At 40.6% G+C, this 57,671-nt stretch carries 48 protein-coding genes and 1 pseudogene (2 of these 49 cut by a window edge); 37 read left to right on the forward strand and 12 right to left on the reverse strand.

The window, feature by feature from the left end; all coding sequences use genetic code 11:
- The 5 genes in view from CDG61_RS05835 to CDG61_RS05855 are tightly spaced (at most 49 nt apart) and all read left to right on the forward strand, a layout consistent with a single transcriptional unit that may run on beyond the window.
- Positions 1–681, forward strand: partial view of a type I restriction endonuclease subunit R gene (locus CDG61_RS05835; RefSeq protein WP_087550733.1) — the 3' portion only. 2,568 nt of this gene lie to the left of the window's left edge; only the last 681 of its 3,249 coding nucleotides appear in the window; its start codon lies off the left edge, out of view; the stop codon is at positions 679–681.
- Positions 682–730: 49 nt separating this feature from the next.
- A complete protein-coding gene (gene zorA, locus CDG61_RS05840) occupies positions 731–2,791 on the forward strand; it encodes an anti-phage ZorAB system protein ZorA (RefSeq protein WP_087550734.1) in 2,061 nt (686 codons plus the stop codon).
- A gap of 18 nt (positions 2,792–2,809) precedes the next feature.
- Positions 2,810–3,541, forward strand: coding sequence for a type I Zorya anti-phage system protein ZorB1 (gene zorB1 / locus CDG61_RS05845; RefSeq protein ID WP_031980558.1), 732 nt, complete (start codon positions 2,810–2,812; stop codon positions 3,539–3,541).
- 5 nt (positions 3,542–3,546) lie between these two features.
- A complete protein-coding gene (locus tag CDG61_RS05850) occupies positions 3,547–4,962 on the forward strand; it encodes an EH signature domain-containing protein (protein ID WP_087550866.1) in 1,416 nt (471 codons plus the stop codon).
- A gap of 9 nt (positions 4,963–4,971) precedes the next feature.
- The gene (locus CDG61_RS05855; RefSeq protein WP_087550735.1) at positions 4,972–8,175 is read left to right on the forward strand and encodes a DEAD/DEAH box helicase; all 3,204 of its coding nucleotides are present in this window, start codon (positions 4,972–4,974) and stop codon (positions 8,173–8,175) included.
- 223 nt (positions 8,176–8,398) lie between these two features.
- Here the strand turns inward: CDG61_RS05855 and CDG61_RS05860 are convergent, their stop codons facing one another.
- From CDG61_RS05860 to CDG61_RS05885, 5 genes and pseudogenes are all read right to left on the reverse strand, one after another.
- The gene (locus CDG61_RS05860) at positions 8,399–9,463 is read right to left on the reverse strand and encodes a hypothetical protein (RefSeq protein ID WP_087550736.1); all 1,065 of its coding nucleotides are present in this window, start codon (positions 9,461–9,463) and stop codon (positions 8,399–8,401) included.
- Positions 9,460–10,608: a YagK/YfjJ domain-containing protein gene (locus CDG61_RS05865; protein WP_228199619.1), complete on the reverse strand. Its 1,149-nt coding sequence runs from the start codon at positions 10,606–10,608 to the stop codon at positions 9,460–9,462. The genes CDG61_RS05860 and CDG61_RS05865 overlap by 4 nt, the downstream gene beginning before the upstream one ends.
- A gap of 420 nt (positions 10,609–11,028) precedes the next feature.
- The gene (locus CDG61_RS05870) at positions 11,029–11,262 is read right to left on the reverse strand and encodes a helix-turn-helix transcriptional regulator (protein ID WP_087550738.1); all 234 of its coding nucleotides are present in this window, start codon (positions 11,260–11,262) and stop codon (positions 11,029–11,031) included.
- A gap of 132 nt (positions 11,263–11,394) precedes the next feature.
- Positions 11,395–12,714, reverse strand: coding sequence for a hypothetical protein (locus CDG61_RS05875; protein ID WP_087550739.1), 1,320 nt, complete (start codon positions 12,712–12,714; stop codon positions 11,395–11,397).
- Between the two features lie 615 nt (positions 12,715–13,329).
- Positions 13,330–13,614 (reverse strand): annotated as a pseudogene (locus CDG61_RS05885) (integrase); the annotation flags it as partial.
- 150 nt (positions 13,615–13,764) lie between these two features.
- Here CDG61_RS05885 and CDG61_RS05890 point away from each other — a divergent pair.
- Genes CDG61_RS05890 through CDG61_RS05900 form a run of 3 tightly spaced genes read left to right on the forward strand, consistent with a single transcriptional unit; the run spans position 13,765 to position 17,632 of the window.
- Positions 13,765–15,381: an alkaline phosphatase gene (locus tag CDG61_RS05890; protein WP_087550740.1), complete on the forward strand. Its 1,617-nt coding sequence runs from the start codon at positions 13,765–13,767 to the stop codon at positions 15,379–15,381.
- 14 nt (positions 15,382–15,395) lie between these two features.
- Positions 15,396–16,907, forward strand: a complete 1,512-nt coding sequence (locus tag CDG61_RS05895) for an alkaline phosphatase (protein WP_087550741.1) — start codon at positions 15,396–15,398, stop codon at positions 16,905–16,907.
- Positions 16,907–17,632 carry a hypothetical protein gene (locus tag CDG61_RS05900; protein ID WP_087550742.1) on the forward strand — a complete coding sequence of 242 codons (726 nt, stop codon included), beginning with the start codon at positions 16,907–16,909 and terminating at the stop codon, positions 17,630–17,632. The genes CDG61_RS05895 and CDG61_RS05900 overlap by 1 nt, the downstream gene beginning before the upstream one ends.
- A 77-nt stretch (positions 17,633–17,709) precedes the next feature.
- Here the strand turns inward: CDG61_RS05900 and CDG61_RS05905 are convergent, their stop codons facing one another.
- Together CDG61_RS05905 and CDG61_RS05910 are read right to left on the reverse strand one after the other, a co-directional pair.
- Positions 17,710–18,666 (reverse strand): helix-turn-helix transcriptional regulator, encoded by a 957-nt coding sequence (locus CDG61_RS05905; protein ID WP_228199620.1) that lies wholly within the window; start codon positions 18,664–18,666, stop codon positions 17,710–17,712.
- Positions 18,667–18,707: 41 nt separating this feature from the next.
- Entirely contained in the window at positions 18,708–19,634 is a 927-nt protein-coding gene (locus CDG61_RS05910; RefSeq protein WP_087550744.1) for a diguanylate cyclase domain-containing protein, read from the reverse strand.
- Between the two features lie 322 nt (positions 19,635–19,956).
- Between CDG61_RS05910 and CDG61_RS05915 the strand changes: the two genes are divergently transcribed.
- The 14 genes from CDG61_RS05915 (at position 19,957) to CDG61_RS05980 (ending at position 33,740) form a co-directional block, all read left to right on the forward strand.
- Positions 19,957–22,443 (forward strand): TonB-dependent receptor, encoded by a 2,487-nt coding sequence (locus CDG61_RS05915; protein ID WP_087550745.1) that lies wholly within the window; start codon positions 19,957–19,959, stop codon positions 22,441–22,443.
- Positions 22,444–22,522: 79 nt separating this feature from the next.
- Positions 22,523–24,502, forward strand: a complete 1,980-nt coding sequence (locus tag CDG61_RS05920) for a phytase (RefSeq protein ID WP_087550746.1) — start codon at positions 22,523–22,525, stop codon at positions 24,500–24,502.
- 103 nt (positions 24,503–24,605) lie between these two features.
- Positions 24,606–25,304 (forward strand): protein TolQ, encoded by a 699-nt coding sequence (gene tolQ / locus CDG61_RS05925; protein ID WP_068974782.1) that lies wholly within the window; start codon positions 24,606–24,608, stop codon positions 25,302–25,304.
- Positions 25,305–25,316: 12 nt separating this feature from the next.
- Entirely contained in the window at positions 25,317–25,763 is a 447-nt protein-coding gene (tolR, locus tag CDG61_RS05930) for a protein TolR (RefSeq protein ID WP_087550747.1), read from the forward strand.
- Positions 25,760–26,524, forward strand: coding sequence for an energy transducer TonB (locus tag CDG61_RS05935; protein ID WP_171405578.1), 765 nt, complete (start codon positions 25,760–25,762; stop codon positions 26,522–26,524). The genes tolR and CDG61_RS05935 overlap by 4 nt, the downstream gene beginning before the upstream one ends.
- A 630-nt stretch (positions 26,525–27,154) precedes the next feature.
- The gene (locus CDG61_RS05940; protein ID WP_087550748.1) at positions 27,155–28,129 is read left to right on the forward strand and encodes a SphA family protein; all 975 of its coding nucleotides are present in this window, start codon (positions 27,155–27,157) and stop codon (positions 28,127–28,129) included.
- A 69-nt stretch (positions 28,130–28,198) separates the two neighbouring features.
- Positions 28,199–28,519 carry an SDR family NAD(P)-dependent oxidoreductase gene (locus CDG61_RS05945; RefSeq protein ID WP_087550749.1) on the forward strand — a complete coding sequence of 107 codons (321 nt, stop codon included), beginning with the start codon at positions 28,199–28,201 and terminating at the stop codon, positions 28,517–28,519.
- A gap of 4 nt (positions 28,520–28,523) precedes the next feature.
- Positions 28,524–28,985, forward strand: coding sequence for an aromatic-ring-hydroxylating dioxygenase subunit beta (locus CDG61_RS05950; RefSeq protein WP_228199622.1), 462 nt, complete (start codon positions 28,524–28,526; stop codon positions 28,983–28,985).
- Positions 28,986–29,028: 43 nt separating this feature from the next.
- Positions 29,029–29,247, forward strand: coding sequence for a ferredoxin (locus tag CDG61_RS05955; protein ID WP_087550751.1), 219 nt, complete (start codon positions 29,029–29,031; stop codon positions 29,245–29,247).
- A 10-nt stretch (positions 29,248–29,257) separates the two neighbouring features.
- Positions 29,258–29,797, forward strand: coding sequence for a VOC family protein (locus CDG61_RS05960; protein WP_087550752.1), 540 nt, complete (start codon positions 29,258–29,260; stop codon positions 29,795–29,797).
- 130 nt (positions 29,798–29,927) lie between these two features.
- Positions 29,928–30,713 (forward strand): 2-keto-4-pentenoate hydratase, encoded by a 786-nt coding sequence (locus CDG61_RS05965; RefSeq protein WP_087550753.1) that lies wholly within the window; start codon positions 29,928–29,930, stop codon positions 30,711–30,713.
- Positions 30,714–30,748: 35 nt separating this feature from the next.
- Positions 30,749–31,705, forward strand: a complete 957-nt coding sequence (locus CDG61_RS05970; protein WP_087550754.1) for an acetaldehyde dehydrogenase (acetylating) — start codon at positions 30,749–30,751, stop codon at positions 31,703–31,705.
- A 2-nt stretch (positions 31,706–31,707) separates the two neighbouring features.
- Positions 31,708–32,736 carry a 4-hydroxy-2-oxovalerate aldolase gene (gene dmpG / locus CDG61_RS05975; protein ID WP_087550755.1) on the forward strand — a complete coding sequence of 343 codons (1,029 nt, stop codon included), beginning with the start codon at positions 31,708–31,710 and terminating at the stop codon, positions 32,734–32,736.
- A gap of 179 nt (positions 32,737–32,915) precedes the next feature.
- On the forward strand, positions 32,916–33,740 hold the full coding sequence (locus CDG61_RS05980) for a DUF4116 domain-containing protein (RefSeq protein WP_087550756.1): 825 nt from the start codon (positions 32,916–32,918) through the stop codon (positions 33,738–33,740).
- A 39-nt stretch (positions 33,741–33,779) separates the two neighbouring features.
- Here CDG61_RS05980 and CDG61_RS05985 read toward each other — a convergent pair whose 3' ends face one another.
- Both CDG61_RS05985 and CDG61_RS05990 read right to left on the reverse strand, forming a co-directional pair.
- On the reverse strand, positions 33,780–34,775 hold the full coding sequence (locus CDG61_RS05985; protein ID WP_087550757.1) for an ABC transporter substrate-binding protein: 996 nt from the start codon (positions 34,773–34,775) through the stop codon (positions 33,780–33,782).
- A gap of 3 nt (positions 34,776–34,778) precedes the next feature.
- Positions 34,779–35,369 (reverse strand): ANTAR domain-containing response regulator, encoded by a 591-nt coding sequence (locus tag CDG61_RS05990; RefSeq protein WP_087550758.1) that lies wholly within the window; start codon positions 35,367–35,369, stop codon positions 34,779–34,781.
- Positions 35,370–35,795: 426 nt separating this feature from the next.
- On the opposite strand from CDG61_RS05990, the gene CDG61_RS05995 reads away from it, so the two are divergent.
- From CDG61_RS05995 to CDG61_RS06060, 14 genes are all read left to right on the forward strand, one after another.
- Positions 35,796–37,172: an MFS transporter gene (locus CDG61_RS05995; RefSeq protein ID WP_087550759.1), complete on the forward strand. Its 1,377-nt coding sequence runs from the start codon at positions 35,796–35,798 to the stop codon at positions 37,170–37,172.
- 35 nt (positions 37,173–37,207) lie between these two features.
- Positions 37,208–39,754, forward strand: a complete 2,547-nt coding sequence (nirB, locus tag CDG61_RS06000; RefSeq protein WP_087550760.1) for a nitrite reductase large subunit NirB — start codon at positions 37,208–37,210, stop codon at positions 39,752–39,754.
- Between the two features lie 109 nt (positions 39,755–39,863).
- Positions 39,864–41,474, forward strand: a complete 1,611-nt coding sequence (gene nirD / locus CDG61_RS06005; protein ID WP_087550761.1) for a nitrite reductase small subunit NirD — start codon at positions 39,864–39,866, stop codon at positions 41,472–41,474.
- Between the two features lie 161 nt (positions 41,475–41,635).
- A complete protein-coding gene (locus CDG61_RS06010) occupies positions 41,636–44,440 on the forward strand; it encodes a nitrate reductase (RefSeq protein ID WP_087550762.1) in 2,805 nt (934 codons plus the stop codon).
- On the forward strand, positions 44,437–45,072 hold the full coding sequence (mobA, locus tag CDG61_RS06015; protein ID WP_087550763.1) for a molybdenum cofactor guanylyltransferase: 636 nt from the start codon (positions 44,437–44,439) through the stop codon (positions 45,070–45,072). Before CDG61_RS06010 ends, mobA begins: the two co-directional genes overlap by 4 nt.
- Before the next feature lie 144 nt (positions 45,073–45,216).
- A complete protein-coding gene (gene moaA, locus CDG61_RS06020) occupies positions 45,217–46,275 on the forward strand; it encodes a GTP 3',8-cyclase MoaA (RefSeq protein ID WP_087550764.1) in 1,059 nt (352 codons plus the stop codon).
- Position 46,276: 1 nt separating this feature from the next.
- Positions 46,277–46,549: a MoaD/ThiS family protein gene (locus tag CDG61_RS06025; RefSeq protein WP_087550765.1), complete on the forward strand. Its 273-nt coding sequence runs from the start codon at positions 46,277–46,279 to the stop codon at positions 46,547–46,549.
- A 4-nt stretch (positions 46,550–46,553) separates the two neighbouring features.
- Complete coding sequence (locus CDG61_RS06030; protein WP_087550766.1) at positions 46,554–47,132, forward strand: molybdenum cofactor biosynthesis protein MoaE; 579 nt, start codon at positions 46,554–46,556, stop codon at positions 47,130–47,132.
- A 62-nt stretch (positions 47,133–47,194) separates the two neighbouring features.
- Positions 47,195–48,118, forward strand: coding sequence for a bifunctional molybdenum cofactor biosynthesis protein MoaC/MoaB (moaCB, locus tag CDG61_RS06035; RefSeq protein ID WP_087550767.1), 924 nt, complete (start codon positions 47,195–47,197; stop codon positions 48,116–48,118).
- Positions 48,118–49,344 carry a molybdopterin molybdotransferase MoeA gene (locus tag CDG61_RS06040; protein WP_087550768.1) on the forward strand — a complete coding sequence of 409 codons (1,227 nt, stop codon included), beginning with the start codon at positions 48,118–48,120 and terminating at the stop codon, positions 49,342–49,344. Before moaCB ends, CDG61_RS06040 begins: the two co-directional genes overlap by 1 nt.
- Before the next feature lie 40 nt (positions 49,345–49,384).
- Positions 49,385–50,146: a molybdate ABC transporter substrate-binding protein gene (gene modA / locus CDG61_RS06045; RefSeq protein WP_087550769.1), complete on the forward strand. Its 762-nt coding sequence runs from the start codon at positions 49,385–49,387 to the stop codon at positions 50,144–50,146.
- A 30-nt stretch (positions 50,147–50,176) separates the two neighbouring features.
- Positions 50,177–50,860, forward strand: a complete 684-nt coding sequence (gene modB, locus CDG61_RS06050) for a molybdate ABC transporter permease subunit (protein ID WP_087550770.1) — start codon at positions 50,177–50,179, stop codon at positions 50,858–50,860.
- A 4-nt stretch (positions 50,861–50,864) separates the two neighbouring features.
- Positions 50,865–51,503: an ATP-binding cassette domain-containing protein gene (locus tag CDG61_RS06055; protein WP_087550868.1), complete on the forward strand. Its 639-nt coding sequence runs from the start codon at positions 50,865–50,867 to the stop codon at positions 51,501–51,503.
- A 179-nt stretch (positions 51,504–51,682) separates the two neighbouring features.
- Positions 51,683–52,438, forward strand: a complete 756-nt coding sequence (locus CDG61_RS06060; RefSeq protein ID WP_087550869.1) for a class II aldolase/adducin family protein — start codon at positions 51,683–51,685, stop codon at positions 52,436–52,438.
- Positions 52,439–52,498: 60 nt separating this feature from the next.
- Here the strand turns inward: CDG61_RS06060 and CDG61_RS06065 are convergent, their stop codons facing one another.
- The 3 genes from CDG61_RS06065 to CDG61_RS06075 all read right to left on the reverse strand — a co-directional run bounded on the left by CDG61_RS06065 (position 52,499) and on the right by CDG61_RS06075 (position 56,662).
- Positions 52,499–53,479, reverse strand: coding sequence for a Tim44 domain-containing protein (locus CDG61_RS06065; protein ID WP_087550771.1), 981 nt, complete (start codon positions 53,477–53,479; stop codon positions 52,499–52,501).
- Positions 53,480–53,771: 292 nt separating this feature from the next.
- Positions 53,772–55,163, reverse strand: a complete 1,392-nt coding sequence (gene radA, locus CDG61_RS06070; protein ID WP_087550772.1) for a DNA repair protein RadA — start codon at positions 55,161–55,163, stop codon at positions 53,772–53,774.
- Positions 55,164–55,306: 143 nt separating this feature from the next.
- Positions 55,307–56,662 (reverse strand): alanine/glycine:cation symporter family protein, encoded by a 1,356-nt coding sequence (locus tag CDG61_RS06075; protein WP_087550773.1) that lies wholly within the window; start codon positions 56,660–56,662, stop codon positions 55,307–55,309.
- Between the two features lie 352 nt (positions 56,663–57,014).
- On the opposite strand from CDG61_RS06075, the gene CDG61_RS06080 reads away from it, so the two are divergent.
- Positions 57,015–57,671 carry the start of an amino acid permease gene (locus tag CDG61_RS06080; protein ID WP_087550774.1) on the forward strand. Its footprint extends 741 nt past the window's final position, so the window shows 657 of its 1,398 coding nt (coding positions 1–657); it begins with the start codon at positions 57,015–57,017; its stop codon lies beyond the right edge, outside the window.

A 57,671-nucleotide genomic window follows, 5' to 3' on the forward strand; every position in this document is an offset into this window, starting at 1 on the left:
AAGAAAACCAATGATGCGGTGCTGATTGCCAATGCCGACAATGCATTTAAAGAGGCCAAGTTGGAAAAAGACAAGCTGGAAATCTTTAAAAAAGACTTGGGAAGTTTTACCCGTTTCTACGAGTTTATGTCACAGATCGTGGACTACGATGACAAAGAACTGGAGAAGCTCAGTCTGTATGCGCGTAACCTGCGTCCATTGCTGCGTGAAACCGCAACGAAAGATGATGAGGTGGACTTAAGTAATGTCAGCATGAGCCATTACCGCTTGTCCAAGATCCGTCAGCAGGACATCAAGCTGAAAGAAGATGCCGAAGATTTTAAGCTGGAACCGGGCAATGACCTCGGTGCAGCCAAGCCACGTGATAAGAAAGAAGAGTTCCTGTCACAGATCATTGAGCGTCTGAATGATGTCTTTATCACCGATAACCTGACTGATAAAGATATGCTCAACTATGCCTATACGGTACGTGACAAACTGGCTGAGAATGAAATTGTCATGAAGCAGATCGCCAACAATACCCGCGAACAGGCCATGCTGGGTGATTTCCCGAAAGCGATGGATGATGCCATTCTTGGCAGTAGTGCTGCACATCAGGAACAGATGATGCAGTTGCTGTCTGATCCGGCGAAGGCCAGCATCTTTGCACGGGTGATTTTTGATATGTTGAGCAGTCGATAGTTTTTAAACATTTTTAGAATTAAATTTTTGAGTATAGGGGTGTATTGATATGTTAGCTTTTGCTGAATTTCTGCAGAATTATTTTATTATTCCTGTGGGAATGCTCATTTTTGTATTATGGATTGGGTTTAAATTCTATTCTAAATATATCAAACCTGCTAAAAACCTTAGTGAGCAATTATCAGTACTAATTAATGCCTTAAAAGGAATGGATAAAAACTCTAGTCTAAATAAGCATTCATTAGATGCAAAATTCGAAAATGATACGCCTTTAAAACATGCTTGGTTGAATTACAAAAATTCTTTTCATGACATCTATGAAACTGTAGATGGAGAAGATGTACTAATTTCCTCACGTGCAACAGTATCAAGTGACGTATTTTTTTCCCAGGCTGTCATTGTGGATACCCCTTTAAGAGTTGAGTTTTATAAGCACTTGCCAGGTATTATCACTGGTGTAGGTATTATTGCTACATTTGCTGGCCTTCTATTTGGATTATTAGCTTTTGATCCCGCAGGCGATCCAGCAAAAGTTCAAGACAGTTTAGGCTTGTTATTAGGTGGGGTAAGTGAAGCATTCATGGCTTCTGCACTTGCGATAGGGACTGCAATGATTATCACTTGGCGTGAAAAATCGTGGTTGCGTCAGTGTTATGAACAGTTAGAAACTTTAACGACAGAAATTGATAAGCTTTTTGAAACTGATTCCACTGGAGAAGAGTATCTAGCTAAATTATTAAAATCCTCTCAGGCAAACGAAACCAATGCTCGTCAATTAAAAGACAGCCTTGTTAATGACTTAAAAGTCATGATGACGAATTTGGTTGAGGAAAATAAAAAGAATCAGATTGCTTTTGCTGCACAGTTAAGTGAAAGCTATGCGAAATCAAGTCAGGATATGGCGACTCAGATTGGTCAATCGATTACTGATACCTTGCAAGCACCTCTAGATAAAATTGCGTCTAGCGTACAACAAGTGAGTGGTGACCAAGGTTCAGCCGTCCAAGAACTCATGACTGATGTGCTTACAGCCTTTATGAGTAAATTGGAGTCTACGTTTGGTAGTCAAATGACGGGCATGAATGAGATGATGACTCAATCAGTATCTGCTATGAAGGAAATGCAATTAGGTTTCTCTCAATTACTGACAGATATGAAAATTAATAGTGAAACTTCGACGAAAACATTAGAAATACAGATGTCGAAAATGATTGAAGATATTCAACAAAAACAAAATGCGATGTCTAATCAAATGAATTTAATGGTGGATCATTTATCTCAAGGTGCCGCAAAAATTGGAGAACAAGGCCAACATGCGATTGAGCAGTTAAATGGCAAAGTCTCGGAGTTGATGGGGAATCTAGGCGGAACGATGTCTGAGTTAATGTCAGATGTCACGAAACAGCGTATGGAACAAGATCGTGTAATTCTAGAAAATCAGCAAAAATTGCACGAACAATCATCTGTATTAATTGATAATTTAGGAACTGAAATTAAAGATTTGATTGCACACAGTCAAAATGCGGTCCAAGTATATAAAGAAAATATTCAGAAATTATCTCAAGTGACAACGGATAGTATTACGGGTATGAATAACGGTGCTGAAAAAATGCGCTTAGCTTCTGAACAGTTTAATACTGCGGGCAGTTCTTTGATTACAGTGACTGATAAGACATCACAGCTAATTGCAGAAGTAAGTACCACCTCTACGCATTTGACCAGCGCAAGCAGCAATTTAATCTCTCTATTAAAAGACTATAAAGACTCACAAGAGAGTGTAAAACAGGCAATCAGTACTTTAGACGGTTTAATTAAACAAGCTCAAGCCGAAGTTGGTATGAGCAGTGAAATGCTGAAAGATATGAATCAGATGACAACTGCACTCAATCAAGTGAAGAAAGAAATGCAGGATTATCTTGAGCAAGTCAGTGATGTGTTGGTGAAAAGCTTTGAGAGTTTTGGTTCCTCTGTAGAAACCAGCTTAAATCATTCTTTAGGTGCTTTTGATAATACACTTGATCAAGCTGTAAAACGTCTTGCAACTGGTGTAGAGGGCTTGGGTAATTTTGTAGAAGATCTGGAAGATCTTGTACAACAAAAGAAAAACTAATTTTGGGGTACATGATTAATGTTAGGTAACAGGTACTCTAAGAAACCACGTTCTAAAGATGATGGTGAAAAACCTTTTTGGATTTCATTCGCTGATTTAATGACAGCATTAATGACCTTGTTTTTAGTCGTAATGGCTGTGTCATTAATGGTCGTAACGAAAAAAATCAATGAAGCGACTCAAGCCGAAAATCAACGTAGTTCAGAGATTTTGGATATTTGTACTAGTATTCAAAATGACGCCGCGTTGAAAAACAAGATTATTGCTGTTGATTGTAAGGACAATCGTATCAACTTTGGAGAAGCTGGTCGGTTTGGCCATAATGACTACCGGTTAAATGCAGCAGGTGTAGAGGCATTAAATACGTTAGTACCTATTGTTTTAAATGCTGCTAATAGTGAAAATGGAAAAAAATGGTTTAAACAAATTGTGATTGAAGGATTCACAGATACGGACGGTTCATATCTCTATAACTTAAACTTAAGTTTACGTCGTTCAGAATGGGTCATGTGCAATTTACTCGATCCCAAGTTTAGCCAAGGGTTAAGTTTAACTGAAGCACAAAAGAACCAGGTTAAACAATTATTTTTAGCTGGTGGGGTCTCTTTTAATTCAGCTAAGGATAGTAAAGAAGCCTCACGTCGTGTTGAGCTACGGATGCAATTCTATGGTTTAAAAGAAAAAGAGAACGCTGAACCGCAACCTCATTTTGTTTCAGCACCTGTTGAAACATGCCAATTGACACGGTGATAGTGATGAGTATTGCGAATCTGAAACGTCGTCTTGAAGAAAAAATAAGTGTATTTTCTGAACCAACTCATTTACAGACTAAATTTGTTAGACCTCAGCGTTTAATGAAAACATTGTCGATTATTGAGCATAAACTCGATGATCTTGAAAATGTACAACCATTAGAAGAAAAAATTATCAAATCAGTTCTCAAACTTGAACAACATGGGTTTGATGGGATGACTAAACGAGATTGGAAAAATTTGGCTTGGTCTCTCAGTAAAAAACTGCCCAATTATGAAGAAAAACTTTTATTCACACCTGTAGGTGTAAGATTAATTGATTATTTCAACCAATTGGGAATTGACCAACTCCAGTTTGTTTATTTTCCACTGTTGTATAGTTATTTTGCTTTTGAGCAACATGAACTAGAAAACTTACCTAGTAAGTGGATTCAGTTAAGAAAAATACTAGATGAAAATAAATCTTCGATATTTAAAGCTTCAACTCGGCCTAAAAAATGGATGACGACTCTTATAGATAATTCAGAGGTTTTAACCACAGAACCTACGAAAAAATTTGTACTTGAATTTTTACAAGATAATGATGAAAACAGAGTTGCTAATCAATTAGAAAGTTTAAGAATAGCTTCGGTTAGTTGGTTTTGGGATGATTTGATTCGATCTGCAATTAAGTCGATCAAGACAATGAAAGAAGATGAGTATTTTCAAATTATCCCACGTTTTTTAGTATTGCTTGAAAAAAATAAAATATATGCGACGGATATTTTAGCTGCGCTTCTAGAACGGTATGCTAGTTTCTCTCAGAGAGAGAAAGTACATGAGGTATTAAAACATCTAGCATTGGATCAATGGGGTAATCCTCAGTATGAATCTTCAGCGGGATGGAATAACGTAAATGCTGATACCAAAAAAATGGTGGTTCAGTGGTTTGTAAGGGCAGATTTAGAAGCATTCTTTACGCTATTTAGTCGTACGGCTGATGTAAATCGCTTTAATTACTGGATCAAATTTATTGATAAAATCTCTTTTTCTCAAATTTATCTTGGTCCTGAGGCACTATATTCGCAACGGCATGAACATAAAAGTTTTCGTAATTTAAATAAAGGTCGCTTAAAAGAACTGATAGGTTCCACTCCTTCTAATAATGCATTCTTATTGAAAATAGATAATGTTTTTGTTATTGATTTTTCAGACACTGGTAATGCTTGTTTCTTATTTAATGAATTTCCTTATATAGAAAGCTCCCCAAAAACACATGTCAAAGCTTTAAAAAATTACCATCATAAAGGTTATATTGATAAGTTAGGACATATTGGTAATTGGGGAGAAAGATTTGATCAGCGTTTAGCGGAATTAGGAATTTTTGCTAATCTACGTCAAATGAATAAGTACCAGCCTAATCATAAAAACCGTTATTAAGAGATAGTTATGAAATTAACATTCTGGAAAAGGAAAAAAAGCACTGACTCTGTTGTTGAAGATGACTTGATGGCGAGTATAAAGTCTTTACAATGTGATGACGTTGGATTGATTTATCCTTATCAACAGAATGCTAAAAATGACGCTGATTTTTATTGGGAAAGTCTAGAAGAAGAAGATATCGCCTATCTCATGGATGATCAGTATGTATTGCCATGGGAGGAGCTGTTTCAGCTTCAGCAAGATCCCGAACATAGTAACGTACTTAATTTACTCAACCTACCTAGTCCAACAACTTTACATCCAGTGATTCGTAGTGAGGGAGGATTAAGTGATCCTGATTTTAAAATCATTCTGGATGGATGGTGTGATCAAAATAGGATTAAGTCTAAAGGCCTAATTAAACGAATAGGTGCGGTACTGAATGTTGATGGTCAAGAATATTTACTGAATGAAACGACTTGGAAGCTTTTAGAAAAAATTAAAGAATTTGCTCGTATTTCAAATAAAGATAATAAGCTCAATCAAAAGTATTGGGCTCAAATACGAAGTTTAGCTAATCGAAGTCAGGCAAATTTAGATGAGTTTCTTCGTAAGACCGTGGTACTTGCACCTGAAAAATTACAATTAAATCTACGTAAGAACCTGATTAGTCAGGAATCAGTTGTAGAAGTACAACCCTCCTTTGAGGAGGCGCCGTCAAATTGGTTGCAAACTTTTGACCACTATAATCAGGTACAAGATCAATATAGCATTAGCTTACCAGATGGAGGGGTGGCTCATGTAGTCATTGATCCTCAAGTCAAAAATGTACTGAGTGAAATTAAAAAGATGCCGAATAGACGTGTATCTGGTGAGCGTGCTCAAACATTTTTGCATAACCCCTTCGCGCAATTAGGAGATGATGCCACAGAGGTCATCTCTCCTGAAGGTTTTGAAAAATCAAAGCAAGATGCAGAAATCTATAGTTACAGCTTACAGATAGATAAATTTTATAATGAGTTAGGACATTATGTTTCTGCTCAATTAACTCTCAACGAAAATTCTGGCCGTGAACAACAATCGATTCTGTTGGAACTCTCCACTCTAGAGCAAACAAAATATTTTATCTCTGCTTATGAAAAGCCATCACCAATTTTCATGTGGGCGGGTTATACAATTGATAAAACGAGCTATTTGGATCATCAGGTTCAAGAGTTAAAAAGTGATCTAACAGAAATCCAAAAATATGAAGATGAGCTACAAGCACAACAAGTGTTGGATTTATCCAATTACAGTGACCGGGTTATTGGTATTGGTGAGGCACAAAAACTTAACTCTGAGTTTATTCAAAGAGACAGTGGTGAATCAGAGTGGTTACCACAGCATCTCATGGAGTTGGAAGAACAACTACAAGATCGCTTGTCTAATGAAGCAATAGAGGTGCTTGAACAGCGTATCAAACAGGCTGAGCAAGAAGGTAAAGATCAGGTTCTAATTCCTAATGCGAACACTGAAGTCTCACTAGATGACGCTAAAAAATTATTAAATAGTCTGAGCGATTCAAATAGAAAAGAACCTATTGAAACATTAGAAGAACCTACGGTTAATTTACAGAAAAAAAAGAAAGATACCTTACTCATTGCGAATAACATTGATAAAGCCGAGTTTACTAAACAGCGAGCAGATAAATTGGTTTTTGATGAGAAGAACCATCCCCCAGCTAGATTGCCTTCAAGTTTCAGAAGTCAGGAATTTGGTTTAAAACCGCATCAGGAGTATGGAGTTGCATGGTTGCAGAATCTACATCAATATGCACCGGAACAGGTAAGTGGCTGTCTTTTAGCAGACGATATGGGATTGGGGAAGACCCTGCAATTGTTGTGCTTTATTGGTGAATATTTAGAAAATGCGAAAGATAAAAAACCAGTTTTAGTGGTTGCTCCAGTTTCATTGTTAGAAAACTGGGAGGCAGAAGCAAAACGGTTCTTCAGTGCTAAATTTGCTAAGATCCTAAGTCTATATGGTGAGAATTTAAAAGATCGAAAAATTCCCAAGCATTTAATTTCTGCTCAATTGAGAGACGATCACGGTATTACGCATTTGCTTGAAGAAGAGTGGTTAGGTGATGCGGATATCGTCCTCACAACCTATGAAACGATGCGTGATCTAGAGTTTTCTTTAGCGCGAGTTGATTGGGGGATTATGATTTGCGATGAAGCACAAAAAATTAAAGTACCTACGGCTATGGTGACAAAAGCGGCTAAAGCTCAAAAGGCAGACTTTAAAATAGCATGTACTGGTACTCCAGTGGAAAATTCACTCACTGACTTATGGTGCTTATTTGATTTTATACAAGAAAATTTGCTAGGTTCATTGAATGAATTTGGAAAAACTTATCGTCGTCCTATAGAAAATATTGAGAATGTGGATAATGAAGTATTGGAACAATTACGGAACTTGATTGCACCACAAGTTTTAAGACGGATGAAACATGATGTTGCTGACTTACCAGAAAAAATTGAAGTAGATCATTGTAAAAATATTACGATTTCTTCACTTCAACGTCACTTATATGCCGATGTAATTAATCGCTACAGGAGGTTGTCAGAAGAAGGTAATCAAGGTGCGATGTTGGCATCACTGCACAGTATGCGAATGATTTGTGCACATCCATTCCAATTGCAACCGAATGCTTCAATTCATGAATCACCTAAAGTAGATTGGTTGATTAAAACATTAGAAGCAATTAAGGCAAAGAATGAAAAAGTTATTATCTTCACTGAATTTAGAGATATTCAAGTATTCCTGAAACGGATTCTTCTAGAACGATTCGGCTTAAATGTTACAACCGTTAATGGGGATTCAAATACAAGTAGCAAAAAAGGTTTAACACGGCAAAACCTTATTGATAGATTCCAAGCAACTAGTGGTTTTAATGTGATTATTTTATCAACCACTGCTGTAGGCTTTGGCGTTAATATCCAAAAAGCTAATCATGTCATTCATTATACGCGCAGTTGGAATCCTGCCAAGGAGGATCAGGCAACTGACCGTGCGTATCGTATAGGACAAGATAAAGAAGTTTTTGTTTACTACCCATCAATAGCAGCAAATGATTTTGATACTTTTGAGATAAAATTAGACCGACTTTTATCAAGTAAACGAGCTCTGGCGGATGATATGTTGAAACCAAGCACTGATCTAAGCAAAGAACTGATTAAATTAATATAAATAAGAGGCATAGCAATAGGCGATATTTGTCTAGGAGGGTGGTAGTAGTCTACTTCTAGCATTAACTTATAAATTGTAGTGAACCAAACTTAATCTGACAGTTGACGATATTTGATTGAGGCTGTCAGATTAAGTCTGAACTAATACACTAAGGTCAGCAGATATAACCCGAAAGCCGAAACTTTCAGGGTTACGCGAATGTTATTAATCATAAAATAATTGATTAATATGAACTTTTTTCGACTTTAAACGTTGTGTTGGTGTACTTGAACCGAACCCAATATTCAGGACCAATCAAACTGTATTTTAAAGTGGTAAGTCGCATCCCAATGTAGTTCTGATTTGTATCGTAAAAATTGGATTCTATACCATAAACCAAAGGCTCTACCCCTGAGTTCATGCAGGTAATATCACTCCACGCAACACTGGTTTTACCTTCTCGGAATACAAAAGGTTCAACATCTGTATAGAGCTGAGATTCCGCAAAAGGGGTAAAGTCGGTATCTTCGCGTGCTACAAAAAATATGAGCCGAATACTCCTAAAACCTCGAATAGTCGTTTCCTGTTTCGACAAAATACCTAGAGTGTGATTCTCAGCATTGTTGGCCCAGACTGCTTCGATAATTTTACCTGACGTGGCACGCAGCATATCCTCAACAGTCACAGGACTAAATGTTTTCTGATCCATTGAAAAATCATCAACATCCATAAACTCAGCAGAAACAAGCAATGAATGAACCTGAAACATTGGATTGTTACATAAGACAGCTTCTTCAAAACGATTATAAGCCTTTCTAGAATTGCCAAATGAAGAATCCCAGTGATTTTTCAAGCTCATAAAATCTCGTGTTTTAGATCTCACTTTTAGATCCTGACAGAACCCATCAACAACTGCTTCAAACTGTTGATACAATCCAAGTGGAAAGTTGATGAGTGCATGCTTATACAGCAAATCAACCATCAGCTTGATCTCTGGTCTGATGATCACGTCTGAAAATTTACCCGTCAGAAAAGGATTAATCGGAATATCTTGAATAATCTTGAGTAAATTAACACCCTTGGGCGTTAGATAAACATGAGGCACCAGATAGTCGTAAGTTGGTTGTTTAGAGATAATCTTAAAAGTCTTATTTTCAGTAATCATAGAATACAACTTCAGATAATCATCCAAGCCAACAGGAGGGCGATTATTGGGTATATAGCCAATAAAAGGCTGGATATACGCTTGAGTGATATGGTGAGTACTGAGTAGAGATGCATAGGATTCGTCAGGCTGTAATCTAATCATGCTTCATCTCCCGCAAAGGCATTGAGTTCTAGGTGGTTTTTTCTCGGACGACCACGAGTCTGTGGTTTTAAAGGCTGACTAATCTGGAAACGTCGTCCATTTTTCATGTTGCTGAAAATGAATAACTGGCTGGTTTTACAGAGATAATCAAAGCCATCTTCAAGCCACTTTCTTTTCTGCGATTGGTTGTATTCAATCGTGCCTAAAAAACAGTTTTCGTAAGTATGCTTCCGCATATTACAGATGTAGGCATAACCTTGATCATTGGTCACTTTTTTCCATAGTTTCTCAATTCCTTGTGCGAGGCTAATGTCTTCCTGATTTTTATTCCCATTGAAAAACCAGAATGTATGCAAGTGGAATCCACGTCTTGGCGTATATTCAAAACGAAAAATATAACCGATGGCTTGTTTCAACACAGGATTATGCCGCTTGTTTTCTAGTAGTTGTTCAACACACTTTTTAAATGCATCAAAATCATTTTTAGACAAACAATCTTCAGCTTTGAAACAGGTTTGCAGTAATGTTTCAGGTTTATGTTTGAGATATAAATCAAGTCGAACAACGACTACACGCGAATACCGTTCAATTAAAGAGTTGAACATTTCGATCATTCGAGACTTATTTTTTTTCAGATTCTTCCGCTCATCATAAACTTTGCGTCTGATGTTCGGGCGACGAAAAAAGGCACGAATTAATCCAATAAACTTATTTATTGCATTAATGTACGGGAGCAAATTCTCCTTTAGACTGGAAGGTAGAGGTGTGCCATTACGTAGAAGATCTAATTCATCCTCTGACATCTGGCTTAGTGCATAATCAAATGCTTGAATATCAAGACCCTTTATAATGTCTGAAAGCGTAGAATAGTTTATAAGTTCTGCAATATCAGAAGGTAAATTACTCATTTGAGCAGGGTGTTTGACGGCAAAGCCATAGCGACCATTCGATAGTATTTTCGTTTCAGTTGTGACTTCAGGGAAGTTACGTTTTTTGAACTGTTTGACCAGTTTAGCTTTCCCTATAGCAGGAGCTAGGATGTTATCCTGTGAATTTACTAAAAAGGTGGTTTTATAACCATCGTTGACTGGAGTAATTTGCAGTTCGGTTTCAAATTGCTGGAGCCATTGGTCATGTGTTCCCATATGTCGACCAGCATTTACATTTATAATGCGCATATAAATTAAACTCGATTTAAAGTTAAAAGCGCAACTGTGATCAGTATTCTGGGTATAGGCATCCAATGGATACTGTTTAGCGCAGTATCCATGATGGGATGTAAGATTGGTTCAGCTAATTTAGAATAAACTATGATCGTAATTACTTCACCAGTATTGCCAATACATCAATAACTTGTCGGGTAACATGAACATTGATGTAGCTGAATACTTTGAGACTTCTGATCATCTATAAATACATAGAATATTCTGTGATTTATAAATATAGAGTAATAGTAAATATATAAGACCGTAATTCATTGAAAATTAAAATGATAGCCTAGCCATACTTATAATTTCAGAATGCATTGCACAGCTGCATTATGTTTTGAATTTATAAGTACAGAATTAGCTCACCGAATCGGCTTGATCGCGGTATGAAATTTTACTTTTAATCCACGCTTCAACTTCAGACAGTAACCACCGTGAAGCATTATTTAACTTCACTGGTTTAGGGAAGTCCGGATCATAGCGTTTAGACCGCCGGTTTAGTCGGTCATAAATGGATGACCGAGATAAACCGATCAGTTTAATCAGCTCATGTAGACGCAGCATTTGTACTGTGTTTTGGATAGTAGACATTTAGATTTCCTTCTATAGCGTTGGTTCAATCGGGAAGGTGTTGAACCAACGAATAGACGGTACTTGAATGAAAATACACTTGATGCAGGAAGTGCGTGGAGCCAATATATTTCTCAGTGTGAAATGATGAACTTAATCATTTAGAAGGTTTTTCAAAGACTGATAGATTTCATGATTCTTTTTTAGCATCCTTTTAGTATCACCAATAAAATTTCTTTTAAGCTGAGTAGTTGGATGCTCCTGATTCTGAAAACTTTTTTGCTTTTTAGCAGATTTATTTCGGGTGGCTTTTGTTTTTAGTTCAGTTAGAGTATTTGTGCCATGGATAGATGCAGTAGGAGTAAATAAGTACGGGTCATAAACAGGCTCACTGCTTATAGTTCCTGTTGACGAATTTGTCAGATTTCGCACAATGTGCTCTTGCAGTTGCACTTTAAAATCAAGCTGTTGCTGTTTTTTCTCCTGTTTGTCTTCTAATATTTCTATTATTTGAGGTGTAAATTTAGTTTTAATCTTAGCAATAATTTTAGCCTGTTGTTTTCTGTTTAATATCTTTGTCTGATATTTTTTAAAGTTAGTCCGTAAAAGTTTGTCAATATTTTCTTGTTGTTTTATATATATTTTTTCTTTGTGATCATACGTTTGCATTAAAATCTCACGTACATATGCTGTCGCTTTTTTGTCCAGATACTCCATAAGTTGTTCGAACAGTATATTTTTTTTGGGTTTCAGGGACTGGATCTTCGAATTGTGTTGGCGTATAGCAAACTTATTTTTTAATGGACCAATGAATCGAAATGAAAGAAAAGACAATTCCTTGAGCGTATTCTGATCCTGTCTTGAAAACTTTAACGCATTCCAAAGTGACAAATGATCATATTCGTATTTCTTGATAAATTCTTTAACAAAGTCGATATAAGCTTTTTCTTTGATTTCATCAGGTTCTTGTGAAAGATAGCTGAGTTGAATTTTATCGATCGTGTTTTGAAGGCTTTCAGGTAATAATTCGACTACGTAACAATCACGATGTTTTGAGTATTGCTGGAGTAAGCTCTTATATATAATTTTTGCTTGCGTATAATTTTTAGTTTCGATGGCGGATCGATAGCTTTTTATGTCTGAAATGATTTCATGATAATGTTTAGGGAAATATTCAAAGTCCAGTTTTTCAACTTTATTGTCACCTTTTTTACAAGGAATAGGTACTTGCACAGGATCCTTACATAATCTTTTTATTCGATCTTCATTCGATTCTTTAAATAGCCCTTCATCGTGTAATGCATATATTATTGTTTTAAGCATTTCGAAATCAACGGCCATCCTGATAGACTCGTTGAAACTGAAGGGTGGAGTAGAATAGATTTTTTCAAATATATACTTTTCCAGGTCATATACGATTTTGATTTGATCCCCTACCGTGGTATTTTCAGAATGTTCCACTACGGTATCCATGATTTCTCTATCCTAATATTTTGGTTGATTATTCTTGTAAATTTTAGCCTACATGCTCCGATCCAAAGTGTACATACTTATGCGTTATTTTAGTACGGACTTTTTGGCAATTATTAGATATATCATTAATATACACGAATATAATATCCTGTAAATATACAGGGGTGAGTTGTAGTTGAATGGATATTTTTATTGTGTGAATTTTCAAAAAAACTAAACGTAATTTACAACAAAACAGAGTCCTTTGATGAGGTGCGTCCAGCGTTTACTTTTTCCTGATATAGAAAAATTTTTTGACTACGATTGGCGTAATAAATACCACTCTGAATTTACGGAAGAGCCTACCAAACGTGAAAAAAATTTATTACGAAGATTGATGCAAAGAGCAAATGTTGGTGAACCCATAATTCAGCAGAGGGACTCAAAAAATTACGTTTTTAAATTTCATGGTGACCCATACTTTTCCTCTACAAAAGGTCGTTCAAAGATAAAAGGTATCGGTCTAAATCGTTTTATTGGATCACAGAAAATTAGAAGTCAGGAATAGGTATAAAAAATAGTAACTAAATTTTGCGTAAAATATTTTTGTCTAGTTTCGTTTTTAACGAATGCAGTCTAATAAAACTGTGTACTACAGAATTTAGCCCAATCAGCCATTAAAGATTTACGTTTTTCAAGATAAGCTCCACGTAAATAAGCAGCTTCAACTTCATCTGGCAATTTATGGGCAAGCACGTGCTCACAGACTTCACGAGGATACTCGGTTCTGTCTGCCGACCAGTCACGGAATGAAGAGCGGAAGCCATGTGTGGTAATCACTCGATTTTGTTTAGGGTCAATATGGCCTAAGCTATTTTCTTTGATTTTTAATTTATGCATTGGTTTGATCAATTTTATTAAATATGTTTCAGACAGTATTTTCAGTCAAATATAGAAAGTGTATGGAAGCTGATTGAACTATTTTAGCAAGTAAATGAAAAAGTAGTTAAATGTCATCTTATTTAAATATCTGCGGCGTATGGTTCAGCCATCTTTAGATGGGTTGATGCCATGCTCGGTTCTCTTGAAAAATTCCAATTAAAAACAATCAGCGTGGTATGTATAAGTTTCAGCGCTTTATTGCTTACCGCTTGTCAAACTACTACGATAACGCGAAATCAACAAGCCAATACAGAGCAACAGCTCCAACAAGAAAAAGTCCAACAACCGAAACGTGTGGTCTTTTTTTTGGGTGATGGTATGGGCATCACCACGCTTACCGCTTCACGTATTTATGCTGTTGGTGAAGATGGTCAGTTGGCGATTGATCGGCTGCCTGAGTCTGCTTTTGTTCGTACCTTTTCTGAAGATGCGCAAGTCACGGACAGCGCACCTTCGATGGGCGCGTACATGACCGGTGTGAAGATGAAAAACGAGGTGATCTCGATGCAGACAGGGACAATTACGGTTGAACCTGACTCAGTAGGGAATAACCAGTGCGCTAGTAACCCGCAAAACAAAAATAAGCAAAACACACAGACTTTACTTGAATTAGCCAAAGCAAAGGGCTGGGGGACAGGGGTTGTGACCACAACGCGGATCACGCATGCCACACCAGCATCGACTTATGCGCATATATGCCACCGTGATGCTGAAAATGACATTGCATCACAGTTGGTCCCGAGTTCAAAAGGCGATGATTATCAACGCTATAACCTCAAACTCAAAGATGGAGTCGATGTGGTTTTAGGTGGAGGTAAGCGTCAATTTTTGCCTAAAGATGCAGGTGGAGAACGTACTGATGGGCGCAATCTAATTACCGAGATGCAAAAGGCAGGCTACCGCGTGGTTTTTGATGAAAACCAACTGTCCCAAGTGCAACTGGCGAAAAATGAAAAATTATTGGGTTTATTTAATAACAGCCATTTAAATTACGACTTGGATCGCACCAAGAAAAACTTGGTAGAGCCGAGTCTTAAGCAAATGACGCTGTCTGCTTTAGACATCCTGACGCAAAATAAAAAAGGTTTTTTCCTGATGGTGGAGGGCGGGCGTATAGATCATGCGCTGCATGACACCAATGCCAAACGTGCTTTACAAGACACGATTGCCTTAAATGATGCTTTAGAAGCAACCATTCAAAAGCTTAAACAAAGTGATCCTGAACTTAAAAATACACTGATTGTAATCACAGCCGACCATGATCACACCTTGGTTTTAAATGGTTATGCCAAGCGTACAGGAAAATACGTCGAAGGTAAGGAAACCAGTGTGCTTGGATTGGTAAAAAACTATGATCAAGCGGGCTTTGCTCAAGATATTCATGGTCAACCTTATCCGATTATCGGTTTTGGTACGGGCAAAAAACGCCCCACTCAAAACCGTATGGATGACTTGGTACTGAACTTAAAAGACACTGATGTCTGTCATCCTGTACAAGGGCCAAGGGCACCACAAGGTGAAAAATATAGTTTCACCTATCCTTTGGCTGAAACGGGTTGGTGTACGGGCACTGCTGCGGATGATTTCCAACAAGAAGCTGTGATTCAAACGGGCTATAAAGATAAAGAAACGCATGGCGGTGCAGATGTGTTTTTAGGTGCTATTGGTCAGGGAGCCGATCAGTTCTCAGGTAGCCTTGAAAATATTGAGGTCAATCACCTCATTCGTAAGATCACAGGCTTATAGCAGAGGGATATCACATGAAACATACTTTAAAAACCATCCCATACATGATGCTTCTGCTTACAGCGTCGATTTCTTCAAGTGCTTTGTATGCTGCGGACACCACAGTTACACCGACGAAAAGCGTTATATTCTTTTTAGGCGATGGCATGGGACCAACCACAGTGACGGCAAGTCGTATTTATGCTGTGGGGGAAAATGGCAAACTGGCCATGGACAGCATGAAGCACGCAGCAAGGATTAAAACCTATTCTGAGGATGGTCAAACCACAGATAGCGCTCCCTCTATGGGCGCCTATATGACTGGGCAGAAAAATAAAAATGAAGTGATTGCCATGACAACAGGAACGGTTGCGGTCGAACCTGAAGAAGGAAAATTGCCGAATGGCAAAAGCTTAGCGAATGCCATCAACCGTTGTCCAGAACAGGGTAGTAGTATGGTCGCAGGGATGCCTGCGTTAAGTATTTTAGAACTGGCAAAAAAGCAGGGTAAAGCGGTTGGCGTAGTGACGACGACCGAACTCACCCATGCCACACCTGCGGCAACCTATGCACATATCTGTCACCGTGATGCGCAATACGATATAGCGCTTCAAGCTGTTCCAAAAGGTAAAGCTTATAATCCAAACTTATTGGATGGCATTAATGTCCTTATGGGAGGCGGCTTAAATCATTGGACGCCTTATGATGCAGTCTCTAACCCCAAAGGGCGCTTGGATGGTCGTGATTTATTGGCAGAGTTTAAACAGCAGGGTTATCAAACCGTTTTAAGCCAAAGTGATTTGGCACAGACGGTCAATACTCAGAAAATTTTCGGCGTATTCTCCACACAGTCGCATTTAAATTTTGATTTGGATCGACTCAAGAAGAATATAGAGACTGAACCGAGTCTGGCGGCGATGACCAGTAAAGCGATTGATGCACTGCAAGCACAGAGTCATGGACAAGGCTATTTCTTGATGGTTGAGGGTGGGCGTATTGACCATGCGCTACATGCCAATAATGCCAAACGGGCATTGCAGGAAACCAAGGCATTTAATGATGCAATTCAAACTGCACTGGATAAAGTGGATTTGAGCAATACCTTGATTGTAGTGACGGCAGACCATGACCATGTGATGACCTTTAATGGTTATGCCGCACGAACGGGTCAAACGACGGAAACTAATCCAGGTATTTTGGGGCTGAGCTATGACTATAATATTGCAAAAGAGCAAAATGCTTACAGCAAAGTGCTGGCTGATGGCCAAGTACATAATCCATACCGCGATGTAAATGGGGCAACAGGAACGACGCTTGTTTTTGGAAATGGTACGGGTAAACGTTTAGATATTCGTGACAGTATTAGCAACGAGCAAGCCTTTGCTGACGACTATAAACAAGAAGTCGGGGTACAACTGACGAAAAGCGAAACACATGGCGGCGGAGATGTGATGCTGTTTGCTGAAGGAAAGAATTCAAATCTATTCAAAGGCACACAAGAAAATACATGGGTATTTGAGCAATTGAAAAAGGCGTTTGGATTCTAATGGATACAAGATTTATACGGCCGTTCAAATTCAAAATGAAATTCTTAGCATTGTCTTTCAGTTTGCTCAGTCCATGGGTATGGTCGGCCGATGAATATCGTATTGATTATCAGATTGAACGGTTGGATGCCAATGGGGTCACGACAATTCAAAAATACAGTGAGAAAATAATTCGAGATGAGCAAAATATTTGGATTGAACGTTTAAACACACAAACGCATGCTGACGAAGCCCAGACACATAGCAACACTCATGTGTCTGCCAAAACAGACACCCATGAGCATGTGAGTTTTGACAGTGCAATTCAGTGGATGCAGCGCAAAGATGTAGTCGGGCAAGCAAACGTAGAAAGTCCGTTTCAGCGTTTTTATATTTTGCCAGATGAAAAAATGCGGGTGCAATTGCAGGATGTTGACCAGGAAATGCTAGGGATGAAAAACTGTTGGCGCTGTGAATATAGTTTGATTCATCCTGACATTTTAAAGCGAGCACAATTGATTCAACGTGATCCGAAGTTAGCGCATTATCAAATACGCAGTGCTGGGCAAACGTTGAATATTATATGGAATGAACAGGATCAACTGGTTCAAAAATATGAATTGCTCAAACCGACCTCAGGCTATGCCAAAACCTTTACCGTGCGCAAAATTGGCCAACATGTTGCTACACCTTGGACGCAAACAGAAAAATACAGCGAACGTGACTATGCGGACTTTAGTGATTAACTGATGAGTTTTTGACTTTTAATTTCGGCGTTACAACAGCAATATTCGTGATTTTTTTTGGGGGGGGGAATAAGCGGTTAGGACTGTGCCGCTTGTACTGTTAAACCACTCCAACGCTTAAACGCACGTCGAAAATTAGTGGCATCGTTAATTTGTAAATACTGAGAAATCTGTTCAGTTTTAAAACCATGCACACGATATAAAATGATGGCGGTATGCAAACGACTTTGATCGAGTTGCGCCTGAAAATGGGTCTGATGCTTTTTCAGTTTACGTTTTAAGGTGGCAGAACTCATTTGAAAATAATCAGCAGTTTGTTCAAGTTGAATATTATTTTGAATATTTTGCATGAAGTATTGATGCAAACTGAGCAAAAAACTCTGTTGAATATTTTGAGCTGTCATTTCTTTCAGCGCATGTTGATAACTGATTGCAGCTAAGGTCGAAGAGGCATTGGGAAGTTTTTCATGGACCAAGTCACGAGGCAGGCTCATCATGTTAATCGGGCGATTAAACTCTAAAGCACTGCCTAAATGCGTCCAATATTGTTCAATATAATCCGGTTCAGAAAAATTAAATTCGAATTTCCACGCTAACTTGGTTTGATACAGTTGACGGCTAAATGCTTGTATTGCACTCATTGCGCTTTCGATTAAAAAGCGATTTTCAAATTTATTTTCATCTAACCAGTAAATATGAACATAGTCTTGGCTATACATGATTCGGGGGCATAGCCACGGTGAAACGGATGCGGAAAATGTTAAATAACGGCTAAGCGCCTCATCGAAGGTCGATGCATAGAGCATGGATTTAATCGCATCATTAAAGGGGGTGGTTAAGCTGCGCTGACCGAATAAAAAACTGATGTCCTGATTGCGGAAATGCAGTTCTGCATTTTTTAAAACCTGCTGTAACTGTTGCTGATTGATCAGCTTTTGTCCTGAAAATATATCTTCCAGGAAAATACCACTACCGCTGAGTAGAATATGATGATCGACTTCATGGCTGGCTGCTAAATCAATTAAAATAGACAATTGATGATGTGCAGGAATGTAGCTGTAGTCGCATTCGAAGTTCATACCATCGCTCGCTTAGGTGAATAGTATTGTTTCTTCTGGATCAATTGCTGATTTAAGGTACTTAACAATTGCTGAACAGACTGATATTGCTCGACTGAACAACAGGTTGTGATCGCTTTTAAGGGAATCTGTACCGATAAATCCTGCTGATAATAAGCACTGACCATCAGCATGCGCTCAAGCTGTGTAGCAATTTTTTCAGCTTGCTGAAGGCTGGTCTCCGGTAAAAGCATAATGAAACGATCCCCAGCGAAGCGACAGAGCAGATCATGCGGGCGTAAGTTCAGGCTGATCAATTGTGAAACGTGCTGTAAGATTAATGTACCTTCCTCAAATCCATATGTTTGATTAATATGATTAAAATTATGCATATCCAACAGTACAACTGACATATCGCTTGGTTCATGCAGATTTTGTTCGATAGCCACTTTAAGTTGGGTTTTAAAATAATGTGCATCTGCCAAAGGCGTGAGTGCATCGAACAGGCGGTGATCCCGATAGATTCGTTCCCGTTTTTGCATGTGTCTGGAAATTGCCAGTTCTTCCTGATGCCAGAAATAAATCCCAAGGGTAAACAGGCACAGTCCAATTGGAAAAGGTATGGACTCAAGCCATGCATCCCATATGATTTCTTTGGGCAGACGAATAAACTCATCTAAACTGTCCATCCACATATGGAAAAAAATAAAACATAATCCATAAAAAATATAATTAGTTACACGACCCAAAGGACGGCTTTTAATAATAAAGAAAATCCAGATGCCAATAAAAACAGTTGCCCCTCCTTCACCTAAAATATCGACCCAGTTCCATTCTGCGAATGATTTGACCTGACCAAGCAGGATAAATAGCCATAGCGATAAGCTACAGGCAATCGCCATACAACATAGAGGCCAGCGGTAGTAAGCAAAGTATTTAGGCATAGCATTTGGGAAATGATTTATTTTCGCCCAAGCTAAACAGATTCAGATGACAGTTTCATGGCAAGGACTGGAGTCAAAACAGATCAGACTATTTTTAATTCTGATCGAGAGAAATACTGAAAAACCCTGTCTTTGAGGTGAATATGCATCATTCCGTCAGCTAAAAAACTCTCTGTACAGATCAAATCAGCTCATTAATTCAAAAGAAAGCCTCGAAAACCTGCAAATTGAAGGGTTTAAATTTTGACTGTCACATCATGTTCACATTCAGTTTTTATTGTGCCTCCAAACCATGCCACTTTGGCTTGAGGGGATACACAAAATGAAAAATGCGAATAACCGTTCAGTGAGAAATAAACGTGCGGCTTTCCAGCTCAGCACACTGGTCCTGTCAATGCTCAGCATGACCCAACTGTATGCCGAAGATAACGCGGTGGAATATGTACAGGTCATTGGTCAAGCTGCAAGTATGGATAAAGCACTCAAAGAACAGAAACGTGCTGACCAGATCAGCAGTGTGGTACATGCTGATGGCATAGGACAGTTACCCGATGACAATGCAGCAGAAGCGCTGCAACGGATACCAGGGGTTTCTACAGAGCGTGATCAGGGTGAAGGACGTTTTGTTTCAGTTCGTGGTTTAGGGGCAAACCTGAATGCAGTGACCATCAATGGTACTTTGGTTCCTGCGCCTGAAAGTGACCGCCGTGGCGTGGCACTGGATGTTTTACCTTCAGAGCTGGTGCAGTCTTTGGCTGTGGTGAAAACACTGACACCTGATATGGATGCCAGTTCATTGGGTGGTACGGTTCAGGTCGAAAGTTTATCGGCTTTTGACCATGACGGTTTGTTTTACACAGGAACGGTTGAAGGTGGTTATGATGAAAAACGGGAAAAATATAGCCCGAAAGCATCTGGTGCCATCAGTAACCGTTTCAGTGTCGGTGAGGGAAAAGATAATCTTGGGGTCGCACTGGCGCTCAGTTATCAAAACCGAAAATTTGGCTCAGATAATGTCGAGACAGGTGGTGCCTGGGATGGGGAGACACTTGAAGAAACCGCAATGCGTCAGTATGACATTGAGCGAGAGCGCATTGGCGCAGGGTTGAATTTTGATTACCGCCCGAATGACACAGGCGAATACTATTTAAGAACTCTATACAGTCGTTTTAAAGATACCGAATCGCGTCAGGAAGTGTCTGCTGAATTTGCCGATCCACAACTTGCAGGGCAACAGGGTGATGCCGAAGCCGCTCGTGCTTTAAAAAGCCGTGTCGAAACGCAGGAAATACAGTCTTTTGTTCTAGGCGGCAAACAAGGTTTTGGCACCTGGGCGGTGGAAGGTCAGCTTGGTTATAGTGAAGCATCGGAAGAAAATCCAGGTGGTATTTCTGGAGCAAAATATAAAGCTGAGTTCAGCAATGTCGGTTTTAACAGTACCCAAAAACCTGTTATTACCGCAGATCAGGATTTTTATGATGCTGCCAGCTATGAGCTGGATTCGGTGTCGTGGGAAAAGTCTAAAACCACCGATAAGGAATACAACGGTAAATTAGACTTTTTAAAAGACTATATGCTGGGAAATTATGCTGCTGCATTGAAGTTTGGTGGCAAGATCAGTCAGCGTGAAAAAACCAGTAATACTGATGAGTGGGAGTATGAAGATCTAAGTACATCCAGTTCAGACTTTAATCACAACAGTCATTATGAACTGGGGCAGTTTGGTCCCACGATTAATGAAAATGCCATCAAAGACAAAATCAGCGGATTAAATCCAAACGACTATGTTGTTGCAGACGGCTCAATTATTAACGACTTTAAGTCAAATGAAGACATTCAGGCGGCTTATGTCATGAATACGGTTGATTTTGATCAACTGCGCGTGATCGCGGGTCTGCGTTATGAAAACACCAGTTTTGAAGCACGTGGGTTTGAGTTTAATGATGATGTGATTACTGCAACCAGATATGAAAATGATTATGATCACTGGTTGCCGAGCTTACATTTACGCTATCAGCTGGCAGATAACGCTTATCTTCGTGCAGCATGGACGAACAGTGTCGTGCGACCAAATTTTGCACAAAGTGCGCCAGGTGTTTATATAGATGGTGATGAAGCAGAATTTGGTAATCCAATGCTGAAACCACTTGAGTCTTCCAATTTTGACCTGGGAGTAGAAAAGTATTTTGGCAAAGCCAGCATGGTGAGCTTCTATGCATTCTATAAAGATATTGATCACTTTATTTACAGTACCAATATTGCAGGCAAGGGGCAGTGGGCTGACTTTGATGAGGCAATTACCTATAAAAATGGTAATCAAGCCAAACTGTATGGAATGGAGTTTGCTTACTCGCAAAAGTTTGAGCATTTAAGCGCGCCATGGAATGGTCTTCTGTTAGGTTTCAATACCACATTCAGCAAGTCAGAAGCAGATATTGATTCAATGAAAGATGGTGAGTTGTTGAGCCGTCGTATTCATATGCCAAATCAATCAGATATTGTGGGCAATGCCATGATTGGCTGGGAAAATGAACGCTTTGGTGTCCGTCTTTCAGCAAACTATAAATCAAATTATTTATATGAACTGGGTGACATTGATACACCTGAAAAAGACATCTATACCGATGATCAGGTATTCCTCGATTTAAGCAGTCATGTGAATTTATCGAAAAACTTACAGCTCAAGTTTGATGTGCAAAATATCACGGATGAACACTATTACAACTATGCGGGTTCTAAAGCTCATAACTCGCAATATGAAGAATATGGTCCAGCCTACAAACTGGCACTGACTTATACCCACTTTTAAACCGAATTAAATTTCAGTACTCAGGTTTTCTCTCCAGCAGAAAGCCTTGAGGATTTTTTGCCAGATTTTGAGTATCTCTATGAATGTTTCATTGTTTAAACTGTCTATTTTAAGCAGTTGTTTGCTGCTGTTGACTGCATGTAGTCAACACAATATGCCTCAAGCTACACAGAGCAGTCATCCGCTCACATCCGCGGAAGTGCAGATTGATTTACCGAGTGAACCTAAGCTGCAATTGCGTGAAATTGACACGAATGGGGCGAAAACTGAGGATGTACAATGGTTGAGCTTGAGTGCATGGCCAGAAGTTTCAGTCTTACTGAGTAGTAAGAACAAAGGACTACAGTTTTTAGATAGTGAACAGAATGTACTTCATCAGATTCAGGGTCAGTTCGGACGCTTTGATTATCGGATCGGTTCGGAGCATTTATTGATTGCTGCATCGGATTTGCAACAACAGCAAATTCAATTGATGAGCATGAATTTAAAAAATAAAGCATGGGATAAACCAGGCTTCATCCCAAAACGTTCATTTAAGTCTGAAGATGTCTGTCTGTATACCGATGCTCAGGGGCTGAGTTTTGCTTTTCTGGTGGGTGAAGAAGGCATTGGAGAACAGTGGCTTGTGGCAAAGCAGGAAAAAGTTCTGACTCAACCACAGTTGGTACGCCGTCTCAGTTTTCCACCTGCCAGTACTGTGTGCAAAGTGAATGATGCCACTGCGGAACTGTTCATTAATGAAGAGAATACGGGCATCTGGGCATATCCAGCGCATTCTGAGGCTGACATGGTGCGTCAGGCGGTGGATCTCGTGCAACCCTTTGGTTCAATTCAGGGTTCACCATCAGCAATTGCAATCACAGATAATCAGATCGCAGTACTGGATGCAGAAAAACCTTTGCTTTACCGTTATCAAAAGCAAGATCAGCACTGGAAAGCTTTAACTCCTTTGCAACTGGATCATTTAAAAGAAGCAGAGACGCTTAATATCCGAGGTGATTTTAGCAATAAATCCCTGCTGATTTTAGATGATAAAACTGTAAAAGTGACAGAGGCAGAGTGGGAAACACAGGCGACTACAAAGTCTAAAAATATCATCACCATTCCTGCAGAAGTGCAGACAGAAGGTGTGCCGAGTACAGGTGACGCAGCTGATGATCCTGCGATCTGGCATAACGCAGCACAGCCGAGTCAATCGCGCATTTTAGCCACAGATAAACAAGGTGGCTTACAGGTGAATGATTTAGAAGGTAAAACTGTTCAGTATTTGCCAGTAGGGCGCTTGAATAATGTTGATGTACGCCACGGTTTTAAATGGGGCAATCAAACCGTCGATCTGGCGGTGGCATCAAACCGAGATCATAACAGCCTGCATGTCTTTGCGATTCAACCCAAAACAGGCAAGGTGTCTGTGCTTGGCGAGCTCCCAACCACTTTGGATGATATCTATGGTATTTGCATGTACCGCGATGCTCAGGGTGAAATCTATGTGATTCCAAACGATAAAAACGGGACTTTTGTTCAATACCACATCACGGCAACACAACAAAAATTAAGCGCTGAAGAAGTGCAACGCTTTTCGGTGAAAACCCAACCAGAAGGCTGTGTTGTAGATGATGCTACAGGACGCATTTTCTTGGGGGAAGAAGATGTCGCGGTGTGGGTAAAAGATCTCAATCCAAAAACTCAGCTTCCAATGCAGCAGGTGATTGGTGTCGGAGATGTGATGCATGATGACATTGAGGGAATGGGACTTTATCACGGTAAAAATCAAAGTTATCTGGTGGTTTCAAGCCAGGGCAATGACAGTTTTGTGGTGATGGAGGCTGATGCGCCTTATACAGTTCGCGGTGTATTTCGTATCGGGATTAATACCGACAAAGGCATTGATGCTGTGTCTGAAACAGATGGGCTGGATGTAAGTTCACAGAATTTTGGTGGCAAATTGAAGCAAGGCATATTGGTGGTACAGGATGGACGTAAACGCATGCCTGAAACCAATCAGAACTTCAAATATGTGCCGTGGGACAAAATCGCTCAAGCCCTGAACCTCGACTGAATAATGCTTCAGTACCTGGTTGAGTACATGGGCTGCTAAAGAATCCCAGCCCATTTTAAAAATATATGTGCTGCACAATGCAGTAAAAAAATTGGAGTGCGTTATGCAAGCAACAATGGATCAAATGTCAGTCTGGATGCTGATCAGTCATGCCAGTGTATTGGTTAAAGTGGTGATGTTGATTTTGGTTTTATCCTCAGTTGTAAGCTGGTATCTGATCGTGCGTCACGGCATGTTACTTCGTGGACAGGAACAGCTTTGGAACCGCTTTTTAAAGAATTTTAGACAGCAAAAAGATCTTAATCTTTTACATCAGGACTATCAGCAGCCTGAACAGCAAAAAGGTGTTGTCAGCATTTTTCATCATGGTCTGGATGAGTACAACCAATTGATCAAAGATGAACAACTCACCACAAGTGATGTAATTGATGGGGTGGAACGACGCTTACTCAGCAGCATCAGTGAAGAAGAAGAAAAGCTTCAGCAGAATCTGACCTTTCTTGCAACAGTGGGTTCAGTCAGTCCTTATATTGGTCTGTTTGGAACAGTCTGGGGCATTATGAATGCGTTTATTGGACTGTCTGGTGTTGAACAGGCAACTTTAAATACAGTTGCACCAGGGATTGCAGAAGCGCTGATTGCAACAGCCATTGGTTTATTTGCCGCTATTCCTGCGGTGGTGGCGTATAACCGTTTTTCGGCACGTGCTGACAAGCTTTCCAGTCGTTATTACGGTTTTGCCAATGAGTTGCAGACGCGTATTTATCGTTTGTTGGGGCACACTGAGCGCACTTCGCGTTAAGGAGCAAAAGCCATGATTAAGCGTCCTCAAAAATTAAAACTCAATGCCGAAATGAATGTCGTTCCCTATATTGATGTCATGCTAGTGCTGTTGGTGATTTTTATGGTGACTGCACCAATGCTGACACAAGGTATTCAGATTGACTTACCTAAAGTCGATGCCAATGTCATGCCTGCGTCACAACAGCAGCGTATCGTGACATTGTCGATCCAGGCCAATGGTCAGTATTACTGGAATATTGGTACAGAAGTGAACACTGAGAAAGTCACAGATCAAGCCATTGATTTAGCCAGTATGCAACAAAAGCTGATTCCGATGATTCAAAAAGATAAAAGCCTGCAGTTTTATATACGCGCTGATCAGGATGCCGATTATCAACTGGTTGCTCAGGCGATTGCATCCTTGCAAAAAAGTGGTGTAACGAACCTGGGGCTGGTGACAGAGGAACCACAATCATGATGGCAACCATTTCCAGAATCAGGTTCCGTGATCAGGGTCTGGCACTTTCGGTCACGGCTGGATTGCATATTGCGTTAATTGCATGGTTATGTACGGTTGAGATGCATGAAACATTGGCGGAACCAAAGCCGAAAACCATTCAATTGCAATTTGTGCAAATACCACCTCCTGCCAAACAACAACCTAAACCTGAAAAGCCTGAACCAATGGTTGAAGAAAAAGTTGCAAATAAGCCTGTCCCCCAAAAACAGAAAGAAATGCCTGCCGAAGCCCAGCAGAAAACCAGCAAAAAGTTTGTAGAGTCGCAGAGTAATAAGACTGCAACTACAGCAAAAAAACAATCACAGCAAGTTGTAACAGAAGAGCAAAGTACAACGACGGAAACAAAGAAAGTTGTTGAGAGTCAGGCGAAGACAGAAACCTTAACTCAGACTAAGACCCAGAAAACAGTAGAACCCAAAACACAAACTCAACCTGAATCATTTGATGTTAAAAATTATCAACCTGTTTCAAAAATTGCACCTGCCTATCCTGAATCGGCACTGGATCGTAAGCTGGAGGGGGATTGTACAGTGGTGTACAGCGTGAATGAAAAAGGGCGGGTAGAAAATCCAAAGGCACAAGGTGACTGTCATCCAATGTTTGTACGACCTTCGATTCAGGCTGCGCTCGCTTTTAAATATCAGCCTCGTTTAGTCGATGGTAAACCGACCAGCGTATTGAATGTTAAAAATACATTTCAGTATCGTATTGAGAGTTAGTTCTATTGAATGAATATTTAAATTGAGACGAGCTTTGTAAACCGGTTGATGTTTTCTTAATTAACCGGAATCTTTCACTTGGGAAGTTTTATTCAGGCAGTTAACTTGTAAAAATATTTAGCCATTTGATTTTGTATTTTTGAAATATTGCTGTTAATTACTTTGATTGCTTCGGTTTTAAAATCGACAGTGTAAGGCTTTTGCTTATGGTAGACACCTGATATGTAACCAGGTTTTTATCAGCACACATCACTGTATATCAATTATGATGAAATACGCATAGCGACATGCTATCAAGGCAAATTACAATAATATATCAGACTGAGAACTTACCTGTATTGAACAGGAAAGTTTTATGCTGACAGCCTCAAATTAAATCAATAAAAATAACAGGTATTCTGGTACTTCCTGTCATACGGGAATTTATCAATGATTTCTGATATTCCTGCACCGATTTTCTTATCTTCAAAATTTACGTCATATAAACATGTAGAAATGCAGATTTAATTCTTACAAATGCTGCCTGCTATCTAATAATTTGATAACTGCTTTCATGCTTTTTTAGTGACTTCAGCGTCTGCATTTCAATAGTTTAGGTATTGGGAATAAACAGCGCTAATGGAGTAGGCAATGTTCAGACAACAACTTAAGCATATCTGTGCTTTCAGCATTTTATCTTTATATATTTCTCAAACTGTTATGGCTTTAGAGCCAGGGGCATCACCACAGGCACCTGCTGGCAATACGATGGGTATTCCATTGAATGCACCTTTGCCGCCTGGACTGTATTACACCAGTTCAACCAAGCATCTGAATGGTCAGTTAAAAGATGATAATGGCGACAACATGGGCTTAAAGCTGAATGCCCCTGCATCTACTTCGATTTTCATTTATACCCCAGGTATGAAAGTATTGGGTGGTGATTATCGTGCATGGCTTGCAATCCCGTTCATTATGGCGGAAGAAAACATCAGCAATCCTATGCTGGGTGAACCTGGTAAACATTCAAATAACAACATTGCCAATATTGATGTGCATTTTGCTGATATTGCCTGGACGTTGAAACCAGGGCAGTTTTTCAGTGCAGGTTTAGGTGCTATCACCACGACAGGTTCATGGAAACAGGGAGGTACCAATACAAGTGGTGAGTACTGGTCGATCAACCCGAGAGCGGGCTATAGCCTGATGAATCAGGACTGGAATATTTCACTTGAATCTTACTATTTTTATAATTTTGAAAATAAAGAAAATAAATACGATTCCGGCGATGAACTGTTCTTTGACGCGACTGTACTGAAAAAAGTTGATTTTATTCATCAGGGCTTACAGATAGGTCCAGTTGGCTACGTGCGGGAACAGGTCACCAGTGATGAAAACAAGGGTACGGCATATTATGGCACGACCAATGGAAAAGCTCGCCAAATGGGTCTGGGCGTACAGTTGTTACAGGATTTTGGTCGTGGCTTATTTGTGGGTTTAAGCTGGAGTAAGGATCTTGAAACAAAGAATGCAGTCAGTAACGATGGTCGTTTTGCATTGAATATATCCGTGCCGATGTATATGAAAGACCGACCAAAACCTGCTAATTTACCTGCAGAATTTTAATTTAATTATCACTTAATAAGTGCTTAAAAGGCTGATTTTTTTCAGCCTTTTGAATAAGGAGGTTCAGGAATGGTGCTACTGGAAAATCATGTAGTTTTAATTACTGGTGCAGGCTCTGGACTGGGTTTAGGCATTGCCCGTTATTGCAAAATGCAGGGTGCTGAGGTGATTGTGACGGATATTTCCACGGAGAAAATTCAACAATTGGAAACTGAATTTTCAGAGCGGGATCTCCTGTTGACCTGTGATGTGACCAGAATTGCTGATCTGGAATTTTGTCAGCAGCAGATTGTGCAGAAATATGGACGTTTAGACGCCGTGATTGGCGCACAAGGCATTTTTGATGGCAATGTTGCGATTAAGAATATGACTGCAGAACACCGTCCATAATTTTTTGGCCAGGGAGGCTCTGTTACTTGATGAGCGTCGTTTTGATGAGTGGTTTGCACTTTTAGATGATGAAATTGTTTATGAAGTGCCATTACGTATCAGCTCTTATCATTTTAAAGATGAATTTCCTGGAGAGGCATATCGTGTGCTGGATAAAAAAGCACATATTAAAGTCCGTATTGACCGAATGGCATCGGGTCAGGCATGGGCAGAAGTTCCTCCATCACGGACTTTGCGAGTGATTGGCAGCGTCATGATTGAGCCGACTGAACATGCAGATGTGGTGAATGTACACAGTGCGACCATCATGTACCGTCAGCGCGGTCATGATGAACAGGGCGATATTATTCCTTACCGTCGTGTAGATACATTAAAACTGACCGAGCAGGGGGTACGCTTACTGAAACGTAAAGCGATTTTAACCGAAGCGGTTTTACGCACACCGAATTTAGGCGTGTTTCTGTAAGTCAGAAACTGCCTGCTTGATTTGAAATTAAAGGATGAATCTCATGAGCAACCAAAAAATTGAAATAGTGTTGGATACTCACCAATGTCAGGGTTATGGCATGTGCCTCATGTCTGAAGATATTTTTGAAATACCAGATGGAAGCCAGGTGGCGCAGTTAAAATTGCATGAAGTTGATTTTTCCCGTGAAAGTGAAATTGTAGACTTAGTCAGCGCATGTCCTGCGCAAGCGATCAGCTTCCGTATTTTAGAATCGGCATAAGGAATTCACGATGACTCAGACAGTAACCAATATGTTGAGTAAGCGTTTTGATCAGATCTGTTTTGTGGTTGACGACTTACAGCAGGCGATGGATTTTTTCAGCAAGACCAATGGCGTTGAAGTCTGGAATGTCGCGGAAGGTTTATCGCAAACTCAAAAAGAGAAAGAATATTACGGTCAGCCAGGTGATTTTCAGTTCAGCTGCGCGTATGGCTTTGCTGGTGAAACTCTCATTGAGCTTGCACGCCATGATGGCGGTAAAAGTGTCTATAAAGACTGGCTGGATGATAAAGGTAAAGGTCCGCATCATATTGGTTTCCGTCAGAAAGATGCGACTGAATATGCACAGGCAGAACAGCATTATTTAGATTTAGGTATTCCAAAAGCTATGGCAGGTTTCTTTGAGGGGCCATTCGGCAACTGCCGGTGGGTTTATTTTGATACACGTGAACAGATTGGCTGCTTTACCGAACTGTACTATGTCGATGGCGAATTAAACGACCGCATGGCAGAGCTGAAAAGCGGTAAAAATGTCAGTATTACTGACTAAATCACAATCTCAGCTCAGACTGGCTGATTACCGCTGAGCTGAATCAGATACAAAAACATTTAAAACATTGGGCAGTCATGCTTAGGCGAAGCTATGCCTGAAAAAAGACATAATTCAAAAGGAGCAGTCGATGTCAGCGATTGAACATGCAATTGCAGATACTTTATATCATGCAGAGAAAAACCGTACAGCAATTGCACCTGTTCGTGAGCAATTGGGCCATGAAGCGACTGCCGATCATGCCTATGCAGTACAGGATATCAATACTCAGCGAGCATTGAATAATGGTCGTCGTCTGGTGGGTAAAAAGATCGGCTTGACTTCGTTTGCTGTACAAAAACAACTGGGTGTGGATTCGCCTGATTTTGGCATGCTGTTTGATGATATGGCTTATGCAGATGGTCAGGTCATTCCTTTCAGTAAGCTGATTCAGCCCAAAGTTGAAGCAGAAATTGCACTGGTGCTCAAAGCAGATTTAACTCAGAAACAGCACAGTATCGAAGATATTATCGCCGCAACGGATTATGCCGTGGCAGCGATTGAAATCGTGGACAGTCGCATTGAAAACTGGAAAATTTCTTTACTGGATACCGTGGCTGATAACGCATCCTCCGCTGCCTTTGTTCTGGGCAGTCAAAAAATGCAGCTGACTGATGTAGATCTTGTGAACTGCCGTATGCAGATGATCTGCGCAAGTGAAGTTGTATCAGAAGGGATCGGTAAAGCATGCCTTGACCACCCGCTGAATGCAGCAGTCTGGTTGGCTGATGAAATGGTCAAACGTGGTCGCCCATTGCAAGCAGGTGATATCGTTTTAACTGGTGCATTGGGGCCGATGGTGGCAGTACAGGCAGGCGAGTCTTATCAGGTCAATATTGATGGTTTTGGCTCAGTCACCGCTGCTTTCAGTGTTTAATGGCTTTGGCGGATAAATAATTTAAGGATTAGAACATGACAAAAATTAAATGCGCCATCATTGGTTCGGGCAATATTGGTACCGACCTGATGATTAAAATCATGCGCAATGCACAGTATCTGGAAATGGCGGCAATGGTCGGTGCAGACCCGAACTCGGATGGTTTAGCGCGTGCTGCACGCTTTGGCTTTGAAATTACGGCTGAAAGTGTAGAAGGTTTACTGAAATTACCATCGTTTAAAGACATTAAAATTGTCTTTGATGCGACCTCGGCTGGCGCACATGAGCACCACAATGCGGTATTGCAGCAGTATGGTATTCAGGTTATTGACCTGACACCAGCGGCAATCGGTCCTTATGTCGTACCCGTGGTAAATCTGGATGAACATCTCGATGCTCCGAACATTAACATGGTGACTTGTGGTGGTCAGGCTACGATTCCAATGGTACGTGCAGTTTCACGTATCACACCTGTGCACTATGCCGAAATCATTGCTTCCATTGCCAGTAAGTCCGCAGGACCTGGTACCCGTGCCAATATTGACGAGTTTACTGAAACTACGTCGAAAGCGATTGAACAGATCGGTGGTGCGCAGAAAGGTAAAGCGATCATTATTATGAATCCAGCTGAACCGCCACTGATTATGCGTGATACGGTGTATTGCTTTGCTGAACTGGGAGCTGATCAGGATGCAATCCGGCAGTCTGTTCAGGACATGGCAGATGCCGTACATGCCTATGTACCAGGTTACCGTTTAAAGCAGGAAGTACAGTTTGAAGAATTTAATGCAGACCGTCCTCTGAATATTTCAGGTCTTGGTAAACTGCCAGGCTTAAAAGTTTCGATCTTTCTGGAAGTAGAAGGCGCAGCGCATTACTTACCAGCTTATGCAGGCAACCTGGATATTATGACCAGTGCAGCACTCGCAGCAGCAGAACGATTTGCTGAAACGCATTTAAATCAAACACAAACTGCAGCAGAAGGAGCATAAAAATGATTGATTCACAACGTAAAATCTATGTTTCTGATGTCACGCTGCGTGACGGCATGCATGCGATTCGTCATCAGTATTCACTCGATCAGGTACGACAGATTGCCCGTGCTTTAGATGATGCAGGTGTGGACAGTATAGAAGTTGCGCACGGTGATGGCTTGCAAGGTTCAAGCTTTAACTACGGCTTTGGCGCACATACTGATTTAGAGTGGATTGAAGCCGTAGCCAGTGAAGTGAAAAATGCCAAAGTTGCGACGCTACTATTGCCTGGTATAGGTACGATTCATGACTTGAAAGCAGCTTATGATGCTGGCGCGCGCGTGGTACGTGTGGCAACGCACTGTACAGAAGCAGATGTATCCAGACAGCACATTGAATATGCGCGTGAGCTGGGGATGGACACAGTTGGCTTTTTAATGATGAGTCACATGAATACACCTGAGGGCTTGGCACAGCAGGGCAAGTTGATGGAAAGTTACGGTGCAGAGTGTATTTATGTGGTGGACTCGGGTGGCGCAATGAATATGTATGATATTGCCGACCGTTTCAAAGCCATGAAAGATGTGCTTAAGCCAGAAACAGAAACAGGCATGCATGCGCATCACAATTTAAGCCTTGGGGTAGCCAACAGTATCGTTGCACTTGAACATGGCTGTAACCGTGTTGATGCAAGTTTGACAGGTATGGGAGCGGGAGCAGGTAATGCACCATTGGAAGTATTCATCGCTGCTGTTCAGCGTATGGGTTTAAATCATGGTTGTGATGTGAAAAAGCTGATCGATGCAGCTGAAGATATTGTCCGTCCATTACAGGAGCGACCCGTTCGTGTAGACCGTGAGACTCTGGCACTGGGTTATGCAGGCGTTTATTCAAGCTTCCTGCATCATACTGAAACGGCAGCTGAAAAGTATGGTCTGTCAGCATTCGATATTTTAGTTGAATTGGGTAAACGCCGCATGGTGGGTGGTCAGGAAGACATGATTGTGGATGTTGCACTGAATATGCTGAAAGCACAGCAAACAGCTTAATTCTATTGTGCCCAGAGATGTCTGACAGGCATCTCTGTGTATTCTTATCAGCTTTTTTGAATGAAAATTTTCCTTTGATCAACAAGGAAATGTGAAAAAATATCTTCAGAAATTCTTTAAATGTTGATCTTTAAAATATTCATTTGCAGATTCAAAGATTCATTGGAAGAAGTATTGCAATGGAATTACGTGCGCTATATTACCCATCGGATGAAAGCAATTTAAAAGCTGTAAAAGAAAATGGTTTATATCTTCAATATATTGAAAAACAGACTGAAGAACTGTGTATGACTGCGGTGCAGCAGAATCCGCGTGCAATAAAATTTGTCAAAAAGCAAACAGAAAATATTTGTTTATTCGTTGTGCAACAAAATGGCGACTTATTGCAGCATATTTATGAGCCAACTGAAGCTGTACTTTTACAAGCGGTAAAAAATGAAGGCTTGGCATTAAAGTATGTGCTTTTTCCGAGTCATGAAATTTGCATGGCTGCCGTAAAGCAAAATGGTTTTGCCTTGCAATATGTTAAAAATCAATGTTTAAAAATTTGTGAAACTGCTGTACAGACACATGCACTGGCGATTAAATATGTAAAGTACCAGACAACTGAGCTTTGTCTGAGTGCAATCAAAAAAAATGGACTGGCTATTCAAAATATCAGAGCACCGACAGAAGCGATGAAGTTGATAGCCATTGAAAAAAATCCAATGGCAATCCAGTTTATTGAACAGCCCAGCAATACCTTATGTGATGTAGCTGTGCGGCTTCGCCCCTATGCGATCCAGTTTCTCAAACGTGCAGATGAAGCATTGTGGCTCGAAGCACTGGTTCGTAAACCTAATGTCATTCAGTTTTTAGATTTTTATTCCGAAACATTGCTGAAAACAGCACTTAAGCTGAGTCCTTCAAGTTTTAAATATATTCCAGAAGCATTTAAAACCCAAAATATCTGTCAGTTTGCCATGGAACGTGCTGTAAATATTCAAAGGCATTTCCCTGAATAAATCAAAGTGATCAAGGTGGATCAAAATCCTGCCATAGATTCAACTTTGAATGGTGATACCGGTACACTGATTCGCAATCTTTTGAATCTGTTCCGCTTCGAGCTGTCGATTATCCCATTTGCACATCTGTAGCAGAATCCACTCAAAATCACTGGATTTTATATTTTTCTGTAAGCCGAATGAGCGGATAATATCCTGTATTTTATTAAATTTATCAGTATGAATCCAGGGTGAACATTTAAAACGGATAATGTTGCTGTCTTCAAGCATCTGCCACACCTCATCCAGAGAATCAAATGTTTGCAGATCCTGTTGCGCCATCTGAATTGCCGTTTCAACTGCTTTTAATGTGTGTGGATGTTTTTTTACCCATTCCTGAGTTACAGCTAAAACTTTATCTGCCACTTCAGGAATAATCTGTTTGCTGTCAGCAATGACCTGACTGTAACCTTGAATTTGAGCATGAATATTCCAGGGTTCACCAACACAAAAACCATCAATGAGCTGTGTGGAAATGGCATCGACCATGTAAGGGGGAGGTAAAGTGGATAACGGATAGCTTTCAGCAAATTGTTCATCAGCCAGAGCCAGCCATTCTCTTAAGCAATAATGGTGGATAGAGTGCTTAAATACATGTGCAAGCCGTACTTTCTGACCTGATTGTATGGCAGTTTTCAGTTTAGTGGCAGACTCAGCAGGACTGTCGTGTTCACTTATATCCAGGTCCCAGCATAATTTCTGACTCAGGCTGATAAAGGCACGATTTGTACTGAGAACCAGTGAAGTTTGCAGCGGAATACCCAGTTGATCCTCACCAATTGCTGCCGCTGGCAGCATTGCGGATAAACAATGCGCTGCATCTAAAATGTCAAATGCCAGACGGTCGCGCAGGCTTGTCCAGGATGCTTCTTTGACCAGTGTGACATTCAACCCTTGTGCTTTGAAATAGCCTTGATGCTGTGCCCAAAGAATCGCAGTACAGTCCAGTAATGGAATATATCCCAGTTGAATATCGGTTTTTTCCAGTGTATTCATGCATTACTCCTTGAACTGTGATTGTGATAAGAGAAGTTGAGCATCCAGTAAGCGTCTGGACATTTCACCAATGGTCATACGATGGCTCATGGCATTTTTTCGTAGCAACTGAAAGGATTGTTCTTCATTAAGCTGATGTAAGTTCATTAATAAAACTTTTGCTTTTTCAATGTCTTTTCGATCTGCCAGTTTACTTTTAGTTTCATGCAAATCATTCAGCAGCTTTTTATGTTTTTTATATTGTTCGATGGCTATTTCTAAAATATTGTCTAATTTTGCAGGCTGAATTCCATCTACGATGTAAGCTGTCAGTCCTGCTTCAATTGCACTTTTAATGGTTTCTTTGTGTCCGTTCTTTGTGAAAAGAACTGTGGGCAGGTCAAATTGGCTGACACAGCTTTCAATGATGTCACGATGTGGATGATCCATGTCCAGTAAAATCACATCCGCATGTATTTGTTGTAAATAAAATGCATTCAGTTGATCTGTCATCAGACAAGCCACCACATCAAACTGATGTTCAATTAAGGTTTTTTTAACGAATTCTACACGTTCAGAATCATCATCAATCAAGGCTATTTTAAGTTTTGGCATGATATATCAGGGAAAGCCTGAGGGTATTCTATGCCGAAGCAATTATTATGCCATTCAAGTATTGAATATTTTTCTCATAAAACAGCGGGATGTAAAGTTTTAGTACGCAAAATTTATCGTTGTGCACTTGAATGATGCAAAATGCGCAAATTCATTGCATCTCTTCAAACATAAGTACGGACAGATTTTTATAGATATTGCTAAATTTATAATCCTGTCAAAAAATAATATATTAAATGTATTTAAAACAATATCTTAATGTATTTTTATTAATATTGGCACATTCATTGCTTTGTTTCTGATGAGTCAAAGACGACTCTAAATCAAATTTGTAAGACGGCCAACGACGTCCGTTCTGATCGCTTCTACATCACAAGTATTTGTGCTGTAGGAAAACTATACGCTCAGTTCAGTCTGGAGAAGGTTATGTCTTCAAATTTACATGCTAAAAAAGCAACAAAAATAAGTCTTTTCAGTTTTAACGGCGCGGCGATGCGAGCCTTCCACATGAGTTGGCTCGCATTTTTTGTCTGTTTCTTTTCATGGTTTGCTTGCGCACCACTGATGCCTGTAATCGCAGGTGAATTTCATCTTACTAAAGATCAAATTGCCAATATTAATATTGCTGCTGTTGCGATCACGATTCTTGTGCGTCTGATTGTTGGCCCACTCTGTGATAAATATGGCCCACGTAAAACCTATACCGCATTACTGATCATCGGCAGTATCCCTGTTTTTGGTGTGGCTTCAGCAAATAGCTATGAATCCTTTTTATTCTTCCGCTTATTAATCGGTGCGATTGGCGCAAGCTTTGTCATCACGCAATACCATACAAGTATTATGTTTGCACCGAATGTAGTCGGGACTGCCAATGCCACCACAGCAGGTTGGGGCAATGCGGGTGGTGGTGCTACACAAGCGTTAATGCCTTTGATGCTCAGTGCATTGGTGATGTTCGGTGTAGAGCAAGTGATGGGTTGGAGAGTTGCGCTGATCGTACCTGGTGTATTGATGCTGATTGTTGGAGCGATGTATTGGAAATTTACCCAAGACTGTCCACAAGGTGATTTTAAAGAACTGCGTGCGCAAGGTAACCAAGTGGGGAGTGATAAAAAAGGTGGGATTGCCATTCTCAAACATGCAGCAAAAAACTACCGTGTCTGGATTTTATTTGGTGCGTATGCAGCTTGTTTTGGCATCGAAATCTTTATTCATAACATTGTCGCAATGTATTACGTAGATCATTTCCACTTTGGCTTAAAAGAAGCAGGGATGGCAGCAGGCATTTTCGGTTTATTGGCACTGTTTGCTCGAGCTTTGGGTGGCATTGTTTCCGACAAAATTGCGACTCAAAAAGGTTTAGATGGTCGTACCAAAGTGTTATTCGCAATGATCTTGATGGAAGGTTTATTCTTGATTGTATTCTCACAAATGAATACAGCAATCCTTGCGATTCTTGCCATGACAGTATTCGCACTCTTTACACATATGGCATGCGGTGCGACTTATGCGCTCGTTCCATTTATTGACCGTGATGCTTTGGGTGGTGTAGCAGGCATTATTGGTGCAGGAGGAAATGTTGGTGCAGTGGCAGCAGGTTTCTTACTTAAGGGGATGTTAGACATTCAAACGACCTTGATGGTACTCGGTGGTTTAGTGGTAATCGCTGCAAGTTGTGTGCTGATGATTCGCTTCTCTGTGGAACATAAAGAAAAAGAACAAAAATTGTTTGAAGAAGCGCTATTGGAGCGTAGTCGCATGGAACAGGCTTCCACAACCATGAAACAAAATAGTGCAGCTTAATAGATAAATAACGATAAAAATTGAGGAGAATTGAGATGAAATTAGTGATGATTGGTCATGGCATGGTGGGTCACAAATTCATTGAATCTGTGTTGGAACATGCAAGTGATGACGTAGAAATGACCATTTTGGCAGAAGAACCACGTTTGGCGTATGACCGTGTACATTTAACTGAGTATTTCACAGGCAAGTCTGTCAAAGACTTAACTTTATGTCGTAGTGATTTTGCGGATGCTTATGGTATTGATTTACGTCTAAGCACCAAAGCTACGGCGATTGATATCGCTAATAAAACCGTGACCACCAATCATGGCGATGTGATCAGCTATGACAAACTCGTTCTTGCCACAGGTTCTTATGCTTTTGTTCCACCTATTCAAGGCAATGATCGTGAAAATTGTTTTGTTTACCGTACTATTGACGATTTGGATGCAATTCGTGCTGCAAGTTTAAATGCCAAATCAGGTGTGGTCATCGGTGGCGGTTTACTTGGCTTAGAAGCTGCCAAAGCTTTACGTGATTTAGACCTAGAGACGCATGTCGTCGAGTTTGCACCACGTTTAATGGCGGTGCAAATTGATGATTTGGGCGGTAAAGTTTTACGTTCTAAGATCGAAAATTTAGGGGTGAACGTTCATACGCAAAAAGCCACATCATCTATTGAAAATGGTGTAAATGCCATGCATGTGATGAAATTTGGCGATGGTTCTGAACTTGAAACGGATATTGTTTTATTTTCCGCAGGAATTCGTCCACGTGATGAATTGGCACGGATCAGTGGTTTAGCCATTGGTGAGCGTGGCGGTATTGTCATTAATGATTATTGTCAAACCTCTGATGCTGATATTTATGCAATCGGTGAATGTGCACTGTGGCAAAATAAAATTTACGGTTTAGTTGCACCTGGTTATGACATGGCGCGTATTGCTGCAAAACATGTCATGGCGCAAAGCTGTACTGAGTTTGCAGGTGCAGACATGAGTACCAAGTTAAAACTGATGGGTGTAGATGTGGCGTCTGTGGGTGATGCACATGCGATGACACCAAATTCTCTCAGCTATTTTTATGCTGATGAAGAATCCATGACCTATAAAAAGATCGTGGTGAATGCTGAAAAAACCAAACTGCTTGGTGCTGTATTGGTGGGTTGTGCCAAAGAATACAATGACTTGTTGCAAATGATGCTGAATGGTTTGGCATTGCCTGAAAATCCTGAAAGTTTAATCATGCCTGGTTATGCACAATCATCAACAAAATCAGGCGGTAGTGGTGTTGATTTACTGCCTGATAGTGCAACGATTTGTTCATGTAATAACGTGTCAAAAGCAGATATTTGTTCAGCAATTGCAGAGGGTTCAACATCACTCGGTGCACTAAAAAAATGTACCAAAGCAGCCACAGCATGTGGTGGTTGTGCGCCACTCGTGACTCAAGTTCTAAAATCTGAGTTACAACGTCAAGGTGTAACCGTCAATAATCATCTCTGTGAACATTTTGCATACTCACGTCAAGAGTTGTATCACTTGGTACGGGTCAATGAAATCAAGACTTTTGATGATTTGATTCAACAACATGGGCATGGTTTGGGCTGTGATATTTGTAAACCAACGGTAGCCAATATTCTCGCATCTTGTTGGAATGACTTTGTCCTTAAATCGAGCCATGCAGGTTTGCAAGACAGTAATGACTATTATCTAGGGAATATCCAAAAAGATGGTTCGTATTCTGTTGTGCCACGTATGGCAGGTGGTGAAGTCACACCTGATGGCTTAATTGCAATTGGTCAGATTGCCAAAGAATATGGTTTATATACCAAACTTACAGGTGGACAACGGGTCGATATGTTTGGTGCGCAAGTGCATCAACTGCCTGAAATTTGGCAAAAACTGATTGATGCAGGTTTTGAATCGGGTCATGCCTACGGTAAATCTTTACGTACCGTAAAATCCTGTGTCGGTAGCACATGGTGCCGTTATGGGGTAGACGATTCAGTCGGTTTAGCCATTTTTCTAGAAAATCGTTATAAAGGTCTACGTTCTCCGCATAAATTAAAAATGGCAGTTTCAGGATGTACTCGTGAATGTGCCGAAGCGCAAAGTAAAGATGTGGGTGTGATTGCAACTGAAAAAGGTTGGAATTTATATGTTTGCGGTAATGGTGGTATGAAACCTCGCCATGCTGAACTTTTAGCCTCTGATTTGGATACGCAAACCTTAATCAAATATATCGACCGTTTCTTTATGTTCTATATCCAAACCGCGGATCGTTTACAACGGACGTCGGTATGGCGTGACAATATGGAAGGTGGTTTGGGCTATCTCAAAGATGTTGTGGTGAACGATTCTTTAGGTTTAGCGGATGAACTTGAACGCCGTATGAGCCATGTCATTGGCACTTATCAAGATGAATGGCGTACTGCAATTGAAGACCCTGAAGTACGTAAACGCTTTGTGACCTTCGTCAATGCCAAAGCAGAACAACAGCAAGATCCACATATCCAATTTGCAGAAGTGCGTGGGCAAATTCGTCCAAAAACTGATGCAGAACGTGATGTAACTCGTATTCCAGTGGTTGAAGCTTAATTGATAAAAGTAAAAACTTTTATTTAGTTTTTAAGCCCTCTTTCTATCTAATTTTCCCCAGAGTAGGAAAGGATATAGAGCTTAAATAAAAGTTTAAAAGGATAATAAAATGACGGTTTTAAAAGATATGAATGAATTAGATTGGATAGATATTTGCGCTTTGGATGATATCACTGCGAATACAGGTGTAGGTGCTTTGATTGGCGAACAGCAAATTGCCATTTTTCGTGTTGCAAATGAAAAACGTATCTATGCCCTAAGTAATCAAGATCCGTTCAGTAAAGCCTTTGTCATGTCACGTGGCATTATTGGTGATCTACAAGGCGAGCGGGTGGTGGCGTCACCGATTTACAAACAGCATTTTAGCTTGGCGACAGGGCGTTGTTTGGAAGATAAAGACCAAAAACTTTTGGTGTTCCCCAGCAAAATTGAAAATGGTCGTGTCATGATCAGCCCGACACCACAAAAAACTTATATTACCAATAATGCTTCTTCACAAGAAAAAATGAAGTTAGTTTTAGTGGGGAATGGTTTGGCAGGGATGCGTTGTCTGGAAGATCTGCTCGATATGGCACCTGATCGCTATGAAGTGACCGTGATCGGTGAAGAACCATGGGGGAACTATAACCGTATCATGTTATCACCTGTGTTATCAGGAGATAAAACCATTGATGACATTATGTTGCATCCACATGCGTGGTATAGCGATAAAAATATTCGCTTCATTGCGGGTGATCCTGTGGTCAAAATCGACCGTCCACGTAAACAAGTCTATACCGTAAAAGGCTTAATGGTGAATTATGACCGTCTGATTATAGCGACAGGCTCAAAACCATTTATCCCGCCTGTGCAAGGTTCGGATTTAAAAGGTGTGCTGAGTTTCCGTGATATTTACGATGTGAATACCATGCTTGAATACAGTAAATCTAAAAAGAATGCTGTGGTGATTGGTGGTGGATTATTGGGGCTTGAAGCTGCATACGGTCTAAAACAACGTGGTATGAATGTTACGGTATTGCATTTGATGGATCGCATTATGGAGCGTCAGCTTGATAGCCGAGCAAGTTCTATGTTACGTGAAAGTATTGAAGCTAAAGGCATTCAGATTATTACCGAAGCCAATACTGAAGCTTTACTCGGTGAAAATGGGCACGTCGAACAAGTCCGTTTAAAAGATGGCACAGTATTAGAAGCTGATTTAGTGGTTTTTGCGGTGGGTATTCGTCCGAATATGGCATTGGCACAAAGTGCAGGTTTACGCTGTAATCGTGGTGTATTGGTCAATGACACCATGCAAACCTATGACCCAAGTATTTACGCCGTGGGGGAATGTATTGAACATCGTAATCAAACTTTTGGCTTGGTTGAGCCACTTTGGGGGCAAGCCTTTATTTGTGCATCACATTTGGCAGAGCATGGCAGTTTAACCTTTAAAGCACCTACTGTACCGACACAGTTAAAGGTGAGTGGTTGTGATGTGTTCTCAGCAGGTAACTTTGAACCTAAAGATGATTTTGAAGACATTATTTTAAATGATGAAAAACGTCAGATTTATAAACGTATTATTATTCAAAAAGATAAGGTCATTGGTGCGGTGTTGTTCGGTGATACTGAAGACGGTGCATGGTATGCAGAACTGATTTCCGATCAAACACCAATTTCTTCTATTCGCAATAAATTGCTCTTTGGTAAAGATTTTGCATTAAAGAAAGCAGGGTGAATAATCTTCTTTGTGAAATATTTCTAGCTCTAAAAAAAGTTGAATCAGATTTTAAAGAAATTATCTTGCAAAAAAATAAACCTCCCCTAACCCCTCCTGAAAGGAGGGGAATTAAAAGCAAAATTGGATTAATTATTTACTATCAAGGAGCATCGCAGAAAATGAATAGTATCCCTGTAATGGAACTGCATAGCTCCACAGAAAATATAATCAAAACAACAGATACAACCTGTCCTTATTGTGGTGTTGGATGTGGTGTCACCGCAACAGTACAGGAAACTGCTCTAGGACAAAAAGTATCAGTTGTAGGTGATGAAAAGCATCCATCGAATTACGGAAAACTCTGTATTAAAGGCAGTAATCTAGCCGATACATTAGGTTTAGAAACACGTGTCTTACATCCAATGCTTGGACGTAAAGTCGAGTCAGAACATACCTATGCCTATACACGTCAATTGACGGATTGGGATACCGCAACAGATTTAATTGCAGATAAAATTCAACATTATATTGATCAATATGGGCGTGACAGTATTGCCTTTTATGTCTCAGGGCAATTACTGACCGAAGACTATTATGTGGTCAATAAATTTGTGAAAGGCTATTTGGGTACAGCCAATATCGACACCAATTCACGGCTCTGTATGTCCTCTGCTGTAGCAGCGCATAAACGTGCCTTTGGGGAAGATATCGTTCCTGCAAGTTATAGTGATTTTGAACATACCGATATGGTGGTGCTTGTAGGTTCAAATACGGCGTGGTGTCATCCTGTTCTATATCAACGAATTATGAAAGCCAAAGAGGAGCGAGATTTATTCGTTGTGGTGATCGACCCCCGTTTTACTGCGACTTGTGAAGCTGCTGATTTACATTTACCGATTTTACCTGGACAGGATGTCAGCTTATTCAATGGTTTATTACAATATTTACAACAAAATCATTATGCAGACCATGAGTTTATTGCAAATCATACACAAAGTTTAAATGCAGCTTTAGACAGTAGTTTAGCTGAAAAAAATATTGAAGATGTTGCTGTTAAAACAGGGATTTCCCTTGAAAAATTACAATTATTTTTTGAAAAATTTGCCCAAATTGAAAAGGTGATGACCTTATTTTCTATGGGGGTAAATCAGTCTTCTCGTGGGGTAGATAAAGCCAATAGCATTATTAATTGTCATTTATTAACAGGGAAAATTGGTAAATTAGGCGCAGCACCTTTTTCCATGACAGGACAGCCCAATGCAATGGGAGGTCGTGAAGTCGGTGGCTTGGCGAATATGTTAGCGGCTCACTTAGAACTCGAAAATCCGGCGCATCAACAATTAGTACAAGAATTTTGGCAGAGTCCTTATATTGCCAAGCAAGCGGGGTTAAAAGCGGTCGACCTATTTGAAGCTGTTGAAAGCGGTAAAATTAAAGCCATTTGGATTATGGCGACCAATCCTGTGGTGAGTTTACCTGATGCAGATCAAGTCAAACGAGCCTTAGAAAAATGTGAATTTGTGGTGGTGTCTGATATTTGCCAAGATACCGACACGACCCAATATGCAGATGTACTGTTGCCTGCGCTCGGTTGGGGGGAAAAAGACGGTACAGTCACCAATTCAGAACGCCGTATTTCCCGTCAAAAAGCCTTTTTAGATGCACCGATGCAAGCCAAAGCTGATTGGTGGGCAGTATCACAAGTGGCGAAAAAATTAGGTTTTTCGGGTTTTGATTTTGAAAATAGTCATGAGATTTTTATCGAACATGCCCAACTTTCTGCTTATCAAAATGCTGAAATTTCAAAGCGTTCAGAGATCACACATTTCCGTTATTTTAATTTACAAGGATTGAAAGATCTTTCTTTTGAGGAATATAACCAACTTAAACCTGTTCAATGGCCCATAGTTCGACCTGATCAATCGAATGATGATTATGCACAATTATTTTCCAATGGTCAGTTTAGCCATGTCGATGCTAAAGCCAAATTTATTGCCACTGTAGCAATTGATCCTGTGCATCAAACAAATAAAGAATATCCGCTGATTTTAAATACAGGGCGGATTCGGGATCAATGGCATACGATGACACGTACAGGTTTATCTGCCAATTTAAGTACGCATAAAGCCGAGCCTTTTTGTGAAATCCACCCTCAAGATGCCTTAAAGTTTGGGATTCAAGATGGGGAGTTGGTGGAGATTCAATCCGCATGGGGTAACTGTGTATTGCGTGCAACTGTAAGTGATCATATTCGCCGTGGACAGGTTTTTGTACCAATTCATTGGAATGATCAATTCGCATCCGATGCACGGATTGGTAAAGTGGTGAATCCTGTAGTAGATGCCATTTCAGGAGAACCTGAATTTAAACATACGCCTGTGATCATTCATCCATTTTATACGCAGTGGCAAGGCGTATTTTATGTCAGAGATAATTTTGCTCATTTAGTCAAAAGCAGCATTGAAAATGTCGTGTGGTGGACAAAGATTCAGACAGCAAAAGCGGTGCGTTATGAACTCGCAGATCGTCACCGTTTTAGTCAAACTACAGAACGTTTAAAAGAATTATTGCCTTTTGAAGATGAGAGTTTTGAATGGCTCAATCTTGAAGATCAAACAGCACATATTAGCCACACGGTGGTGTTGCAAAATGGGCAATTGGTGGCGAGTTTATATATTGCACCGAAAGCACTTTTACCTGATCGGGATTGGGTAGCGAGCTTATTTAAACGTGAGCGTTTAAGTGCGATGCATCGTAAGGCTTTACTTGCAGGACAAGCCATGTCGATGGACAATAACGAAGGTACTTTGGTCTGTAGCTGTTTTAAAGTCGGTAAAAATCGCATTATACAGACCATTAAAGAAAATAATATTTCCAATGAAAAACAAGTCACAGCCTGTTTAAAAGCAGGTGGCAACTGTGGCTCATGTTTACCTGAAATTCGCGGTTTGATTAAAGCGTGTCAAGCGGAGGCGACTGAATGAAAACAATTCTGAAAAATATCAGCATGGGAAAAGATTATCCACCAACGGAATTGGTCATTTTGGCAGGTGGTCAGGCACGGCGCATGAATGGCTTAAATAAATTATTGCAAAAATTTGATGATCAAATCCAACTAATTAAAATTCATCAACAGCTTAAAAGTAAAGTCACTCAGGTGTGGGTCAATAGTCATCGGGATGATTCTATTTATCAAAAATTGATTCCCAATATTCATTGTTATCAAGATGATGAGCAAGGTTTTCATGGTGCTTTGATGGGAATGAAAAGTGCATGGTCACATGTGCAAAGTGATTATGTGTTATTTGTGCCATGTGATGTGACATTTATTCCCAAACCTGTGCTTGAAAAACTGCATCAGGCTTTAGCACGCAATGCTTTGGCAGAAGTGGCGTATGTAGAAATCAATGGAACAGCACTCTATCCATTTTGTTTGGTAAAACGTAGTGCTGTACAAGTCATCGCTATGCATCTTGCACAACAGCAGCGCAGTTTAAAACAGTGTTTTGCTGATTTGCACGCTCAAGTTGCAACTTTTAAAAATCACGCACTGTTTTTTCACAGCATTAATTCTTTGGATGAATTACAACAATATCGACTCTTGAAATCTCTTTAGATTTTAACCATCAGTATTTTATTTTCAGTAAAAACTCTGTTTTGCGTAATGTTGGAACACTTTTTGCAATTTTATTGTCAATAAAATGACGCAGTTTTTAAGTTTAAGAAATTCTGAACTTAAACAGTGCGAAAGAGTCTGTGTATGAACGCAATATCACATCGCAATATACAAAATGGCACAAGTCCCTTTGAGGATCAATTTGGTCGCCAAAAGCGCAAACTGAGAATTTCAGTGACAGACCGCTGTAATTTTAAGTGTGTTTATTGCATGCCTGAACATCCACAGTGGATGAGAAAACAGGATTTACTCAGTTTCGAAGAACTCTATCAATTTTGTGATTTTATGGTGCGCCGTGGTATTGAACATATTCGCATTACAGGGGGCGAGCCTTTAATGCGCCAAGGTGTAGTGCATTTTATTTCAACATTACAACAACTGAAAAAAAATGGACTCAAAAAAGTTTCGATGACGACCAATGCGCATTATTTAGCGCAATATGCTGCGGCATTAAAACAAGCGGGACTCGATGATTTAAATATCAGTTTAGACAGTTTAGATGCAGAGCAATTTTTGGAACTGACCCAAAAACAACTACAAGCTGTACTTGATGGCATTCAACAGGCTCAAGAAGTTGGATTACCGATTAAAATCAATGCCGTTCTGATTAAAGGCATGAATGAAGATCAAATTCTACCTTTGGCGCATTGGTCAATCCAAAATCACTGTGTTGCCCGTTTTATCGAATTTATGCCCTTGGATGGTGATGCGCAATGGTCAAAAGCGCATGTCGTGACTGAACAAGAGATTTTAAATACATTGAAACAAGATTTTGAGGTTACAACCCAACAGGGAAAATCTTCAGAACCTGCTCGGCAATATTTAATTAATGGTCATCCGATAGGAGTTATTTCCACGATTTCCAATTCTTTTTGTGGGACATGTGATCGTTTACGTTTAACTGCAAAAGGAGAGTTTTATAACTGCTTATTTGCACCGCAAGGCATGGATCTGAAAACACAAATTCAAGGATTAAATACACAGCAGAGTGATGCAAAAATTAAGCTACATCACACTTTGCTGGAATATATTTGGCATAAAAAAAAAGGTTTTGATGCGATTCAGCAGGAAGAGTCCACATTTAAAATATCTGCGAAAAATATCGAATCTCGCAAAATTAGCATGTATATGATTGGAGGTTAAAATGTCAGATCAATGCAATATTTCCAAAGTGATTACAGTTAAAGTGCAGTGTTTTGGTGCAATCGAACGACAACTACCACAGGATTTAAATCTGCAATTTTCATCTCAAGTGATGATTCGTGATGTACTCGCTGATGTGGTGCGGATATATCCTGAATCTTCTGCGCAGTTGGAACGCTGTGCTTGTGCGGTAGGTGAGGACATTATTCCACGTCGAAGCCTATTGAATACAGATACAACCTTAGTTTTATTGTCCCCTGTAGCAGGGGGTTAAGTTGATGAATATACAGGTTAAAACACCCACCAAAGATTTTAAACGCATTCAGAATGTACCTTTAAGCCAAGAGAGTTTCGATGCAATTCAGGTTTTTCCTGAATGTGGTGGCATTGGCATGTTTATTGGAACAGTACGCAATCATCATGAGGGCAAAGCCGTTCAGGCACTGAAATATACCTCTTATGCACCTGTGTCAGAAAAAATGATTCGTCAAATTGAACAAGACATTCAGCTTAAATACGGCGTGTCTTATGTGCGGGTAATTCATCGGGTTGGGGTATTAGAAATTGGTGAAAAAGCCATTATTGCGATTGCCTATGCAGCACATCGCCGTGAAGCCTTTGCTGCCTGTGAGGAAGCGGTAGAACGAGTAAAACATGAAGTGCCTGTATGGAAAGAGGAGTTTTATGTGGATGGCACAAGTCAATATGTTGCAGGGTGTTGTATTCGCAAAGATTATGCTGATTCAGAACAGATGAAATCACATTCCCATCATCATTGTGAGCATGATTTTGAATATAGTCATCAACATACAGATGACACTGAATGTATAGATTTTACTGAGCAGGAATGGATGTAAATTCAAAGGTATTTTTACTATTTACAGCATGATTTTTAAAATTAGAAATAGAGGAATGTGCAATGAAAAATGTGGGCATGAAAGCAGACAGTTACCGTACCGCAGTGGCAACAGGGATTTTACATGCACCGTCGCATTGTATCGAACTGTTACGCAATGGTAATACTGAAAAAGGCGATGCGCTCAAAACAGCACGTATTGCAGGGATTTTGGGGGCGAAAAAAACCGATGAACTGATTCCATTATGTCATCCCTTACCGATTTATCGAGCTGATGTTGACTATGAACTGTTTGAAAAGCATGTCGAAATTATTGCTACCGTAGAAACTATTGGTCCAACGGGTGTGGAAATGGAAGCTTTAACTGCGGTGAGTCTGGCAGGATTAACCCTTTACGATATGTTAAAACCGCACTGTGAACCAGAGGATTTATTACTCGATGGTATCCAATTACAAAAGAAAAAAGGTGGGAAGTCACATTTCACTCGCATCCTCAAAGAAAGTCTATCGGCTTCGGTGATTGTACTGTCCGATACTGTTGCCGCAGGCAAAAAGCCGGATACCGCAGGGCAAAATGTTTTGGAGATTTTACAGGAAGCCAATTTTAGCAATATTGCCTATCAGGTCATTGCTGATTCACCTGAGCAACTTTTAGCGTTAATCGAACAACAAAAAAATCACTATCCCTTGATTTTAACTGTGGGTGGTACAGGACTTGGACCGAAAGATCTGACTGTAGAAACCATTCAACCTTTATTAAAACGTGAAATTCCCGGTTTGATGGAAGCTTCTCGCAGTTTTGGGCAACGCCGTACCCCTTATGCTGCGTTGAGTCGTGGCGTGGCAGGTTATATTGAAAATAGTCTGGTGATGACTTTGCCAGGCAGCCGTCAGGGTGCACTGGAATCTTTAACTGCAGTTTTACCTGCTTTAGTTCATCTATTTGATGTACAAAATAATATTCCACATCATGGAGGATATTTATAATGTCAGGATGTGGTGTAGAACATGGCTTAATTTCTGTTGATCAAGCTTTAAAATTAATTGTAGAAAAAACCCAAGCTTTATCAGTGGAAAGCATTCCACTACAACAGACTTTAAATTGTTATTTGGCTGAAAATGTCTACTCACAGATCAATTTACCCTTATTTTCACAAAGTGCGGTGGATGGTTATGCAATTTGTGCAAGCGATGAGATTGAAACAGATACTGTATTTGAATTGATTGGAGAAATTCGGGCAGGGCAGACCACCGGTCTATTGTTAAGGCAAGGTCAAGCTATGCGAATTTTTACAGGTGCAAAAATTCCTGTAGGAACAACTACGATTGCACGGCAGGAAATCGTAGATTTACTTGATTCAAATCAAATTAAAATTACAGAACAATTAAAACAACATGCTGATCTGAGGGATGCAGGTGAAGAAATTGCCATTGGGCAATGTCTAGCAGAGCATGGACAACAACTTTCTGTTGGGGCAATTGCAGCTTTGAGTATGGCAGGCATTCAACAAGTTAAGGTTTATCAATATCCTAAAATCGCTGTAGTGATTACAGGTGATGAAGTGGTTGAAACGATAGAGGACTTTGCATCAGGTCAAATTTTTGATGCCAATGCGCCGTTGATTCGAGCATGGTTTGCACAGCGTAACCAACAGGTTGATATTTTCCATGTGCAAGATACAGCGGAAGCCGTAAAGACCTTACTGTATGATTTAACTGAAAATTATCAACTGATTTTGACCACAGGCGGAATTTCTGTTGGTGATTATGATTTTATTCGTCCTGTGGCTTTAGATTTAGGCTTTGAACAGATCTTTTGGAAAATCAAACAGAAACCTGGCAAGCCTATGTTTTTCGCAGAACTATCCAAAGTTGATCAAACACATTGTTATTTGTTGGGTTTACCGGGCAATCCTGCTGCGGTCTATGTTGGTATGCAGATTTATACGGCAACATTATTAAATGCTTTGCAAGGTCAAAAACAGCTCCCGCAATGGTTTCAGGCAAGGCTCAGTCATGATTTAAAAGTGGATACACGAGAGCGTTTTCTGAGAATGTCAGTCCATTTTGAACAGGCAAATTTAACAGTAAAAAGTTTAGGCAAACAACAATCCCACATGCTGAGTAATTTGATGCACGCCAATAGTCTCGTACGCATTCCAGCACATGAACAGATGCAAGCAGGGCAAGTCGTGCAGGGTATTTTTATTTAATTCAAATTTGTTGATGATGAACAATAAAAGAGGAAATTCAATGATTAACAAAATGCTCTTAGCGAGTGGATTGATCTCTTTTGTGAGCTTCGGTCATGCTGAAACCGTTAAAGTCTATGCCGCTGCAAGTTTAACCAATGCACTGACGGATATTGTCCGGATCTATAAAAAACAACATCCTCAAACAGATATAGTCCCTGTTTTTAGCGCATCTTCAGCGCTCGCCAAACAAATTGAAGCAGGCGCAAAAAGTGATGTGTTTTTCTCTGCTGATGTGGACTGGATGAATTATTTAATCAAAAAGCAGATGATTCATGCGCAACAGGTCAAACCATTATTAAGCAATCAATTGGTGGTGATCAGCCCGAAAAACTTGAATATTTCATTCAAAGCACAACCAAATTTTAACTTTGCTCAAGCCTTTAAAGGACGTTTATGTACAGGGCAAATGGAATCTGTGCCTGTTGGAAAATATGCCAAACAGAGTTTAATTAAACTCAATTGGTTGGACAGTTTAAAGGGGCGCATTGTTGGGACTGACGATGTACGTTCAGCTTTGGCATTTGTAGAAAGAGGTGAGTGTGAAGTGGGAATTGTCTATAAAACTGATGCTTTGATCAGTCAAAAAGTCAAAATTATTGGGACATTTCCACAAAATAGCCATCATCGCATTACTTATCCTTTGGCTCTTACCATACAGGGTGAGCACAATGCAGAAGCAGTACGCTTTACAGCATTTGTCAGGGCAAGTGCTCAGGCTAAAGCAATTTACCAGAAATATGGCTTTAAAGTCAGCCAATAAATGCTGATACCACTATTTGAGTGATGGATTATGTTCAGTCCCGAAGAACTCAGTGCGCTGTATCTGTCAGCTAAAGTTGCCCTGTTTGCAACGCTGTTCTGTTTGCCTTTTGCGATTGCATTGGCCTGGTATCTGGCACGTCATGAGTTCAGGCTGAAATTTTTGGTTGAGGCTGTTTTACAGTTGCCCATGGTTTTACCTCCTGTGGTGATGGGGTATTTATTACTGGTTTTATTTGGCAATCATGGTTGGATTGGACAATATCTGACTCAACTCGGGATTGAACTTGCATTTAATTGGAAAGGGGCGGTACTGGCTTCCATGATTGTGGCTTTTCCATTGATGGTGCAACCCATTCGTTTGTCTTTTCAATTGATTAATCAACAACTCGAACAGATTGCAGGTTCACTGGGGGCAAGCCCGTGGAAAATTTTTTTCAGTATCAGCCTGCCTTTGGCAATTCCTGGGGTCGTGGTTGGCAGTATTCTCTGTTTCAGCCGTAGCCTGGGCGAGTTTGGTGCGACCATTACTTTTGTGGGAAATATTCCTGATGAAACACGAACCATTCCCATCGCAATTTATTCATTTTTACAGCAACCTGATGGTGAAAAAATGGCAATGCGCCTGGTTGTTCTGTCGCTGGTTCTGGCATCTGGCGCATTGATCGCTAATTATTTTATTCTACAAAAATATCAACAAAAGTTAAAAGGATAGGATGATGCTGAATTGTGATTTTCAGTACTGTATGTCAGATTTTGAGCTTCAGGTTAAACTTGAAATGCAGACGCAATTACTGGGTATTGTAGGGGCCTCAGGCAGTGGTAAAAGTACATTGTTAAAATGTCTAGTTGGACTGCTGGAGCCACAGCATGGTGTGATTAAATTTCAGCATCAGACTTTATTTGATTCAGAACAGCAGATTAAGGTGCCTGTACATCAACGTAATATTGCTTTGATATTTCAGCATGCCTTGCTTTTTCCACATATGAATGTTCTGCAAAATTTGCGTTATGCAGAAAAACTGGACAACACAAAAGAGTCTAAATTCAGTTTTGAACAGATTGTGGATTTGCTTGAGTTAAAGTCACTGATCCAAAGAAAAGCGCATCAATTGTCGGGTGGTGAAGCACAGCGGGTTTCCATAGGCAGAGCGCTGTTGTCCTCACCTGATTTATTACTGTTGGATGAGCCTTTAACAGGTCTGGACAGCCGTTTGAAACAGCAGATTTTACCTTTTTTCAAGCGTCTTAAGGCCGAGCTGGATCTACCGATGATTTATGTGACACATCATTGCGATGAACTGATTTATTTAAACGCATCCCGAATATCTCTGGATAATGGGAAAATAACCGCATAGGGATACGTTTCTCATTTGATTCGGCTGCCCTTAGCCGCATTACAAGGGTGTTGTAAAAACCCGAAATAAAAATGGTTGGGCTTATTTATATCAGCATCTGTTTGATAATTTATAAATTTTCAGTAATGTATAAGCAGGCAAGAAATAATTTTAATAATGCGTCAGACAAGGAAAGTACTGTGAAAAAACGACCAGCAAAAATCAGTAAAACAGAATGGCAAGCCCGCTGTGAACTGGCTGCTTTATATCGCTTGATTGCCTGGTACCGCATGACTGATTTAATTGATACACATATCAGTCTGAGAGTACCTGGTGAGCCTGAACATTTTCTGATTAACCGTTATGGTGTCACTTTTGATCAGATGAAAGCCTCAGATCTGGTCAAAATAGACCATGAAGGTAATATTGTTGAAAAATATGATCAGGGCAAAATGGTCAATGTTGCAGGTTTTGTCATTCATTCAGCCTTACATCATGCTCAGGATAATATTCACTGTGTCATTCATACACATACTGCCGATGGTGTTGCTGTTTCAGCTCAGGAAAAAGGATTGCTGCCTTTATCGCAGCATGCTCTGAAGTTTTATAACAATATTGCTTATCATGAGTATGAAGGCATTGCATTTTCGACAGATGAGCGTGAACGCCTGGTTCAGGATATGGGGAATTACCGCTGTATGATTTTACGCAATCATGGATTACTCGCGACGGGAAACAGTGTTGCCCGAGCATTTCATGAAATTTACTTTCTGGAAAGAGCCTGTCAGATTCAGATTAAAGCAATGAGCAGTGCTGAATTACACATGCCATCTAAAGAGGTCTGTGAATATACGGTGAAGCAGTTTGAAAGTGATGCTGCTGAACCGATCATTCAGGCAGCATGGAATGCCGCTTTAAGTCTGATCAGGGATCAGCGGAAAGATTATTGTTCATGAATGTATGCAAATAAAAATGGAGCATTAAGCTCCATTTTTATTTGACTTGAAATGTTTGTATTAAGCAGCTTGCTGAATACCTGCAACCAGCCAGTCCTGGCTTGAACCCGCAGGTTTTACAAAATGCCAGATTTCAGCAAAAGGCTGAGGCAGACTGTTCAGGTCTTCGCTGACAGTTCCAGTGAAGCGGACACTGACAACATACTGACCATTTTCAGTTGCTGAATCAGCAATCATGGCATTCAGGTTGGAAAACTCTGCTACGTCCTGATCCTGATTTGCCATGATGTCGTTATACATGGACTGATACAGATCAGGCGTCAGATAACGCTGAATTTCACTGATGTTACTTGCAGTGTTCATGGACTGAATATGGTTGAAGCGTTGACGTGCTACACGTAGGAACGCTGCTGGCTCAGTACCGTCAGGTAACTGATTGCCACTGTTGGTATAGGCTGTTCCACCCGCAGGCGCAGCACCGAATGGTGCATTTGAACCATTATTCGAACCACCGACTGACTGACCAAAAATATTGGTATTGTCACCATTGGTAGTACGAGGTGCTGCATTCTGACCAAACGGAGCATTATTTGCTCCATTGTTTGGTGCAAAAGGATTGTTAGCTGCTAATTTTTTTTTTGCGCCTAACTTACGGAAAATGAAGAAGGCGACAGCTGCTGCAAGAAGAATCCAGATCCATCCGGGGATTCCACCTTTTTCTTCCTGTGCTGTTTCAGCAGCACTGGCAGGACGGTCATCCGCCATGGCATTTGCTGCTACTGCACCAATAGCCGCACCTGCAACACCCGCAGCAACCATACCACCTACACCAGGACCTGATTTCTGTGGAGCTGTAGCAGGAGCAGCTGGCTGCTGAGCAGGCGTAGCCTGACGCGGTTGTTGATAAGACTGGCTGGATGTCGCTGAACGGCTCATGCCATGGCTTTTACCGCCACCTGCACGTTTTGCTTCAGCCATCGGTGCAATGACCAGTGTAGCCATCAAAAGACCTGCAACCCAGCTGCGCTGTCGAACTTCCATTGAAATTTCCTGTATAGAGATAAAATGTCAGGTATATATATGCAGTCTTTTCAGGTAAATTTCAATTGCTTTGCGAATTATTTGCCCAGAAATTCACATAAAATAACGAATATTCGGCATGTTTTTAAAATTTTAATCAGCATGTTATAACTGTATGAAAATACTCATGTAAATGGGTGTGTTGAGGATTTTCATATATTGGGAATAGCTTTGGTTATTCGGTAGAAATGACCACATAAAACTGCTGTATTCTCATGTGGTCAGATGGTGAATAAAAAATACTCTCCTGACACTAATTCAGTTCATCACTGAGCTGACTGGCTTCAGTGAGTGCTTCGTGCAGACGGGCAACCGAGATGATCTGTACTCCCGGAATGGCTTTTTGAGGTGCGTTACCACGAGGAACAATAATATATTTAAAGCCGTGCTTAATGGCTTCTTTGAGGCGTTCCTGTCCATTGGGTACAGGACGTATTTCACCTGAAAGTCCGACTTCACCAAATACAGCCAGTTGCTGTGGCAGGGCTTTCCCCCGCAGACTGGATGCACATGCCAGCAGGACAGCCAGGTCGGAACCTGTTTCAGTAATTTTGAGTCCACCCACGACATTGACATAAACATCCTGTCCAGCGGTCTGTACACCGCCATGACGATGCATTACCGCAAGCAGCATATTCAGACGGTTCTGTTCCAGACCTAAAGCCACACGTCGGGGCTGACCATGCGCATCATCCACAAGTGCCTGTACTTCAACCAGCAGGGGGCGTGTACCTTCACGACTGATCATAACAATCGAACCTGGAATGGCTTCATCATAACGACTGAGGAAAATTGCAGATGGATTGGCAACTTCGCGCAGTCCTTTATCGGTCATGCCAAAGACGCCGAGTTCATTGACAGCACCAAAGCGGTTTTTCACTGCTCTGATCATACGGAATCGGGAATCTGCCTGTCCTTCAAAATACAGCACACAGTCCACCATATGTTCCAGTACACGAGGACCTGCAAGTGAACCTTCTTTGGTGACATGACCAACAATAAACAGTGCAGTGCCGCTGTTTTTTGCAAATCGGGTCAGTAAAGCAGCAGATTCACGGATCTGCGATACACCACCAGGAGCTGACTGCAACGTTTCTGTATAGAGTGTCTGAATAGAGTCCAGGATGGCAACTGCCGGACGTTCGTGTGCAAGTACTTCACAGATCCGTTCCACACAGGTTTCCGCCATGACTTTCAGTTTATCTGTCGGTAAATCAAGTCTGTTGGCACGTAATGCCACCTGGGAAAGTGATTCCTCACCTGTAACATACAGCGCTGAACTGCTGGCAGCAGCCATATAGGTTGCAGTCTGTAAAAGAATGGTGGATTTACCAATACCTGGGTCACCACCAATCAGCACAACTGAACCTGTCACAAGACCGCCACCCAGTACTCGGTCAAACTCACCGATACCAGTCGCCAGACGTGTTTCAGTGGAGACTGAAATTTTATTGAGCGTTGTGATGGCAGCAGCCTGTCCCGCATAACCACCACCCATTTTAGGAACAGCACGATGGCTGATGGCAGGTTGAATACTGACTTCAGTCAGACAGTTCCATTCACCGCAGTCAGAACACTGACCTGACCATTTTGGATGTTCAGTTCCACACTGTTCGCAGCGGTAAGCAGTTTTGACTTTGGCCATATTTTTGAGTCTGGTTGTCTGGTAAGCAGGCTACAGCATACAGAATATTTAAACTGAAATGAAACCTCAGCATGCAGACCTGAATGATCTGCCCATAAAAAAGCCACCCGAAGGTGACTGATTGAATTTCTGATTGGAAAATATCAGTAAAGTTCGCCAGATTTCCTTTTTGCCAGGAAGTCTTTGGTCTCTTTGACAATAACCCCTGACAGCAGTAATAAAGCAATCAGGTTGGGTACAGCCATCAGGCCATTGAAGGTGTCGGCAAACAGCCACACCAGATCCAGCGTAGCCACTGTGCCAATAAACACTGTAGCGATATAGATAATACGGTAGATCAGAACAAACTTTTCACCCAGCAGATAAGTCGCACATTTTTCACCGTAGTAACACCAGCCTAAAATGGTCGAATAAGCAAAGAAAATAATACCGAAGGTCACAACCCAGCCACCTACACCTGGTAGCAGACGGTCAAAAATATGTGTGGTCAGTACAGCGCCTGTTTCTGTCCCAAAGGTATTACCCGCCACCAGGTATCCCATCACCAGCACGATACCGGTAATGCTGCAGACAATAATAGTGTCAATGAAAGTACCTGTCATGGAGACCAGACCCTGGCGCACAGGGTGGTCAGTTTTTGCAGCAGCAGCAGCAATTGGAGCCGAACCCATACCGGCTTCATTGGAAAACACGCCACGGGCTACACCGTAACGGATCACAGCACCGATTGCACCACCAGCGACTGCCTGACCTGTAAATGCATCGACAAAGATCAGTTTCAGTGCAGGAACAACAAGTTCAAGGTTGGTCAGAATAATTGCCAGACCACCCAGTACATAACCAATCGCCATGATTGGTACAATAAAGGATGAAGCTTTCGCAATGGATTTGATCCCGCCCAGAATCACCAGTGCGGAAAAAGCAGTAATGATAATTCCGGTAATCCAGGTTTCTATACCCATGGAGTTCTGGACGGCAAGGGCAACGGTATTGGACTGAACAGAACTGCCAATACCAAATGAAGCAATTGTACCGAACAGAGCAAAAAGAACAGCTAACCACTTCCATTTCAGCCCATGTTCAATGTAGTACATTGGACCACCGGATTTTTGTCCACTTTCATTGTTGACACGATATTTAACAGCCAGCACAGCTTCACCATACTTGGTTGCCATACCCACAAGTGCAGTCATCCACATCCAGAACACAGCACCGGGTCCACCCAGTACACAGGCAGTTGCAACACCTGCAATATTACCGGTTCCGATTGTGGCGGACAGTGCTGTCATCAGTGCAGCAAAGTGTGAAATGTCACCATCATTTGAGTCGGCATTTTTATGTTTACCAAAGACCTGTTTAAAGGCAAATGGCAGTAATCTGAACTGAAGAAACATTAATCGGAGAGTCAGGAATACACCGGTACCAACCAGCAGTACCAGCATATAAGGTCCCCAGACCCATCCACTTAAGGTTTCCATAATACTTTGTATGTTTTGCATAATGAGTTCTTCTTATATTCCGGTTTATAAAGCAGCTTAATGCTGATGTCTATGCAAAAAGCAAATCATGTGCCACAACAGGTCTTCCTGACCTTTAAATCATTTCATTTTTTGTGAATGATCACTATTTATGACACAGAAAAAGAGGCGATTACAAGAAGAAATGCGGTGGAATTATGATTTTCCAGAATAGTCAATTATCCGAATGAGTAATAAATGAATAATAAAAGATAAGAAAAATAAATGAACTTGAATAATCTGTTAGGAAAAATTGATAGTCACAAAAAAGTTTTGTAATTTTTAACTGTTTTGAGCTAATTTGTCGCCATCAATTCCTTAGATGAATTAAATAATGTCAAATGAAAATATTACTCTCCAGGATGAGGGTGAGGATCTTAAACGGAGTCTGTCCAATCGGCACCTTCAGTTAATTGCCATTGGTGGTGCAATTGGGACAGGTCTGTTTATGGGGTCAGGAAAAACTATCAGTCTGGCAGGACCATCCATTCTGTTTATTTATATGATTATTGGTCTGATGGTTTTTTTCGTGATGCGTGCGCTGGGCGAATTACTGCTTTCAAACCTTCAGTACAAATCATTTATTGATTTTTCAACTGATCTGATTGGTCCCTGGGCAGGGTATTTTGTCGGCTGGACTTACTGGTTGTGCTGGATCACGATTGGTATTGCAGATCTGTCGGCGATTATTTATTACCTGCAGTTCTTTAACCATGGTGTCCCTTTCAGTCCTGTTGAAGGCGTCATGATCAGTGTTGCTGCCATTGTTTTTATCATGGGCTTAAACCTCATGACAGTAAAACTGTTTGGTGAGCTGGAGTTCTGGTTTGCTTTAATCAAGATCATTGCCATTGTCGTGCTGATTTTTGCTGGTTTATGGATGATCTTTACCGGATTTACTTCAGATGCAGGTCAGGTTGCTTCTTTTACAAATCTGTGGAATCACGGTGGGATGTTCCCAACGGGAGCAGATGGTTTCCTTGCAGGGTTC

This window comes from Acinetobacter sp. WCHAc010052 (assembly GCF_002165295.2).
In the GTDB taxonomy this organism is placed as follows: Bacteria; Pseudomonadota; Gammaproteobacteria; order Pseudomonadales; family Moraxellaceae; genus Acinetobacter; species Acinetobacter chinensis.

Excerpts from the sequence above, each read along its gene's own strand:
- mobA (WP_087550763.1), top strand. The coding sequence starts at position 44,437 with ATGAAAACAATTCTGAAAAATATCAGCATGGGAAAAGATTATCCACCA.
- CDG61_RS05895 (WP_087550741.1), top strand. The coding sequence starts at position 15,396 with ATGAAACATACTTTAAAAACCATCCCATACATGATGCTTCTGCTTACA.
- CDG61_RS05955 (WP_087550751.1), top strand. The coding sequence starts at position 29,029 with ATGAGCAACCAAAAAATTGAAATAGTGTTGGATACTCACCAATGTCAG.
- CDG61_RS05985 (WP_087550757.1), bottom strand. The coding sequence starts at position 34,775 with ATGAATACACTGGAAAAAACCGATATTCAACTGGGATATATTCCATTA.
- CDG61_RS06025 (WP_087550765.1), top strand. The coding sequence starts at position 46,277 with ATGTCAGATCAATGCAATATTTCCAAAGTGATTACAGTTAAAGTGCAG.
- zorB1 (WP_031980558.1), top strand. The coding sequence starts at position 2,810 with ATGTTAGGTAACAGGTACTCTAAGAAACCACGTTCTAAAGATGATGGT.
- CDG61_RS05850 (WP_087550866.1), top strand. The coding sequence starts at position 3,547 with ATGAGTATTGCGAATCTGAAACGTCGTCTTGAAGAAAAAATAAGTGTA.
- nirD (WP_087550761.1), top strand. The coding sequence starts at position 39,864 with ATGACGGTTTTAAAAGATATGAATGAATTAGATTGGATAGATATTTGC.
- CDG61_RS05860 (WP_087550736.1), bottom strand. The coding sequence starts at position 9,463 with ATGATTAGATTACAGCCTGACGAATCCTATGCATCTCTACTCAGTACT.
- CDG61_RS05980 (WP_087550756.1), top strand. The coding sequence starts at position 32,916 with ATGGAATTACGTGCGCTATATTACCCATCGGATGAAAGCAATTTAAAA.
- CDG61_RS05945 (WP_087550749.1), top strand. The coding sequence starts at position 28,199 with ATGGTGCTACTGGAAAATCATGTAGTTTTAATTACTGGTGCAGGCTCT.
- CDG61_RS05875 (WP_087550739.1), bottom strand. The coding sequence starts at position 12,714 with ATGGATACCGTAGTGGAACATTCTGAAAATACCACGGTAGGGGATCAA.
- radA (WP_087550772.1), bottom strand. The coding sequence starts at position 55,163 with ATGGCCAAAGTCAAAACTGCTTACCGCTGCGAACAGTGTGGAACTGAA.
- CDG61_RS06075 (WP_087550773.1), bottom strand. The coding sequence starts at position 56,662 with ATGCAAAACATACAAAGTATTATGGAAACCTTAAGTGGATGGGTCTGG.
- tolR (WP_087550747.1), top strand. The coding sequence starts at position 25,317 with ATGATTAAGCGTCCTCAAAAATTAAAACTCAATGCCGAAATGAATGTC.
- CDG61_RS05940 (WP_087550748.1), top strand. The coding sequence starts at position 27,155 with ATGTTCAGACAACAACTTAAGCATATCTGTGCTTTCAGCATTTTATCT.
- CDG61_RS06055 (WP_087550868.1), top strand. The coding sequence starts at position 50,865 with ATGCTGAATTGTGATTTTCAGTACTGTATGTCAGATTTTGAGCTTCAG.
- CDG61_RS05965 (WP_087550753.1), top strand. The coding sequence starts at position 29,928 with ATGTCAGCGATTGAACATGCAATTGCAGATACTTTATATCATGCAGAG.
- tolQ (WP_068974782.1), top strand. The coding sequence starts at position 24,606 with ATGCAAGCAACAATGGATCAAATGTCAGTCTGGATGCTGATCAGTCAT.
- moaCB (WP_087550767.1), top strand. The coding sequence starts at position 47,195 with ATGAAAAATGTGGGCATGAAAGCAGACAGTTACCGTACCGCAGTGGCA.
- CDG61_RS05960 (WP_087550752.1), top strand. The coding sequence starts at position 29,258 with ATGACTCAGACAGTAACCAATATGTTGAGTAAGCGTTTTGATCAGATC.
- CDG61_RS05935 (WP_171405578.1), top strand. The coding sequence starts at position 25,760 with ATGATGGCAACCATTTCCAGAATCAGGTTCCGTGATCAGGGTCTGGCA.
- CDG61_RS05920 (WP_087550746.1), top strand. The coding sequence starts at position 22,523 with ATGAATGTTTCATTGTTTAAACTGTCTATTTTAAGCAGTTGTTTGCTG.
- CDG61_RS05865 (WP_228199619.1), bottom strand. The coding sequence starts at position 10,608 with ATGGGAACACATGACCAATGGCTCCAGCAATTTGAAACCGAACTGCAA.
- CDG61_RS05900 (WP_087550742.1), top strand. The coding sequence starts at position 16,907 with ATGGATACAAGATTTATACGGCCGTTCAAATTCAAAATGAAATTCTTA.
- CDG61_RS05870 (WP_087550738.1), bottom strand. The coding sequence starts at position 11,262 with ATGTCTACTATCCAAAACACAGTACAAATGCTGCGTCTACATGAGCTG.
- dmpG (WP_087550755.1), top strand. The coding sequence starts at position 31,708 with ATGATTGATTCACAACGTAAAATCTATGTTTCTGATGTCACGCTGCGT.
- moaA (WP_087550764.1), top strand. The coding sequence starts at position 45,217 with ATGAACGCAATATCACATCGCAATATACAAAATGGCACAAGTCCCTTT.
- zorA (WP_087550734.1), top strand. The coding sequence starts at position 731 with ATGTTAGCTTTTGCTGAATTTCTGCAGAATTATTTTATTATTCCTGTG.
- CDG61_RS05890 (WP_087550740.1), top strand. The coding sequence starts at position 13,765 with ATGCTCGGTTCTCTTGAAAAATTCCAATTAAAAACAATCAGCGTGGTA.
- CDG61_RS05910 (WP_087550744.1), bottom strand. The coding sequence starts at position 19,634 with ATGCCTAAATACTTTGCTTACTACCGCTGGCCTCTATGTTGTATGGCG.
- CDG61_RS05855 (WP_087550735.1), top strand. The coding sequence starts at position 4,972 with ATGAAATTAACATTCTGGAAAAGGAAAAAAAGCACTGACTCTGTTGTT.
- CDG61_RS06010 (WP_087550762.1), top strand. The coding sequence starts at position 41,636 with ATGAATAGTATCCCTGTAATGGAACTGCATAGCTCCACAGAAAATATA.
- CDG61_RS05970 (WP_087550754.1), top strand. The coding sequence starts at position 30,749 with ATGACAAAAATTAAATGCGCCATCATTGGTTCGGGCAATATTGGTACC.
- CDG61_RS05995 (WP_087550759.1), top strand. The coding sequence starts at position 35,796 with ATGTCTTCAAATTTACATGCTAAAAAAGCAACAAAAATAAGTCTTTTC.
- CDG61_RS06030 (WP_087550766.1), top strand. The coding sequence starts at position 46,554 with ATGAATATACAGGTTAAAACACCCACCAAAGATTTTAAACGCATTCAG.
- nirB (WP_087550760.1), top strand. The coding sequence starts at position 37,208 with ATGAAATTAGTGATGATTGGTCATGGCATGGTGGGTCACAAATTCATT.
- CDG61_RS05915 (WP_087550745.1), top strand. The coding sequence starts at position 19,957 with ATGAAAAATGCGAATAACCGTTCAGTGAGAAATAAACGTGCGGCTTTC.
- CDG61_RS05990 (WP_087550758.1), bottom strand. The coding sequence starts at position 35,369 with ATGCCAAAACTTAAAATAGCCTTGATTGATGATGATTCTGAACGTGTA.
- CDG61_RS06065 (WP_087550771.1), bottom strand. The coding sequence starts at position 53,479 with ATGGAAGTTCGACAGCGCAGCTGGGTTGCAGGTCTTTTGATGGCTACA.
- CDG61_RS06040 (WP_087550768.1), top strand. The coding sequence starts at position 48,118 with ATGTCAGGATGTGGTGTAGAACATGGCTTAATTTCTGTTGATCAAGCT.
- modB (WP_087550770.1), top strand. The coding sequence starts at position 50,177 with ATGTTCAGTCCCGAAGAACTCAGTGCGCTGTATCTGTCAGCTAAAGTT.
- modA (WP_087550769.1), top strand. The coding sequence starts at position 49,385 with ATGATTAACAAAATGCTCTTAGCGAGTGGATTGATCTCTTTTGTGAGC.